Raw genomic sequence first — 56663 nt, 5'->3', positions numbered from 1 at the left:
GGTCGGCTCGGACCTCAACCACGCGGTGCGCCTCCTGGATGCCGACTCCGTGCGCGACGCCCTGCGGCAGCGCGAGGACGACTGTGTGCTGTGCGTGTCGGACAGCGTCTACCAGGGAGTGGTCCGGCACGGTCCGGTGGGCGTCCGTCCTGACGACTTCCACCGCACCACCATCGCCACGAAGGAGGGGCCGACGGTGGCCTGGCTGCACGGCACTCCGGCCCCCGCCGCGCCGGCCACCCCGGACGTCCCGCCCACGAGCCCGGACGCGGCCGGCGCGCCCAGCGGCCCGGCCGCCGGTACCGCGTCCAGCAGCCACACCAGCATCAGCGGAGACCAGTACGGCGTCACCGGCGGCATCGTGCACGGCGGGGTCCGCTTCGACCTGCCCGGCCGCGGGGAGCGCCGATGAGCCAGGAGGAGACCGGCGCGGACGCACCGGCCGACGAGCGGCCCCCGGAGGACGGCGAGCGGAAGGAGGAGGAGAGCGAAGGTCAGGAGCGGCAGCGCCAGGAGGCCTGGGCGGCGCGGCAGGCGCTGATCCAGCACGGCCCGTCCTTCGTCATGACGCTGGACCGGCCCACCTCCACCAGCCGGATCGGCCGCGACCAGTTCGGTGTCAGCGGCGGCACGGTCCACGGTGACGTGAACTACTACGTCGGTGGGCCCACCGAGCGCCCGGAGCACGTCTCCGGTGTGATCCGCCCGGAGGAGCTCACGGACCTGGCGGACGTCTTCCGCGGCTGCGCGAGCTTCGACGAGGCGCTCGCCCGGCTCCGCACGGACAAGGTCGTCGTCCTGTCCGGCGGGCGGGACACGGGCCGCCGTTCCGCCGCGCTGATGCTGCTGCACCGAGCGGCCGGCGGGACCGTACGCAGCCTCGTCCAGCCCCGCTCGCCGTCCGCACTGCTCGACCAGCTGGACAGCGCCGACGGCTATCTTCTGCTGAACTTCGCCACCGACCGGAGCAACCCGCTGCGCGAGTCCCACATGCTCGGCCTGCGCGAGCGGCTGGAGCGCTCCGGCGGCCACCTGGTCATCACCGTCGAGCCGTCAGCGGCGCTGGACGACGTTCCGTTCGTACGGTGGGAGCCGCCATCCACCGAGGAGATGCTCCACGCCCACGTCACGCCCCACGTCGGGGAGGCAGGGTGGCAGGAGCTGTGCGGTCGCGCCCCGGTGAAGGAGTTCCTGACCCGGCAGCACCAGCCGGCCGCGATAGCGGAGTTCACCCGGCGGCTCGTCGCCGTGCACCGCGGTGAGAGCGATGAACAGGAGCTGGCCGCCTACAGCGAGCAGGCCATTGAAGCGCAGGTCACCCGCTGGCTCACCGACGACCAGCGCGAGCTGCGGGACAAGGCGTTCCTGATCTCACTCGCCGTCTTCGACAAGGCACCGTACGCGGTGTCCGCCGAACTCGCCGACGTGCTCTACACACGGCTGCAGTACACCGCCGATCCCCGCCGGTCGCCGGTCATCCCGGTGTTCGGCAGCTCCCGCGAGGACCGGCTTCGGCTGGCCCACGCCGACGGTTACCACGACACGGAGGTCACCGAATGGGGATCCCTCGTCGGCCGGTTCTTCGCCGAATTCCGGGACGAGAAGACGGCCCAGGTACTGCTGGAGGCGGTGTGGAACCTCCATCCCTCCGCCCGGACGGCCCTCGTCAAGTGGATCGACAAACTCGCCGAGGACGGCCGTCCCCTCGTGCGCACCCGGGCGGCCTCGGCCACCGCCCTGCTCACCAAGGCCGACTTCTCGTCCGCCATGGCCCACCTCATCGAACCGTGGGCGGACGGCCGCGACCCCAACTCCTGGCTCACCGCGGCCAACGCCCTCACCATGGCCCACCTGCTGCGCGTCCCGACCGTCCTGCCCGTCCTGCGTGACTGGTGCACCGGCAAGGCCGAGAGCCGCCGCTGGACGGCCATCCGCGCCTACGGCCTGCTCGGGCCGGTGGTGCACGAGGAAACCCTGGACGCGCTGCTGGAGGCCGTCCGGCAGGACCCCGACCCGACCGGCGACGACGGTGAACCCACGGAAGGCGGGCGACAGTTCACGGACGCCTTCGAACTACTGCTGCTCGCGGTGCGGGAACCTGTGCTGAGCGCGCTCGCCGAGCGCCTCTCCGGCGACCGCACGGTCCGCGCGTATGCGGTCCGCGCTTTCCTGCAGGCCTGCGGGCAGAAGGAAGAGCCCGATGACCGCCCCGTGATCCTGCACTGGTACGCCCAGGCCGTGGCCGCCGACGACATGACCACCGCCCGGCAACTGGCCGCCTTCTGGGAGCAGCTGCTGGCCGACCGCGCGTGCGGCACGGAAGCCCTGCGTACCCTCCGCGGCTGGGTGCGCCGGGCGGACGGCGATCCGGAGACCGAATCGGCTCTCGTCTCCCTCCTGCCGGCCATCACCACCACGTCACCCAACGACCGCCGCGTCGGCCACCTCCTGCGCACACTCCGCGACTCCCCGACAACCCTTTCACCCGCGGCAGGGCGATTGCTGGATCGCCTCTCGCGCCGCTGATCGACACAGGCAGCGGCGCCGCGAAGTTCAAGGAGACTGACCTTGCAAGACGACCTTTCGCTGTCCTACGGCGAAGACGACGAAGATCCGGTCCGTACCGTCTGGCGACTCCCGCGCTTCCGGCTGAGCGGAATGAGGTACACGGGACGCCTCGACCACGCGCTGGTCTGTGTCACCAGGAACGGGTCGTACGAGACCTTTCCGCCGCCCGAGCGGCCCAGGACCGTGCGGCGCTACGCCGTCCTGTACGAGGTCGACACGGCTCCTCACGCCTTCCGCCTGACGGCTCCGCTGCCCAGCCGCGTCGACAGCTTCGAGTTCGAGGCCGCCGTGGATGTCACCTGGAGGGTGGCCGACCCGGAGCGGTTCGTCAGGAGCCAGGAACGTGACGTGCCCGGCCTGCTGGCCCGTGAACTCCTGCCGGAGATGCGGCGCGCTTCCCGGGGGCACCACATCGAGGCGAGCGCCGAGGCCGAGGCGGCCGTGCAGCAAGCGGTGCACGGCTCCGCACGGATGGGCGGTGACAAGGGGCTGGACGTCGCCTGTGCCGTACGGCTCCGGCGTGATGCCGTCGAACGGTCCCACCAGGACCGGCTGCGCACCGCCCGGCACGAGGAAGAGGCCGCGGTGCCGGAGCACAGGGCAGCCCTGCGCCGCGGGCAGCACGAGGCCGCGCTCAGGGCCGAGAGGATCAGGTTCTACGAGGCCCACCTGGCCCGGGGCGACGTCGCCGCTCTGGCCCTGCACCTGGCCGCTCACCCCGACGACACCCAAGGGGTGCTGGCCCATCTGAGCAAACAGCAGGCGGAGCTGCTCCAGAACCAGCTGCATCTGATCGACCAGGCGGTGGCCGACAAGCGGCTGGAGGGATACCTGCTGGAGGGTCCCAATCACCTCATCGCCGACCGGATGACAGCCATCCTGCGGGCCGGCCCTCCCTCCGAGCACGCCTCCGCGCCGTCGCCGGCACCGGCGGAGCGGCCGGAGCTGCCCCTGGTCAAGGACGAAGGGTCCGACACATGACACTGGCACGCTCGGCCTGGGACAGCCCGCAGGCGCAGGCGGGCGCCCGGCTGCTGGCCGACCTGCGGGCCGAGATCACACGCGCGGACGCCAAGGCCGCCGTCCTCGTCGGAGTGCTCGGGCTGTCCAGCGGTGTGCTCGCCGTACCGTCGGCCAGCCGCCTGCACCGCGCACCGCCGTCGGCGGCCGGCCTGCTGTGGTGGACGGGGGCGGTCAGCCTGGTCGTCGCGCTGTTCGCGCTGCTCCTCGCGGTCGCTCCCCGCTACGGCAACAGCCGCTGGGAGCCCGGCCGTCCTCTCACCTACTTCGGAGACATCCAACGAGCCGCACGGGCAGGAGAGTTGGCCGCGGCACTGACGGAGACCGGCCGGGATCCCGTCGGGGCGCTGCTCCTCGCGGTCACCGAGGCCAGCCGTATCGCGGCGCGCAAGCACCTGTGGATCCGCACCGGCGTCATCGCCTTCGCCGGTGCTGCACTCCTCCTGCCCGGCTCACTGCTCATCGCCTGAACCGCCTGTCCCCGTGCCCGTAGATCTTCGGAGGAAGCGCCGTGATCGTTCCCCACGAGGCAGAGGACTCCGTGCCCGCCCCATCCGGCGGGTCCGGCATGGCCTCCGCGCCCGATGCGAAGGCCGAGTCCCTGTTCCGTACCGGCCGTGTCCACATCGCCGCCCGTCAGCGAGGCGCCGACATCACGGCCTTCATCGGCCTGGCCCTGCACCTGCCCCATGTCCTCGCCAGTGCGGCTGTGGTCTTCGTGGTCTCGTACGCCGTCGAGGCCCTGGGGGGTCCGCCCTGGTGGCTCCCGCTCGGCGGCTGGGCACTCAGCGGCGTCCTGGTCTTCCACCGGCCCTGCGAGCGCCTCATGGCGCGATGGCTGTTCGGTCTGCGCTACCCGACGCCCCAGGAGGCCCTGACGCTGCAAGCCGTCTGGCGTGAGGTCACCGCCCGCGCCGGGGTGGACGGCGACGTCTATCAGCTGTGGGTGGAGGACAGCCCCGGGATCAATGCCATGGCGACAGCCGGGCACATCGTCGGCGTGACCAGCCACTCGCTCAGGGCGCTCCCGCCGTCCCGGCTCGCCGGCGTGCTCGCCCACGAACTTGGCCATCACACACGGGGACATGCGTGGGCGACGCTGCTGGCCTTCTGGTACGCGCTGCCCGGCCGGCTCGCCTGGCGTCTGCTGCTGCGGCTGGCCACACGGGTCGACCGCCTGTCGACAGGAGCGACGATTCTCGTGGTGGCACTGCTCGGGACCGCCGTGATCGCGTTGGCCACCGCGACGTACGGGCTCATATTCCTGCCCCTGGTCACGCCGTATCTGGCGGCGGCTGTCTCCCGCCGCTCGGAACTGCGGGCCGACGAGCATGCGGCGGGTCTGGGATTCGCACCCCAGCTCATGGCGGTGCTCAGCGCAGACCACGACCGGGAGGACACCAAGCACGCCGATCGCGCGGTCCTCGGAAGCCGGTCCGGCAAGAAATCGGGGACCGCACGCTTGCTGGAGTCCCATCCCGACGTCCACACCCGCCTGCATCACCTCCAGGCCCACCAGCAGCGCAGGCGCTGACACGCCGAAGGGCGGCCACCCCGTAACGGAGTGACCGCCCTTCAGTTCAAGCTGCTCGCTTACTGGTTGTACGGACCGTAGTCGTAGTCCTCCAGCGGAACGGCCTGGCCGGAGCCGGTGCCGAACGGCGAGTAGTCGATGTCGTCGTAGCCGACGGCCGAGTACATCGCGGCCTTGGCCTCCTCGGTCGGCTCGACCCGGATGTTGCGGTAGCGGGACAGACCCGTACCGGCCGGGATGAGCTTACCGATGATGACGTTCTCCTTGAGGCCGATGAGGCTGTCGGACTTGGCGTTGATCGCCGCGTCCGTCAGGACTCGGGTCGTCTCCTGGAAGGAGGCGGCCGACAGCCAGGACTCCGTCGCCAGCGAGGCCTTGGTGATACCCATCAGCTGCGGACGACCGGAGGCCGGGTGACCGCCCTCCTGGACCACACGACGGTTCTCGGTCTCGAACTTCGAGCGCTCGACCAGCTCGCCGGGCAGCAGCTCGGCGTCGCCGGACTCGATGATCGTCACGCGGCGCAGCATCTGCCGGATGATGATCTCGATGTGCTTGTCGTGGATCGACACACCCTGCGAGTTGTACACCTTCTGGACCTCGCCGACCAGGTGGACCTGGACGGCACGCTGACCCAGGATGCGCAGCACGTCGTGCGGGTTGGTGGCACCCACGGTGAGCTGCTGGCCCACCTCGACGTGGTCGCCCTCGCGGACCAGGACCTTGGCACGCTTCGAGATCGGGAACGCCGTCTCGTCGCTGCCGTCGTCCGGGGTGACGACGATCTTCTTGGTCTTCTCGGTCTCCTCGATCCGGATGCGGCCGTTGGCCTCGGAGATCGGGGCGACACCCTTCGGGGTACGGGCCTCGAAGAGCTCGACGACACGGGGCAGACCCTGGGTGATGTCGTCACCGGCCACACCACCGGTGTGGAAGGTACGCATCGTCAGCTGGGTACCGGGCTCACCGATGGACTGGGCGGCGATGATGCCGACCGCCTCACCGATGTCGACCAGCTTGCCGGTGGCGAGCGAACGGCCGTAGCACATCGCGCAGGTACCGACGGCGGACTCGCAGGTCAGGACCGAGCGGGTCTTGACCTCCTCGACGCCACGGCCGACGAGCTCCTCGATGAGGACGTCGCCCAGGTCGGTGCCGGCCGGGGCCAGCACCTGGCCGTCGACCACGATGTCCTCGGCGAGGCAGCGCGCGTACACGGACGTCTCGACGTTGTCCGTCTTGCGCAGCGCGCCGTCCGCGCCGCGGTCCGCGATCCGGAGCTTGAGACCACGCTCGGTGCCGCAGTCCTCCTCGCGGATGATGACGTCCTGCGAGACGTCCACCAGACGACGGGTCAGGTAACCCGAGTCGGCGGTACGCAGGGCGGTGTCCGCCAGACCCTTACGGGCACCGTGCGTGGAGATGAAGTACTCCAGCACGGAGAGGCCCTCACGGAAGGACGCCTTGATCGGACGCGGGATGGTCTCGTTCTTCGCGTTCGACACCAGACCACGCATACCGGCGATCTGCCGCATCTGCATCATGTTTCCTCGGGCACCCGAGTCAACCATCATGAAGATGGGGTTCGTCTTGGGGAAGTTCTCGTTCATCGCCTCGGCGACCTCGTTGGTCGCCTTGGTCCAGATCGCGATGAGCTCCTGAGTGCGCTCTTCCTTGGTGATCAGACCGCGCTCGTACTGCTTCTGGACCTTCTCGTCCTGCGCCTCGTAGCCGCGGACGATCTCCTTCTTCGCCTCGGGAACGACGACGTCGGAGATGGCCACGGTGACACCGGAACGGGTCGCCCAGTAGAAGCCGGCCGCCTTCAGGTTGTCGAGCGTCGCCGCCACGATGACCTTGGGGTAGCGCTCGGCGAGGTCGTTGACGATCTCGGAGAGCTGCTTCTTGCCCACCGAGTAGTCGACGAACGGGTAGTCCTCGGGCAGCAGCTCGTTGAAGAGCGCACGGCCCAGGGTCGTCCGCAGGCGGAAGGTGTCACCCTGCTGCCACTCGGGCTCGCCCTCCTCGCGCGCCGGCGGGGTCCAGCCGCGCGGCGGGATGGTGCCCACCGGGAAGCGGATGTCGACCGCGGACTGGAGCGCGAGCTCACCGGCGTCGAACGCCATGATCGCCTCGGCCGTGGAGCCGAAGGACCGGCCCTCGCCCTTGGTGTCACGCAGCTCGCCGTCGGTGGTGAGGAAGAACAGACCGAGGACCATGTCCTGGGTCGGCATCGTCACCGGACGGCCGTCGGCCGGCTTGAGGATGTTGTTCGAGGACAGCATCAGGATGCGGGCCTCGGCCTGCGCCTCCGCGGACAGCGGCAGGTGCACGGCCATCTGGTCACCGTCGAAGTCCGCGTTGAACGCGGTGCAGACGAGCGGGTGGATCTGGATGGCCTTGCCCTCGACCAGCTGCGGCTCGAAGGCCTGGATGCCGAGGCGGTGCAGGGTGGGAGCACGGTTCAGCAGCACCGGGTGCTCGGCGATGACCTCTTCGAGGACGTCGTACACGACGGTGCGGCCGCGCTCCACCATGCGCTTGGCGCTCTTGATGTTCTGCGCGTGGTTCAGGTCGACCAGGCGCTTCATCACGAACGGCTTGAAGAGCTCCAGCGCCATGGCCTTGGGCAGACCACACTGGTGCAGCTTCAGCTGCGGGCCGACGACGATGACGGAACGCGCCGAGTAGTCGACTCGCTTACCGAGCAGGTTCTGACGGAATCGACCCTGCTTACCCTTCAGCATGTCGCTGAGGGACTTCAGCGGACGGTTGCCGGGGCCCGTGACCGGGCGGCCACGACGGCCGTTGTCGAACAGCGCGTCGACGGCCTCCTGGAGCATGCGCTTCTCGTTGTTCACGATGATCTCGGGCGCACCGAGGTCGAGAAGGCGCTTCAGGCGGTTGTTGCGGTTGATGACACGGCGGTACAGGTCGTTCAGGTCGGAGGTCGCGAAGCGGCCACCGTCCAGCTGCACCATCGGACGCAGGTCCGGCGGGATGACCGGGACGCAGTCCAGGACCATGCCCTTGGGGCTGTTGGACGTCTGCAGGAACGCGGAGACGACCTTCAGCCGCTTGAGGGCGCGGGTCTTCTTCTGGCCCTTGCCGGTGCGGATGATCTCGCGGAGCTTCTCGGCCTCCTCGTCGAGGTCGAAGGACTCCAGGCGCTTCTGCAGCGCCGCGGCACCCATCGAGCCGTCGAAGTACGTGCCGAAGCGGTCACGCAGCTCGCGGTAGAGCAGCTCGTCGCCCTCGAGGTCCTGGACCTTGAGGTTCTTGAACCGGTTCCACACCTCGTCGAGGCGGTCGATCTCGCGCTGCGCACGGTCGCGCAGCTGCTTCATCTCGCGCTCGGCACCCTCGCGCACCTTGCGGCGCACGTCGGCCTTGGCACCCTCGGCCTCCAGCTCGCCCAGGTCGGCCTCGAGCTTCTTGGCGCGGGCCTCCAGGTCGGCGTCGCGACGGTTCTCGATCTGCTGGCGCTCGACCGAGACGTGCGCCTCCAGGGAAGGCAGGTCGCGGGTACGGCGCTCCTCGTCGACGTACGTGATCATGTACGCCGCGAAGTAGATGACCTTCTCGAGGTCCTTGGGCGCCAGGTCCAGCAGGTAGCCGAGGCGCGAAGGAACACCCTTGAAGTACCAGATGTGCGTGACGGGCGCGGCCAGCTCGATGTGGCCCATCCGCTCACGGCGCACCTTGGCGCGCGTGACCTCGACGCCACAGCGCTCGCAGATGATGCCCTTGAAGCGGACACGCTTGTACTTGCCGCAGTAGCACTCCCAGTCCCGGGTCGGACCGAAGATCTTCTCGCAGAAGAGTCCGTCCTTTTCGGGCTTCAGGGTGCGGTAGTTGATGGTCTCGGGCTTCTTGACCTCACCGTGGCTCCACTGACGGATGTCGTCAGCGGTGGCCAGGCCGATCCGGAGCTCGTCGAAGAAGTTGACGTCGAGCACTATGCGTCAATCCCTCTCAGGGTCGAAAGTCTTTGGTCTGAAACGGGGGCCTGGGGGTCGGCGGGGCCCTGTGGGTGAGGGCCCCGCCGGACTCCCGTCAGACCTCTTCGACGCTGCTCGGCTCGCGCCGGGACAGGTCGATACCGAGCTCCTCCGCAGCGCGGAAGACGTCCTCGTCGGTGTCACGCATCTCGATGGACATACCGTCGCTGGACAGCACCTCCACGTTCAGGCAGAGCGACTGCATCTCCTTGATGAGCACCTTGAAGGACTCGGGGATGCCGGGCTCGGGGATGTTCTCGCCCTTGACGATGGCCTCGTAGACCTTCACGCGGCCGGTGACGTCGTCGGACTTGATGGTCAGCAGCTCCTGGAGCGCGTACGCGGCGCCGTAGGCCTCGAGGGCCCACACCTCCATCTCACCGAAGCGCTGGCCACCGAACTGCGCCTTACCACCCAGCGGCTGCTGGGTGATCATCGAGTACGGACCGGTCGAGCGGGCGTGCAGCTTGTCGTCGACCAGGTGGTGCAGCTTCAGGATGTACATGTAGCCGACCGAGATCGGGTCCGGGAACGGCTCACCGCTACGGCCGTCGAACAGCCGCGCCTTACCGGTCGGGAGCACCATGCGCTCGCCGTCGCGGTTCGGGATGGTGTGCTGCAGCAGACCCGCCAGCTCGTCCTCACGGGCACCGTCGAACACCGGGGTGGCGACGTTGGTGCCGGGGGCGACCTGGTCGGCGCCGATGGCCTGCAGGCGCTGCGCCCACTCGTCCGCGAGGCCGGAGACGTCCCAGCCGCGGCTGGCGAGCCAGCCGAGGTGGATCTCCAGGACCTGTCCCGGGTTCATTCGGGACGGGACACCAAGCGGGTTGAGGATGATGTCGACCGGAGTTCCGTCCTCGAGGAACGGCATGTCCTCGATGGGCAGGATCTTCGAGATGACACCCTTGTTGCCGTGACGGCCGGCGAGCTTGTCACCGTCGGTGATCTTGCGCTTCTGCGCGACGTAGACGCGGACCAGCTGGTTCACGCCCGGCGGCAGCTCGTCGCCCTCCTCGCGGTCGAAGACGCGCACGCCGATGACCTTGCCGGTCTCACCGTGCGGCACCTTCAGCGAGGTGTCACGGACCTCACGGGCCTTCTCACCGAAGATCGCGCGCAGCAGGCGCTCCTCGGGGGTCAGCTCCGTCTCACCCTTCGGGGTGACCTTGCCGACGAGGATGTCGCCGGCGATGACCTCGGCGCCGATGCGGATGATGCCGCGCTCGTCGAGGTCGGCGAGGACCTCCTCGGAGACGTTCGGGATGTCCCGGGTGATCTCCTCGGGGCCGAGCTTGGTGTCACGGGCGTCGACCTCGTGCTCCTCGATGTGGATCGAGGAGAGGACGTCGTCCTGCACGAGGCGCTGCGACAGGATGATCGCGTCCTCGTAGTTGTGACCCTCCCACGGCATGAACGCCACGAGCAGGTTCTTGCCCAGGGCCATCTCGCCGTTCTGGGTGGCCGGACCGTCGGCGAGGACCTGGCCCTCGATGATCCGGTCGCCCTCGTTGACGATGACCTTCTGGTTGACCGAGGTGCCCTGGTTGGAGCGGGCGAACTTGGCCAGGCGGTACGTGATGTACGTGCCGTCGTCGTTGGCCGTGGTGATGTAGTCCGCGGAGACCTCCTGGACCACACCCGCCTTCTCGGCCTTGACCACGTCGCCGGCGTCGACGGCGGAGCGGTACTCCATGCCGGTGCCGACGAGCGGGGACTCGGACTTAATCAGCGGCACGGCCTGACGCATCATGTTCGCGCCCATGAGGGCACGGTTGGCGTCGTCGTGCTCGAGGAAGGGGATCATGGCGGTCGCGACCGACACCATCTGGCGCGGCGAGACGTCCATGTAGTCGACGTCCTCGGGGCTGACGTAGTCGACCTCACCGCCACGGCGGCGGACCAGGACACGCGCCTCGGCGAACCGGAGTTCGTCGTTCAGCGTGGCGTTGGCCTGCGCGATGACGAAGCGGTCCTCCTCGTCGGCGGTCAGGTAGTCGACCTCGTCGGTGACCTGGCCGTCGTTCACCTTGCGGTACGGGGTCTCGACGAAACCGAACGCGTTGACCCGGCCGTAGGAGGCGAGCGAGCCGATCAGACCGATGTTCGGTCCTTCAGGGGTCTCGATCGGGCACATGCGGCCGTAGTGCGACGGGTGCACGTCACGGACCTCGAAGCCGGCCCGCTCACGGGAGAGACCACCCGGACCAAGAGCCGACAGACGGCGCTTGTGGGTGAGACCCGACAGCGGGTTGTTCTGGTCCATGAACTGGGACAGCTGGCTGGTGCCGAAGAACTCCTTGATGGAGGCGACGACCGGCCGGATGTTGATCAGGGTCTGCGGCGTGATCGCCTCGACGTCCTGAGTGGTCATGCGCTCGCGCACGACACGCTCCATACGGGCGAGACCCGTACGGACCTGGTTCTGGATCAGCTCGCCGACGCTGCGCAGACGACGGTTGCCGAAGTGGTCGATGTCGTCCGTCTCGACAACGATCGTGTCGCCGTTGTCACCGGTGGTCTCGGTCTCGCCGGCGTGCAGCTGCACCAGGTACTTGATCGTCGAGATGATGTCCTCGACGGTCAGGATGCCCGCGTCGAGCGGAGCGTCCGCACCCAGCTTCTTGTTGACCTTGTAGCGGCCGACCTTGGCGAGGTCGTAGCGCTTCGGGTTGAAGTAGAGGTTCTCGAGCAGCGTCTGCGCGGCCTCACGCGTGGGGGGCTCGCCCGGACGCAGCTTGCGGTAGATGTCGAGCAGCGCGTCGTCCTGGCCCTGGGTGTGGTCCTTCTCCAGGGTGGCGCGCATCGACTCGTAGTCGCCGAACTCCTCGAGGATCTGCTCGGTCGTCCAGCCGAGCGCCTTGAGCAGCACGGTGACCGACTGCTTGCGCTTGCGGTCGATACGGACACCGACCATGTCGCGCTTGTCGATCTCCATCTCCAGCCAGGCACCCCGGGACGGGATGATCTTGGCGGAGAAGATGTCCTTGTCGGACGTCTTGTCGATGCTGGAGTCGAAGTAGACACCGGGGGAACGGACCAGCTGGGACACCACGACACGCTCGGTGCCGTTGATGACGAAAGTGCCCTTGTTCGTCATGAGCGGGAAGTCGCCCATGAAGACGGTCTGGGACTTGATCTCGCCGGTCTCGTTGTTGGTGAACTCGGCGGTGACGAAGAGCGGGGCGGCGTACGTGAAGTCGCGCTCCTTGCACTCGTCGATGGAGTTCTTCGGCGGCTCGAAGCGGTGGTCCCGGAACGTCAGGGACATCGACCCGGAGAAGTCCTCGATCGGGGAGATCTCCTCGAAGATCTCCTCCAGACCGGACTTGGTGGGGACGTCCTGACCGTTCTCAAGAGCCTCCTCGACCCGACTCTGCCAGGCGGTGTTGCCGAGCAGCCAGTCGAAGCTCTCGGTCTGCAGCGCGAGCAGGTTCGGAACCTCAAGAGGCTCCTTGATCTTTGCAAAGGAGATGCGCAGCGGGGCGGTGCTGGCGCCGTTGTTCGTATTCGCGGTCGAGGCGTTGCGCGAGGCGGCCAAGAGGGGGTCCTTCCGAGGGCTCGGACTCACTACGCGCGTGCCGGTCCCTCTCCGTACACAGAGACAGAAACCCCAGGTCAGGGGAGCTTCGGTCATCGATGCTGGAGTGAGGGCAGACCCCTGGTGACGGGCAGGGGACAGCTAACAGGCAGCGCAAAGGGTCAGTGTAGCCACTTGGCACACTGATGTCCAGTGCGGGTTTTTCGAGACCCTCGTTGTTCTCAACACCCTTGTCAACGCCCTTGGCCTGCTGCCCTCAACGCAGGTTGATACTGCCCTCTTCGTCGTCGATCCATGCCTCGGATTCGGATCCTTGTGACGACGCGTCCTGAGAATTGCGCGCTGCGTGCGGTTCGTCAAGGCCCCTCAGCCCAAACGGGACCGTCCGGAGACACGACGATGATCACCATACCCCTCGCCACCAGGGGTACAAGGCAACCGAGGCCGGACCTCCGGATACGCCGAAGAGCGACCACCCGGATGGATGATCGCTCTTCGGTGCGTTCGCGTTACAGCCCTAGGAGGCCGTACTCAGCGCGCGGAGAGAGTCGCGGAGACTCCGAGAGGTCTTACTTGACCTCGACGGAGGCGCCGGCGCCCTTGAGGGACTCGGCAGCCTTCTCGGCGGCGTCCTTGGCGACCTTCTCGAGGACGGGCTTCGGGGCACCGTCGACGAGGTCCTTGGCCTCCTTCAGACCCAGCGAGGTCAGCTCACGCACGACCTTGATGACCTGGATCTTCTTGTCGCCGGCGCCGGTGAGGATGACGTCGAACTCGTCCTTCTCCTCCTCGACCGGGGCGGCGGCGGCCGGACCGGTCGGGCCCGCGACGGCGACCGCGGCGGCGGCGGTGACGTCGAACTTCTCCTCGAAGGCCTTCACGAACTCGGAGAGCTCGATGAGGGTCATCTCCTCGAACTGGGCGAGCAGGTCTTCCTGGCTGAGCTTCGCCATGATGGGCGATCCTTCCACTGATTCGGCAGGTGCCGGATGTACTGGGTGAGGCGGGCGTACGTCGGCCCGCTGCGACCCGTGCCGCCTAGACGGCCAGGGTCAGAAAGCGAGCCGAGTTACTCGGCACCGCCCTGCTCGTCCTGCTTGGCACGAAGAGCGTCCACGGTGCGGACGAGCTTCGAGGGAAGCGCCTGGAAGAGCTGAGCAGCCTGCGACTGCTTGCCCTTGAAGGCACCCGCCAGCTTGGAGAGCAGAACCTCGCGGGACTCGAGGTCCGCAAGCTTCTTGATCTCATCGGCGGACAGCGCCTTACCCTCAAGGACACCGCCCTTGATGATGAGATTCGGGTTGTCCTTGGCGAAGTCACGGAGACCCTTCGCCGACTCCACCGGGTCACCGGTGACGAAGGCGACGGCCGTCGGACCAGCGAAGAGCTGGTCGTCCAGCGTGATCCCGGCCTCGTTGGCCGCAATCTTGGTCAGCGTGTTCTTCACCACGGCGTACTGGGCGTTCTCACCGAGCGACCGGCGCAGCGTCTTGAGCTGCGCCACGGTGAGACCGCGGTACTCGGTCAGCACGGCGGCGTTGGAGCTGCGGAACTTGTCCGTCAGCTCGGCAACCGCGGCAGCCTTGTCGGGCCTCGCCATAGAGCCTCGGCCTCCTTCCGGGTGATTCGGACCGCGCGGACCCGAAGGAGGACTGGGTAAAACAAACGCCCCGGCGCAGGCGCTCGGGGCGGACTCGACCGGCTGCACACGCGTGAGCGCGTATGCTCCGGGAGTTCTTCCACCGTCACCTGCGCGGGTCGCCCACTTTGCAGCGGATCCTTCGGCCACCGCGCCCTCGTTCGAGCACGCGGCAACGACCAGCGGTCTTTGGCTTCTGTAGGAGAGTACGGGACCGGGGCGGTGTCGAGCAAATCGGGCCCTACGGGGCCGCCCCGGTCCTTGTGCGTGCGGGCCTCAGGAGGCGGTGGTGGTGCTGCTGCTGCCCGACACGCTCCCGGGACCGCCGGCCTTCATCAGCTCCGTGAAGTCCTTGGTGTCGGCGGCCGGGGGCGCCTCGGCGGCGACCTTCACGCCGTAGTCGCTGTAGTAGGCCGTGCTGGTCATGGTGCCGGTCGCCATGTCCGCCTTCTCGACCTTCTTGACCAGCAGGTCCTGGCCGTCCACCCAGATGTCGATGTTCTCGGTGGTGACGCCCGCCTGGCTGAGCTGCTTCTTCAGGCCGGCCAGCTGGTCGGCGGTGAGGTTGCTGTTCTTGCCGGCCAGGTCGGCGACGTTCACCGTGCCCGAGTAGTGCGTGGCGTCGACGCCGGAGACCTTCTCCTGGCCGACCTTCTTCACGTCGCCGGAGGCCAGCAGCAGCTTCACCGACTGGTTCGGCGTGGTGTTCTGCATCTGGTCCTTGAGGTACGCGCCGGAGCTGCCGCCGAGCTTGGCGAGGTCGTCGTACGCGTACTTGATCCAGTGCTTGCCGCCGAACTGCGCGGCGAACTTCTCGCTCATCCTGGCGTAGTAGGCGTCCGGCAGATAGCGGGCCTCCATCGACGTGGAGCCGGCCTTGCGCATCGCTTCGGCCATCTTGCCGCCGGTGTACGTGATGGTGAGGTTGCCCTTGAGGCCGTCGCCCCAGGCGAGGGCGCCGTCGGCCGTCATCGACATGGTGTCGCCCATGGTCGTGCTGGAGCGGACCTTGGCGGACTCGGCCTTGTCCGTGGACTTCTCGGCGGAGAGCAGGGCAGCGAGGGGGCTGACGTGCGTGACGCTCTTGCCGACCGTCTTGTCGCCCTTCCCGGAGTCCGAGCCGCAGGCGGCCACACCGGTCAGCGCGGTCACCACCGCGACGGAAAGGGTCACCCGGCGTACGGTCGTGCTCTTCATGTAGTCCCACCCCTATGCGAGTCCTGTGCCTGCAACGTAGCCCAGGCCACTGACAGTCGTACGAAAAGTCGCACAAAGAAAGGACGGGCCCCGAACCTTTCAGGTTCCAGGGCCCGCCCTCTACTTACGCGTACCTGACGCGGCTACCGGGGTGAGCGCGGGGCTCAGACGGCGGCCGGGTCCTCCTCGACGAGGAGGTTGCGGGTGCGGTTCGGGTCGACCGGGATGCCGGGGCCCATCGTGGTGGTGATGGCGGCCTTCTTGATGTAGCGACCCTTGGCGGCGGACGGCTTGAGACGGGTGATCTCCTCGAGCGCCGCCGCGTAGTTCTCCACCAGCTGGGCGTCCTCGAAGGACGCCTTGCCGATGATGAAGTGCAGGTTCGAGTGCTTGTCGACGCGGAACTCGATCTTGCCGCCCTTGATCTCGGTGACGGCCTTGGCCACGTCGGGGGTGACGGTGCCGGTCTTCGGGTTCGGCATCAGACCACGCGGACCGAGCACGCGGCCGAGGCGGCCGACCTTGCCCATGAGGTCCGGGGTGGCGACGACGGAGTCGAAGTCCAGGCGGCCCTTCGAGACCTCGTCGATCAGCTCGTCGGCACCGACGATGTCGGCGCCCGCGGCACGCGCGGCCTCGGCACGGTCACCGGTCGCGAAGACCAGGACCCGGGCGGTCTTACCGGTGCCGTGCGGAAGGTTCACGGTGCCACGGACCATCTGGTCGGCCTTACGCGGGTCGACACCCAGACGGAAGGCGACCTCGACGGTGCCGTCGAACTTGGTCGTGGAGGTCTCCTTGGCGAGACGGACGGCCTCGAGCGGGGCGTACAGCTTCTCCCGGTCGACCTTGGCGTCCGCAGCGCGGAGAGCCTTGCTGCGCTTGCTCACAACTGCTCCTGTGTGTTCTGAGAGGAGTCGTGGTGTACGGGCCGAGCAGGCCCTACCACGGTGGTTCTACGAAGGTGGGGGTCAGCCCTCGACCGTGACGCCCATGGAGCGCGCGGTACCAGCGATGATCTTCGCGGCGGCGTCCAGGTCGTTGGCGTTGAGGTCGGGCATCTTGGTCGTGGCGATCTCGCGGACCTGCGCCTCGGTGATCTTGGCGACCTTGGTCTTGTGCGGCTCGCCGGAGCCCTTCTCGATGCCCGCGGCCTTGAGGATCATCTTGGCGGCCGGGGGCGTCTTGGTGACGAAGGTGAAGGAGCGGTCCTCGTAGACCGTGATCTCCACCGGGATGACCCAACCGCGCTGCGACTCGGTCGCGGCGTTGTAGGCCTTGCAGAACTCCATGATGTTGACGCCGTGCTGACCCAGCGCGGGGCCGACCGGCGGGGCCGGGTTGGCGGCGCCGGCCTGGATCTGGAGCTTGATGAGCCCCGTGACCTTCTTCTTCTTGGGAGGCATAGCTCTCCGGGTCCTTTCGATTCGGGTCCTGCCGGCATCCGGGGACCACCCGGACGCAGGCATACCGCACAACGATAACGGGTATGGATGCGCGGCCAAAAACCGTGCAGGTCAGGTTGGCTACGAGAGCCCGCCTGACCTGCACGGAAGCAGTTCGTCCAGAAGGAACTAGTTCTTCTGGATCTGGTCGAAGGAGAGCTCGACCGGCGTCTCGCGGCCGAAGATCTCCACCAGGCCCTTGACCTTCTTCGAGTCGGGGTTGATCTCGTTGATGGTCGCCTGGAGCGTGGCGAAGGGGCCGTCGGTGACGGTGACCGAGTCGCCGACCTCGAAGTCCAGCACCTGGACCTCGACCTTGCGCTGCGGGGCGGGCTTGCCCTCGGCCTCGGCGGCCTCGCGGGCGGCCTTCTCCTCCGCCTCCGGGGCGAGCATCTTGACGATCTCGTCCAGGGTCAGCGGGTAGGGGTCGTAGGCGTTGCCCACGAAGCCGGTGACGCCGGGGGTGTTACGGACGACGCCCCAGGACTCGTTGGTCAGGTCCATGCGGACCAGGACGTAACCAGGCAGCTTGTTCTGCTTGATCGTCTTACGGTCGCCGTTCTTGATCTGGACGACCTCTTCCTGCGGCACCTCGGCCTGGAAGATGTAGTCCTCGACGTTCAGTGAGACGGCGCGCTGCTCCAGGTTCGTCTTCACGCGGTTCTCGTAGCCGGCGTACGTGTGGATGACGTACCACTCGCCGGGCAGGGACCGCAGCTCCTCGCGCAGGGCCTCGACCGGGTCGACCGGGGCGGCGGCCTCCGCCTCGACCTCTTCCTCGGTCTCCACGGTCTCGACCGCTTCCTCGGCCTCGTCCTCGACGTGCAGCGCGGCCTCCTCGGCCGGCTCGCCCGCCTCGGCCTCGGCAGCCTCGAACTCGTCCTGCTCGTCCGCGCCCTCGACGATGTCGAGCTCGTCGTCCACCGTCTCGTCCGGCTCGATGGCGTCGTTCAGGTTCGGGTCAGACACGATGGCTGCTTCTTCCTGGATACATAGGGGTAGAACATGCGAAAACGGGCGCCGGTACCACGGCGCCCTTCGCTCTTGGCTCAGCCGAAGACGTACTTGGCCGCGTGGTTGAGCCCATAGTCAATCACGGTCACCAGGGCGATCATGATGACAACGAAGAAGATCACCACGGTGGTGTACGACGTCAGCTGATTGCGCGTCGGCCAGACGACCTTGCGGAGTTCCGCGATGATCTGTCGGTAGAAGATGCCGAGGCGCTTCAGCGGGCCCTTCTTGGCGCGCTTGCCACCCTTGCGGGCCTTCTTCTTGGTCTCCAGCGCCTCGTCCTGGGCATCAGGCGTGTCGATGGAGCCCACGGCGTCCGTCATTCGTCCTCACCTGATTCCGGGTCGTGGCCGTGCCGCGCCCGGTCTGAGCCGCACGGCGGTGCATCGCTGTACGTACATGTGCACACATCCTGGCGGTGTGTGTAGCAGGGCCGGAGGGACTTGAACCCCCAACCGCCGGTTTTGGAGACCGGTGCTCTACCAATTGAGCTACGACCCTTTGTGTGTCCCCCAACGTACCGCATCCGACCGGGTGCTCGGTGTGCACCGGTTGTGGAGCGGCTGCCGAAGGCCAACGAGGTGAGAGTGTACGTGGTCCGCGGCCCGGCGTCGAACAGAAAGTGCCTGTACGGAGTCGCCGGACCGAAGATCGTCCTGGCCGGGAGCCGGATTCGGATCCTTGTTCACCTCTCGACCCCTTGCTGTTCAGTCCGTGAAACCCGCGTGCCGGGGGCGTTTCCGGTCTGAAACGATGGGCCCCATGAGCGCTGCAATCCCTCCCACCGAGCGCCGGGTCTCCGCCCGAGTCGGCGCGATCTCCGAGTCCGCCACCCTCGCCGTGGACGCCAAGGCCAAGGCCCTGAAGGCCGCCGGGCGTCCGGTGATCGGCTTCGGCGCGGGTGAGCCCGACTTCCCGACCCCGGACTACATCGTCGAGGCCGCCGTCGAGGCCTGCAAGAACCCGAAGTACCACCGCTACACCCCGGCCGGCGGTCTGCCGGAGCTGAAGGCCGCGATCGCCGCGAAGACGCTGCGGGACTCCGGCTACGAGGTCGACCCGGCCCAGATCCTGGTCACCAACGGCGGCAAGCAGGCCATCTACGAAGCCTTCGCCGCGATCCTCGACCCGGGTGACGAGGTCATCGTCCCGGCGCCGTACTGGACGACCTACCCCGAGTCGATCCGGCTCGCGGGCGGTGTCCCGGTGGAGGTCGTCGCCGACGAGACCACCGGCTACCGGGTGAGCGTGGAGCAGCTGGAGGCGGCCCGCACGGAGAGGACGAAGGTCGTGCTCTTCGTCTCGCCGTCGAACCCGACCGGCGCGGTCTACAGCCAGGAGGAGGCCGAGGCGATCGGCCGCTGGGCCGTCGAGCACGGCCTGTGGGTCCTCACGGACGAGATCTACGAGCACCTCGTCTACGGCGACGCGAAGTTCACCTCGCTGCCGGCGCTCCTGCCCGAGCTGCGCGACAAGTGCATCGTGGTCAACGGTGTGGCGAAGACGTACGCCATGACCGGCTGGCGCGTGGGCTGGGTCATCGGCCCGAAGGACGTCGTCAAGGCCGCGACGAACCTGCAGTCGCACGCCACCTCGAACGTCTCCAACGTGGCCCAGGTGGCCGCCCTGGCCGCTGTCTCCGGCGACCTGGAGGCCGTGGCGAAGATGCGCGAGGCCTTCGACCGGCGCCGCAAGACCATCGTGCGGATGCTCAACGAGATCGACGGCGTGCTCTGCCCCGAGCCCGAGGGCGCGTTCTACGCGTACCCGTCGGTCAAGGGCCTGCTCGGCAAGGAGATCCGCGGCAAGCGCCCGCAGGACACCGTCGAGCTGGCCGCGCTGATCCTGGAGGAGGCCGAGGTCGCGGTCGTCCCGGGCGAGGCCTTCGGCACGCCGGGCTACCTGCGGCTGTCGTACGCGCTCGGTGACGAGGACCTCGTCGAGGGCGTGAGCCGGATGCAGAAGCTGCTCGCGGAGGCGCGGGACTGAGGTCCGCTCCGCACACGGGGGCTGCTCCCACTTCCGGGAGCAGCCCCCGTTCGCATGTGCGAGCAAGAGCACGTTCGGGGAAACAGCTACCGGCGCGACCGGGACCTGCGGCAGGATCCTGGGATGGAGCGTGTACGTGATCTCTCTGAGCTGCCGAAAGCCCATCTGCACCTGCACTTCACCGGCTCGATGCGGCCGGGGACCGTTCTGGAGCTGGCCGACAAGCACGGCGTGCGCCTGCCCGAGGCCCTGACCGAGGCGCTGACCAGCGGCGAGCCGCCCAAGCTGCGGGCGACGGACGAGCGCGGCTGGTTCCGCTTCCAGCGGCTGTACGACGCGGCGCGCTCCTGTCTCCGGGAGCCGGAGGACATCCAGCGGCTGGTCCGGGAGGCCGCCGAGGAGGATCTGCAGGACGGCTCGGGCTGGCTGGAGATCCAGGTGGACCCGACGTCGTACGCGCCCCGGCTGGGCGGTCTGATCCCGGCCCTGGAGATCATCCTGGACGCGGTGGACACGACGGTGCGGGAGACCGGGCTCGGGATGCGGGTGCTGGTGGCGGCGAACCGTATGAAGCACCCGCTGGACGCGCGCACGCTGGCCCGGCTCGCGGTGCGCTACGCCGACCGGGGTGTGGTCGGCTTCGGGCTGTCGAACGACGAACGGCGGGGCATGGCGCGGGACTTCGACCGCGCCTTCGCCATCGCACGCGACGGCGGCCTGCTGTCGGCCCCGCACGGCGGCGAGCTGACCGGCCCGGCGTCGGTGCGCGACTGCCTGGACGACCTGCACGCCTCGCGGATCGGACACGGCGTGCGCGCGGCGGAGGACCCGCGTCTGCTCAAGCGGTTGGCCGACCGGGAAGTGACCTGCGAGGTCTGCCCGGCGTCGAACGTGGCGCTCGGTGTCTACGGGAAGCCGGAGGACGTGCCGCTGCGCACGCTCTTCGAGGCGGGCGTCCCGATGGCCCTCGGAGCCGACGACCCGCTGCTCTTCGGCTCCCGACTGACCGCCCAGTACGAGATCGCCCGCCAGCACCACGGCTTCACGGACGCGGAGCTGGCGGAGCTGGCCCGGCAGTCGGTGCGGGGTTCGGCGGCGCCGGAGGACGTCAAGGCGCGGCTGCTGGCCGGCGTGGACGACTGGCTGACTCGCCCGCTCGTCTGAAGTCGGCGCAGGGCGGATACGCCTGGAAGGAGATCAGCACCTCGGGCTCGGCCACGGCTCCGCCTCGGACTCCAGGCCGCGGATGCAGCCCATGAGGGCGGAGCCGCCCTTCACGATCCGCTTCCGACGCGGTCCCCAGCCCGCCGCCGAGGCGCACGCCATGGCCGTGTCGGCGAAGACGTCACGGCTGCCGATGAGGAAGAGCGTCCGCGCGTGGGTGGTGTGGCGCGGCTCGCCCCGGAAGCCGCTGTCGTTGCGGGGGCTCGCCGGTCCTGTGGGGCTACAGGCTCACGCCGACGGTCACCGGCTCGTTGACCAGCGTGATCCCGAAGGCCTCGTGGACCCCGGCGACGACCTCGCGGGCCAGGGCCAGGAGGTCCTCGGTGGTGGCGGCGCCCCGGTTGGTGAGGGCGAGCGTGTGCTTGGTGGAGATACGGGCCGGTCCGGTGCCGTAGCCCTTGGTGAAGCCCGCCTTGTCGATCAGCCAGGCGGCCGAGGTCTTGGTACGGCCCTCACCCGACGGGTAGGCGGGCGGCTCCACTCCCTCGCCAAGCCGCTCCCGCACGCGCGCGTGGAAGGCCGCGAACTGCTCGTCGGTGAGGATCGGGTTGGTGAAGAAGGACCCGGCGGACCAGGTGTCGTGGTCCTCGGGGTCGAGGACCATGCCCTTGCCGGCGCGCAGCTTCAGCACGGTCTCGCGGGCAGCGGCGAGCGGCGCCCTCTCCCCCGGCTCCACACCGAGCGCCCGGGCCGCCTCGGCGTACCTGATGGGCGCCGACAGCCCGGCCGCGTCCTCCAGCTCGAAGCGGACGCGCAGCACGACGTAGCGCTCGGGATCGGCCTTGAAGCGGCTGTGCCGGTACGAGAAGGCGCACTCCTCGTTCGTCAGCGTGACGGTCCGGCCGGCCCCGCGGTCGTACGCGATCACCTCGGTGATCGTCGAGGAGACCTCCTGGCCGTAGGCGCCCACGTTCTGGATCGGGGTGGCGCCCGCGGAGCCCGGGATCCCGGCCAGGCACTCGATGCCGGCGAGTCCGGCCTCGACGGCACGGGCGACGGCGTCGGTCCAGATCTCGCCGGCCGCCAGCTCCAGCGTGGTGCCGCGCAGTTCGAAGCCGGTCGTGGCGATGCGCAGGGCGGTGCCGTCGAAGCCCTTGTCGCCGATGACCAGGTTGGATCCGCCGCCGATGACCAGCAGCGGCGTCCCGGTGTCGTCGGCCTCGCGGACGGTGGCGATCACTTCGGCGTCGGTCGTCGCGGTGACCAGCCGGGTGGCGGGGCCACCCAGCCGGAAGGTGGTCAGCGGGGCGAGGGGAGCGTCGTGGAGTTCCTGCACGCGCTCAAGACTACGAGACGGCACGGACAGCGCCGCGAGGCGGCACGGAGAGCCCGGCCGGGGACCGTTCCCCCGGCCCGGCACGCACGCGCGTACGGCCCCGTCGGCGGGGACGGGGCCGTACGCGTGCGCGTGCCGGGCGGCGAGCGTTGCCGGGCGGCGAGCGTTGCCGGGCCGGGCTGCTGGCACCGGGAGGGCGGCCGGGCGCGTGCCGGGCGGCGGGCGTTGCCGGGCCGGGCTGTCGGCGCCGCGTGGCGTGCGCTCAGTGGGCGGCGGTCTCCAGGACCGGCGCGGGATCGGTCGTGCCGGTGGCGAGGGCCATGCGGCGCCGGGTGGGGATCAGCAGGGCCGCGGCCCCGGCGAGGGCGACCACCGCCGCACCGACGACCAGCGCGGGCCGCAGTCCGTCGACGAAGGCCTGGGCGCTCTCGTAGCCGCCCTGGGCCGAGAAGATCGACGACATGACCGCGATGCCGAGCGCGCCGCCCACCTCGCGCAGGGCGTTGTTGGCGCCGGAGGCGATGCCCTGCTCCGTGGGCAGGACGCTGGACATGACCAGGTTGGAGGCGGGCGCGAAGAACAGGGCCATGCCGATGCCGCTGATGATCAGGCCGGGCAGCTGGGTCGCGTAGGAGACGTCGGCGGTGACCACGGAGCCCAGGTAGCCGAGGCCGGCGGCCTGCAGGAACAGGCCGGTGGCGACGACCGGGCGGCCGCCGATGCGGTCGGAGAGGATGCCGGCGACCGGGGCGACGAGCATCGGCATGCCGGTCCACGGCAGCATCCTGAGGCCCGCCTCGGTGGGCGAGTAGCCGAGCACGCCCTGCATGTACTGGCTGAGCAGGAAGATCGAGCCGAACATCCCGAGGAACATCAGCAGGCTCGCGGCGTTGATCCCGGAGAAGGCGCGGGAGCGGAACAGCCGCATCGGCAGCATGGGGTTCTTGTTGTGGCTGCCGTGGAACACGAAGCCGCCGAGCAGCGCGGTGCCCGCGATCAGACCGGTCAGCACGAGGGTGCCGGTCCAGCCGTCGACCGGGCCGCGCACCAGTCCGTACACGATCCCGAAGAGCCCGCCGCTGACGAGCAGGGTGCCGGGGAGGTCGAGCCGGGCGCCGGTGCCGCGGGACTCGGCGAGGCGGAGGCGGGCGAGCGGCAGCAGGGCCACGCCGAGCGGGACGTTCAGCCAGAAGATCCAGTGCCAGGAGATGTGCTCGGTGAGGCTGCCCCCGATGAGCGGCCCGGAGGCGACGGCGAGGCCGTTGACGGCCCCCCAGATGCCGTACGCCATACCGCGCTTGGCGGCGGGCACGGCCGCGGTCAGCAGGGTCAGCGTCAGCGGCATCATCACGGCCGCGCCGACGCCCTGGACCGCGCGGGCGGCGATGAGGGAGCCGATGCCGGGGGCCATGGCCGCGGCGGCGGATGCGCCGGTGAAGACCGTGAGTCCGGCGAGGAAGAGCCGACGGCGCCCGAAGCGGTCGCCGAGCGCGGCTCCGAACATCAGCAGGACGGCGAAGGTGAGCGTGTAGGCGCTCACGGTCCACTCCAGGTCGTCCAGCGCGCCGCCGAGGTCCTTGCGGATGGAGGGCAGGGCGGTGGTGACGACGAGGTTGTCGAGGGCCGCCATGAACCCGGCGACGCTGGTGATGACGAGGGCCCAGCCGGCGCCCCCGCGACGTGCGGTCTGCTGTGACATTTCTCCCCCAGAGGGTGATCACTGGCTTGATTAGTTATTGCTGACTAACTTTGGAGCCCGTGAAATTTGGAGCCCGCGGAAAAGGGCTGGACTCCGCTCCCCGCCGCCCTACTTCTCCAGCCGCCCGGTGATCCGGGCCGAGGGATACATCCCCTCCCAGACCTGGTGCTCAGGCGGAAACCCCATGGCGGTAAGGGTGTTGATGAGCATTCCGTACGCCAGGAAGGTCGTGGTTTCGTTCACGTCCGCCCCGAGCGGCAGATGCACGGTCTCCCAGAGCTTCATCCAGCCGGCCCGTACGGCCTCGCCGAACTCGTGGTCACCTTCGGCCTCGGCGGCCGCCACGGCGATGTACGTCTGCATCTGCATCTGGAGCCTCTCGGGGCGCTCCGCGAGCAGACGCACATAGGCGTCCGCCATGGCATGCAGGGCTTCCTCACCCTCCAGCCCCTTGGCGGCCTCCTCGAAGACCCGGCAGGTGTCCTCGACGCACCGGAGCGACGCCGCGGCGAAGATCGCCTTCTTGCTCGGGAAGAGCCGGAAGAGGTACGGCTGCGAGACGCCGACCCGCTTGGCGATCGCCTCGGTGGAGGTGCCGTAGTAGCCCCTCTGCGCGAACTCCGCGATCGCCGCGCGGATGACGCTCTCGCGCCGCTCTTCTGCGCTCATCCTGACCACGCGAGAAAGTTAGTACTCAATCACTAACCAGTCAAGCGAGGCCTGTGCCGACCCATCCGTAAGGGGCGCCCACCCGTGGTCGGCGCCCCTTACCCGGATCTGCCGTCAGGCCAGCCGCACGACCGCCCGGGACATGCCCAGCACCTTCTCGCCCCCGCTGGTCGCGGTCAGGTCCACGCGCACCGTGTTGTCGTCCAGCTTGGCCGCGACCTTGCCGCTGACCTCGATGACCGCGCCCTTGTCGTCGTTCGGCACGACGACCGGCTTGGTGAAGCGGACGCCGTACTCCACGACCGCGCCCGGGTCGCCGGTCCAGTCGGTGACCACGCGGATCGCCTCGGCCATGGTGAACATGCCGTGCGCGATGACGTCCGGCAGGCCCACCTCCTTGGCGAACTTCTCGTTCCAGTGGATGGGGTTGAAGTCCCCGGAGGCACCCGCGTACCGCACCAGCGTGGCGCGGTTCACAGAGAAGGTCTGCGCCGGCAGTTCGGTGCCGACCTCGACGTCGTCGTACGCGATCTTCGCCGTCATCGCTGTCTCACGCCTCCTCGGCCGCACGGGCCACGAGCTTGGTCCAGGCGGTCACCACGTGCTCGCCCGCCTCGTCGTGCACCTCACCGCAGATGTCCAGCACGTCGTTGCCCGCGAGGGACTTGATCCCCTCGATGGTGGAGGTGACGGTGAGCCGGTCGCCGACACGCACCGGGCGGGTGTAGGCGAACTTCTGGCTGCCGTGCACGACGCGGCTGTAGTCGAGACCGAGCTGCGGGTCCTCAATGACCGCCGCCGCGGCCCGGTAGGTGATGGCGAACACGAACGTCGGCGGCGCGATCACATCGGGATGTCCGAACGCCTTGGCGGCCTCCGGGTCCGTGTACACGGGGTTGGCCTCCCCGACCGCCTCGGCGAACTCGCGGATCTTCTCCCGGCCCACCTCGTAGGGCTCGGTGGGCGGATAGGTCCGCCCCACGAAGGACTGGTCGAGCGCCATGGCCCGGCACCTCCTGGTCTCGGCAGCGTGTGAAACGACGTAAGGCCGCCCCCCTGCTTGGGGGCGGCCTTACGTACGAGCCTGATTTATCGCGTCTCGCGGTGCGCGGTGTGCGCGTTGCAACGCGGGCAGTGCTTCTTCATCTCAAGACGGTCCGGGTTGTTACGCCGGTTCTTCTTGGTGATGTAGTTCCGCTCCTTGCACTCCACGCAGGCCAGCGTGATCTTCGGGCGGACGTCGGTGGCAGCCACGTGAGTGCTCCTTGACGAACGGATTGACTGTATTAACGCAAGAAAGAGTAGCCGATCGAAGGACCGACCCCGCAATCGGCTACTGTCTGTAGCGGTGACCGGACTTGAACCGGTGACACAGCGATTATGAGCCGCTTGCTCTACCGACTGAGCTACACCGCTTTGATGAGATCAGTCCCCGCCTTGCGACGGGAACCTCTCACACCAGAGCCCCAAAACGGAATCGAACCGTTGACCTTCTCCTTACCATGGAGACGCTCTGCCGACTGAGCTATTGGGGCGAGCGATGAAGACATTACACGGTCCGCCGCCGTTCACCCAAATCCGTATCCGGCCGCCCGCCACAAGCTCGTTCGCGGGCCGTTCCCGGGCCTCCCGGAAACCTCGCAAGCCCCCTTGTGGCACTGGCGCGCGCGTGGGACGGGCAGGCCATGGGCTGCCGGGGCGCACACCGCACGCGCGCGTGCGCGCAGGTCACACCGGCGGGCGAAGCGTGTACCGCCAGGGGCGGACCACGCCGGTACGACTATTGCGCTCCTCCGCGCCGCGCACCGCTCGCCAGCCTAGGCTCGACTCACTCTGCGTGATCTTGGGTCCGTCGCGGCCTTGATCCCCTCACGCGGCCGTGCCCCGAGCCCCCGGCCCGACCCCTGGAGTCCGATGCCCGACAGTCAGCCGCAGCCGCCCTCGTCGTCGAACTCGTCCGGCTCCTCCGGGCAGCCCGACCCGGCCGCCCTGCTGCTGTGCGGGGCGCGGCTCACCGACGGCCGGACCGTGGACGTACGGCTGGGCGGCGGGCGCATCGAGGCGGTCGGCACGGCCGGCAGCCTGACCCCTGGGGCGGCCCGGAAGGGCGCCGCGCGCGTGGACCTCGGCGGCTACCTGCTCCTCGCGGCACCGGCCGAACCGCACGCCCACAGCGACACCGCGCTCTCCGCCGAGCAGCCGGGACCGGTCTCGTACGCCCCCGAGGACGTCCAGCGCCGGGCCACGGAGGCCGCCCTGCTCCAACTCGGCCACGGGGCGACGGCATTGCGTGCACACGTGCGCGTAGGCGATGTCCAGGGCCTGGGCGCGCTCGGCGCCGTCCTGCAGGCACGGCGTTCCCTGCGGGGGCTCGCGGAACTGACCACGGTGGCGATGCCGCGCCTGCTGACCGGGGTGGCCGGGGCAGACGGGCTCGCCATACTGCGGGACGCGCTGAAGATGGGCGCCTCCGTGGTGGGCGGCTGCCCGGACCTGGACCCGGACCCCACGGGTTACGTGGAGGCCGTGCTGGAGGTGGCTTCGGAGCACGGCTGCCCGGTGGACCTGCACACGGACGCGGCCGACCCGGCCCGGCTGTCCCGGCTCGCGGCCATGGCGGGTGGTCTGCGCCCCGGTGTGACGATCAGCCCGTGCGCCGGTCTCGCGCGCCTGAGCACCGAGGCCGCCTCCCGGCTCGCGGACCAGCTCGCGGCGGCCGGTGTGACGGTGGTGTGCCTGCCCCAGGGCGGTTGCGGGGGCGTGGACCGGCGGGGCACGGCTCCGGTACGGCTGCTGCGCGCGGCCGGGGTGCGGGTGGCGGCCGGCAGCGGCGCCCTGCTGGACGTCTCGAACCCCGTCGGCCGCGGCGACCCCCTGGAGGCCGCCTACCTCCTCGCCTCCGTCCACGGCCTGCACCCCGAGGACGCCTACGACGCGGTGAGCGCCTCGGCGCGCACGGTCCTGGGCCTGCCCGAGGTCCGCGTGGAGGCCGGCTTCCCCGCCGAGCTCCTCGCCGTGCGCGGCGACCGCCTGTCCGGTGCCCTCTCCCTCGCCTACAGCCGGATCGTCGTGCACCGGGGGCGGGTGGTGGCGCGCACGAGCGCGGTGCGCGAGTACTGCAACTCGGCGGCCGCGGCGGAACTGGGGCTGCCGCGACAGGGGCGGAAGGAGTTGTCGTGAGGTCGGTGGCGCTGGTCATCGGGGCATTCGTCGGCGCCGGGGGCGCCCGTGCGGTACGGGGCGCCCGTGCGGTACGGGGCGCCCGTGCGGTTCGGGGCGCCCGTGCGGTTCGGGGCGCCCGTGCGGTTCGGGACGCGCGTTCGCGTTGAGGGGCGCGCATTCCAGGCTGCACGCCTCGATCGTGCGCCTAGGCGCACTCAAGCCGCCGCACGCCATGCTCCGGAGCGCCCCTGAGCCACAGCGCACCCCGGCGTGAACCCGTACGGCGGACGCGCCTCTTCGGGCGTACGGTCGGAATCATGCGCATTGTCATCGCTGGTGGTCATGGTCAGATCGCGCTGCGGCTGGAGCGACTGCTCTCCGCGCGCGGGGACGAGGTCGCGGGGATCATCCGGAACGCGGAGCAGGGCGACGATCTGCGGGCGGTCGGCGCCGAACCGGTCCTGCTCGACCTGGAGTCCGCCTCGGTCGAGGAGGTCGCGGCACATCTGCAGGGCGCGGACGCGGCGGTCTTCGCGGCGGGCGCGGGCCCGGGCAGCGGTACGGCCCGCAAGGACACGGTGGACAAGGGTGCGGCGGTGCTGTTCGCGGACGCGGCCGTACGCGCGCGGGTACGCCGTTTCGTGGTGGTCTCCTCGATGGGCGCGGACCCCGCGCACGAGGGCGACGACGTGTTCGACGTGTACTTGCGCGCCAAGGGCGCGGCCGACGCGTACGTCACCCGTCAGGACGCCCTCGACTGGACGATCCTGCGCCCCGGTGCGCTGACGAACGACGCGGGCACCGGCCAGGTGCGCCTGGAGGCCCACACCGGGCGCGGCCCGATCCCCCGGGACGACGTGGCGGCCGTGCTCGCGGAGCTGGTGGACACCTCGGCCACGGCCGGCCTGACGCTGGAGCTGATCGGCGGGTCCACGCCGGTGTCTGTCGCGGTGAAGTCGGTCGCGGGGAACTGAGGTCGGCCCTCGGCCGTTCACCCTTCAGACAAACCGTCAGAACAGAGGCAGCTGCCCGGGAAAGTCCGGCACGGCGTACCCGTCCAACGCCGGCTGTACCGCACCGAGTTGAGCCTGCTGCCGGGATCCGGAACACGAGACGAGTTCCCCGCCCTCCCGCGCTCCGGGCGGGTCGTGCCGGGCGAAGCGCCCCGCGACGACGGCGATCTCGCGACGACACACAGGACAGGTTCTGCGACGGGAGGCCATGCCGCCAGTGTGCCCGGGTTCGAACCTGGGAAGGCTGAGCCGGCAGATTTACGGACCACGCGGCAGAGAGCGCATGACCTGGCCTTACGGCGGCCTGGCAGCCCGACGCCCCATGGCTGCCCCACTGCCCGGCGAGCGACAGCAAGCTTGGTTCCCCTGGCCCGGCCTGGCGGCCCGGTAGGTCCCGTGCCCAAGCGAGCGGGGATGCCGCGAAGCGATGTCGCGCGGGCGTGCAACCCACCGCGAGTGTTTGGGAGTACCTACGGGCGGACGTCCAAGCCGCGGCCACCGCTCCTGGTGGTCGCTGCAGGTCGGCACGCGGGCCCAGCGCGCCGGCCGTCGAGGACCGCCCGGCGTGGCGTCGGGCGGCAGTTTTGAAGGAGAAATGCTCCGTGGCTCTCAGTTTTGCCAGGAAGGCAGCCATGGCGACCGTCGCAGTCGCCGCGCTCGGAGGGGTCTCGTTCGGCGCCTCCGCGAGCGAGGCGGCGTCGGGCCTGGCCGTCCACCCGGCGTCCGCACCCGCCTCCGTCGTCCCCAAGCGGTCTGCTTCCGCTCACCGGCAGGTGCCGCAGGTGGTCACACAGGTGATCGGCAAGGGCCGAGTGGACGGGCACCGTTGGTCGGTGGCGCTGGAGTTCCACCGGACACTGCCCAAGGGCTACACCCTGCCCACACTCCCCGACGGAACCACGGCACCGGGCACATCACTGCTGTGCCAGCGCATGTACATCGGCGGCGTCCGCATCGACCACCAAGGCGGCCCCTGGGCCGACTGCCAGCCCGTCACCGGCACACAGGACCCCCACGCCGCAGGCGGAATGGGACTGTGGGGCCTGCACGACAAGGGCCTCAGCGGCAGCCGACTCATGGTCTCCAAGCCCGAAGCCGACGTCGCCTACGGCGTGGTCTCCCTCTCGGACGGCACCCAGGTCAAAGCCACCACCGTCACCGTCCCCGGCACCACCTACCGCGCCTGGGCCGCCCCCATCCCCAACGGACAGACCATCACCACAGTCGACCAGTACGACACCCACCACAACCGACTCACCCACGACACCTACTGGCGCTGAACAGCCAGACGAAGGACGGGCACCTCCTGCTGTGCAGCCAAGTGACCGCAAGGCCGCGGACAACGGACCGGACTCGGAGTTCACCCAGTTCGTCGCCGCCCGTTGGCGGGCTCTGACCCACACCGCGTACCTGCTCACCGGCGACTTCCACGAAGCGGAGGACCTGGTGCAGACGACGCTGGCGAAGGTGTACCCGCACTGGCAGCGACTGGAGCCGGAGCGCGCCGAACACTACGTTCGCCGCGCACTGGTCAACACCAACCGCAGCCGGCATCGCCGCCGCAGGATCACCCACCTCCTTCTCCCGTCGCTGCCCGACACCGGCCCCGTCCATGACGACGGGGCCGGCGTCGGAGACGTGGACGTGTACGACACCCTGGCTCGTGAGCTCGCCGACCTGCCCGAGCGGCAGCGGGCGGTCGTGGTGCTGCGCTACTGCGAGGATCTGTCCGTCGAGGAAGTGGCAGACGTCCTCGGCTGTTCGGTCGGCACCGTGAAGAGCCAGGCGTCCCGGGCTTTGGCCAAACTGCGCAGCCGGTCGGCCCTCGCCTGCAACTACCCGCCCAGCCGCCCTGCAGAGGCACGATGACTCCAGACCACGGCCAAGAAGACTGGGCACGCGCCGCCTTCGCCCGGTCACGCGAGGCCTACCCCTCGTCCCCGGCCCCCGTCGACCAGATCCTGACCGCCGCGCGCGCCCGCAGGAAACGCCGCCGTGCCGCGGCTGCCGTGGCAAGTGCCGCCTGCATCCTCGGCCTCGGCCTGACGGTTGCGTTCCTGAAGTCACCACCTGGTGCCGTCGACCCCGCGCACCGGCCCTCACCCCTCGCAAGCTCCCCCTTCACTCCGACTCCTGTCACTCCGAACCCTGGCACGGTCAGTGTCCGGGTGGCCGAGGGGACGACAGACGGGCACCGTTGGTCGGTGGCGCTGGAGTTCCACCGGACACCGCCCAAGGGCTACACCCTGCCCACACTCCCCGACGGAACCACGGCACCGGGCACATCACTGCTGTGCCAGCGCATGTACATCGGCGGCGTCCGCATCGACCACCAAGGCGGCCCCTGGGCCGACTGCCAGCCCGTCACCGGCACACAGGACCCCCACGCCGCAGGCGGAATGGGACTGTGGGGCCTGCACGACAAGGGCCTCAGCGGCAGCCGACTCATGGTCTCCAAGCCCGAAGCCGACGTCGCCTACGGCGTGGTCTCCCTCTCGGACGGCACCCAGGTCAAAGCCACCACCGTCACCGTCCCCGGCACCACCTACCGCGCCTGGGCCGCCCCCATCCCCAACGGACAGACCATCACCACAGTCGACCAGTACGACACCCACCACAACCGACTCACCCACGACACCTACTGGCGCTGAACACCGGCGCCAGTAGGTCTGGAATCCCTGCATTCCAGCGGGCAGCGCTGCTGCACGAGGAGGCGCGAGTACAGCCGCGTGTTCCAGCCCATCGACTTCCGCCACAGCGTGTGCACCGGCCCGGTCACGGGCAAGGCCGACCACCATCACTACTACGGGGCCCGGCGGCCTGCGGCCGCGTGGCCGCATCAGGTGGGGGTGATCCCGCCGCGGGCGGGCTGTTTCCAGACCCGGGCCGAAGTGGTTCGGCTGCGTGAAGCACTCACGGGTGGACGGGCCGCGGTCCTGGTGGGGCAGGACACGGCCCACGGTCAGGTGCTGGCCGGAATGGGTGGGGTGGGCAAGACCCAGCTGGCCGCCGACTACGCCCGCACCGCCTGGCAGACCGGTGAACTGGACCTGTTGGTGTGGATCACCGCGAGCAACGCCACCGCAGTCGCCTCTGGGTATGCGTTCCTCAACCCCAACGGCATCCCCGAAACCGTCCTGACCAGTGCGCCAGCCCTCACCCACCTGACCCGGCACCGCGCCGAAGACGGCTCGCAGGCAACACCCCAGAACGCACCTTGGTCAGAAGGGTGGCACGGTCGGCCAGCCGTCCCCGGTAGGCGGCGGCGCTGATGCCGGCGTCGATGAGGTGGACGCGGATGGCTTGGTGGGGGGTGGCGGGGGTGTGGTCGATGAGACTGAGCCGATCCAGCGCCCGCAGAGCACAGACCACCTCGTCCGCAGTTACGGACACGGGAGCCTTGTCCTGCTCTGCTCGCCGACGCCGCCCCCGAGGTGCTGCCCGACGGGCAGACCCAGAGCGTGGCGGCAGCCTGGTCGCTGTCGGTGGACCGCGCCGACACCCTGCGCCCGATGGGCCTGGCCCGCCCGATGCTCCAGCTCGCCGGTAGGCGGCGGCTTGCGACAGTGCGAGCGGCAGGTGCCCTAAGTCCTGGGCGAGCGCGGCGAGCTGTTCGTCGGGCTCGTGGCGCTCACGGGCGCCCAGCGCGGCGGTGAGGTAGGCGAGGGACTCGGCTTCGGTGAACAGCCCGACCTTGATCAGACGGCCTGCCAGGGCCAGGGCTGCGTCCTGGCGGCGGGTGGTGATCAGGGTGCGGCCGTGCGGGCCGGTCGGCGGCCGCGCAGGCCGCCGTGGAGATCCTGGGTGCCGACCCGGCGGACCGGGAAACGGCCGCCCGTGCGTTCCTGGCCTGGCTGGAGCCCAAGGCGAACGCCGCGCCGTGCCGGTGGCTGGTCGTCCTCGACGACGTCACCGACCCCGCCGACCTGAACGGACTGTATAAGGTGCTGTACCGGGCCGGACGAAGCCTCGGCGAAGCCGGCCAGGTCACCGCCGCCACAGCCCACTTCCATCGCCTGACCCAGACCACCGGCCACCGCCTCGGCCCCGACCACCCCGCCACCCTGACCGCCCGCAGCCACCTCGCCCGGTGGCGGGGGAAGACGGGAGACGCAGCCGGCGCCGCAGCCGCGTACGAGCAGCTACTGGTCAGGATGTCCTGTGACGGCGAAGTTGGTCCGATTGCCGTCGCAGATTGACCACCTGGCCGGTGAGTGGGGTGTGCCGCCCTGCCGTGGTGGCGGGGTCGGCACACGGTCGCACCCCTGGGGCGCGGTTGTCTTACCTGTACTGAAGGTCGATGACCTGGTAGAAGGCGTGGCCGGTGTCGGCGACTTCCCACACTGCGAGCAGGACGTGGTGGCCGGCGTTGCGCTGGGGCAGGCGCATGGTGTGGGTGGTGGGCTCGCTGGGGACGAGGTCGTCGGCCGCCCAGTAGGGCTGGCCGCTCAGCTGGACGCAGTGGAAGGGCTCGCTGTCGAACTGGGCGCGGGTCAGGGGCTGGTTGGGGTCCCAGCCGCTCTTGGTGAGGAAGTAGTTGAAGCGGCGGGTTTTGTGGGGCGCGTGGAATCCCCAGGTGAGTTCCAGGTTCTCGCCGGAGGTGACGGGGTGCTTCTTCCAGTCGGTGCCGACCTCGTCCAGGGAGGCGGCGAAGTCCTTCCCGGCGCTGGCGATCTGTCCATCCGCCGGCGGCTGGGCGTTGACCACGTCGTCCGGGGCGAAGGGATCGCGCAGGCCCGCCTGGTTCGCGGGGAAGAACTTACCGGCCTCCAAGCCGTTGGCCTGCCAGCTCTCCAGGTAGAGCTGGGCCCGCGAAGGGGGAGAGCTGACCGCTCCGTGCTTGGGTTCCACGAGACACTCCTTACTCTTGGTGTGCATATGCATACGGAACGCTACAGCCGGGTATGCGGTTCACCCTCGCATTCGGTCCTCGTGCCGCGGTTCTCATTCATCGGCCTAGTCGGCGTTGACCTGTGCGGCGTCGCCGGCCTGGTCGAGCTGATGTCGGCTGACCCCATGACCGCGGCGATCCATCTTCAATGACAACCGGTCCAACTTCACTGTCACAGGACACAGGAGGTGGCGGCGCAGTTGAGGTGGCGCCATGCGCGCGGCATCGCCGTCGCCTACCTCTACCGCCTCGACCTGGCCAAGCCCGTCCGCCCGATGACCCCCGGCCGGTGGCAGGCGCACGAAGCGATGATGCGCCCCCACCGGATCTGCCCCGAGTGCGGCAACATCCGCGCTTCCCTCGGTACCTGCGAACCCTGCGATCCCACCCGCATGGCCGCCTGACCAAAGGACTGACATGGGCAAGCCCGATACCCGCCGCCTGGACAAGGCGATACAGCAGACCGATCGCAAGCTGACCGCCGTCAGAAGCCGCGAGATGTGGCCGCTGGACGGCCGGGAGCGGCGCGCGGTGCTGTCCGCTGGTCTCCGGCTCCTACCGCGTCCGGGGCAACAGCCCCGCCCGCGCGGAACGGACCCTGGACACCGCGTGGCAGTCGGCCGAGACCCGGCTGATCACGGAACTCGCCGCCCTGCGGACCGAGCGGCAGCGCATCGTGCGCGAGGCCGCCACCGAAAAGGCCGCGAAGAAGTCCTCCGGCTGGTGGTGACCCTCCCAGCCGGGCCCACCACGGGCCCGGCCACCGCGCCGCATCTTCCCTTTCAGCTCCGCCCCGATCCGGGGCAGTCAGGAGTGCTGCTGTCATGAGCGGCAATGTCGTTCACCTGCACAAAGACACCGACCCCTCGGCCGAACCGTCCCCGGTGACCACGCTGACCGTGGTCCCCGACCCGGACTGCCCCGGCTGCGAGGGTGTCGGCGGCATCGAGCGCGGCTACGGCGACTATGACACCGGCGAGTACGCCGGCACCGAGTGGTACCCCTGCGACTGCTGGACCGAGTGGCGCAGGGTCCTGCTGCCGCTCCCGCGCCTGCCCCGGCTGCTGCGCCGCCGCGTCGCCCAACGCGACCCGTGGAGCGACGAACCGCCCTTCTAGCTACGCCAAGGGCGGCCCCCTCGTCTCGCCAAAGTCGCGGGGCCGCCCTTGTCAGCCAGCACCTTCTAGGAACTGGAGACATCCAGCATGACCCTTCCCACCGACATCCGGCGAGTGCCCGGCCGACGGCCGCGCTTACTGGACCTGTTCTCCTGCGCTGGCGGCGCCGCCATGGGCTACCACCGCGCCGGATACGACGTCGACGGCTGCGACATCGCCCACCGGCCCAACTACCCCTTCCCCTACCACCGAGGCGACGCCCTCACCCGCCGCCTCCCCGCCCTGCCAACACGGATGCGCCCTGACCGTGGGCACCAACGCCTGGATGGGGCCGCGCTCACGTCGACCTCGTGGCGCCCACCCGCGCCCTGCTCGACGCCACCGGCCTGCCCTACGTCATCGAGCAGCCCAACGGCCGCGCGGAGATCCGCAAAGACCTGACCCTGTGCGGGGAGATGTTCTCCCTCAGGGTGATCTGGCACTGCAACTTCGAGTTGGGCGGCTGGACCACCGACCAGCCGGCGCACGTCCCGCACCGGGGCCGCGTGCGCGGCTACCGGCACGGCCGCTTCTACGACGGCCCCTATGTGGCCGCGTACGGCAACGGCGGCGGCAAGCCCACCGTCCCCGAGCTGCAACAGGCCATGGGGATCACCTGGACCGACGTGCGCGAGGAACTGACCGACGCCATCCCACCCGCCTACACCGAATGGATCGGCCGCACCTACCTCGCCACCCGCACCACCTCGTGGGAGGTGGCTGCGTGAGCGAGAACCTGCTGCGGGCCGCGCTGGACGCGGCCGAACGAGGCTGGCACGTCTTCCCGCTGCGCCCCGGTGGCAAGCCGCCTGCCCTGCACGGCGAGAAGTCCTGCACCCGCACCGGGCCGTGCGCGAACGGGCACGTGAAGTGGGAGCAGCGGGCCACCACCGACCCCGATCGCATCCGCGCCGCCTGGACCCGGGCCCCGTTCAACGTCGGTATCGCCACCGGCCCCTCCGGGCTGGTCGTCATCGACGCGGCAACCGGCATGGCGACCCGCTACCCCGCCGCTACCCATCCGCTACCACTATCCCTTCCCGCTACCTCCAACAGGCGCCTGACCTGCGCGGTAGCGGCGGTAGCGGAAGTAGCGGACTTCTGAGAGCAAGGCCGAACGGCCGAACGCCCCGAAGGAGTTGTCATCTTGGCCCGCGACCAGAAGCTCAAGCTTCTCGAAGTCCTCGAAGAGATCGAGATGAGCCGCGCTGCCTTCTACCGCATGCGTGCCCGGGTCAAGGCGCCCAAGCTCATCAAGCTCCCGAACGGACAGCTCCGCTGCCGTCGCAGCGACCTGGATGCCTGGTGGGCGTCCATGGAAGAAAACGCCGCCTGACCACCTCCCACACACGAACCGAGAGGGCCCGCCAACTGGCGGACCCTCTTTGGAGTACGCATGCCACTGACCTACGACGTTCGCCTCTATTCGATCGAAGTTCGCAAGGACCGGCCGAAGCCGTACCGCTTGCGGTGGCTTGTCGGCGCACGGAAGCACTCGAAGAGCTACAAGCTGAAAGTGCAGGCATACGGCCGCCGTTCGGAGCTGATGTCTGCCGTCCGACGCGGCGAGAAGTTCGACGAGGACACCGGGCTTCCCGTCTCGGAGCTGCGGGCACAGCAAGTATCCATCACCTGGTACGAACACAGCCGCGCGTACATCGACCGCAAGTGGGCTCAGGCGCCGGCGAAATCCCGGAAGAACTACGCCGAAGCACTGGCCACCATGACCCCTGCCCTGGTCAAGACGAGGGCAGCAATGCCGGACGCGGCACTTCTGCGGCGCGCGCTCTACGGCTGGGCGTACAACCGCAACCGGTGGAACGAGACGCCTCCGGACGACATCGCCCAAGCTCTCGCGTGGATGGCCAAGCACTCCATGCCTGTTTCGGCGCTGGAGGATCCCGCGACAGTACGGCTGGCCCTCGACGCCTTGGCTCTGAAGTTGGACGGGAAGACGGCCGCACCTCGAACCGCAAAGCGGAAGCGAGCGTGTCTCAGCGACGTCTTGGGGCTCGCCGTGGAAGAGCAGTACTTCACCATTCCGGTGAACCCCCTCACCGCAGTGAAGTGGACGGCTCCGAAGGCCGTGGAAGAGGTCGACCCTGAAAGCGTCGCCAACCCCCGGCAAGTTCGGGCCCTGTTGTCAGGGGTACGCGAGCAGGGGGCGCGCGGGCAGCACCTCGAAGCGTTCTTCGGGTGCCTGTACTACGCGGCCATGCGGCCGGCCGAAGTCGCCGCGCTCCGCGCCACACAGTGCCACTTGCCCAAGAACGGTTGGGGCACGCTCACCTTGCGTCAGGGAGTCGTCCGCGCCGGACGGAGTTGGACGGACGACGGGTGGAGACCGGATACGGGGAGGTGTGGGCCAAGGCACGCGAGACCGCGCTAACCGAGGTCGAGGCCGCCTCGTTGCTGGCTCGCCGCCCGTATGACCTTCGACATGCAGGGGTGTCCTTCTGGCTCAGCTCGGGGGTGGACGCAATGGAGCGCGCCCGCCGCACCGGCCACAGCATCGCGGTCCTACACCGGGTGTACGCCAAGGTCTTGACCAGACCCGCGAACGGGCTAACAGCCGGATCGACGCGGCGTTGAGCGAGTGGAACGAGCCCGAGTAAGGGCGTCTCCCCCGGGGGACGCCTGGGGGACGCGCCCTGATCAGAGGTGGGATTCGGGCGGGACGGGGTGAGACACGCCCAGTGAATCCGGCATCGAATCGAACGGACGTCAGGAACGAAGAGACCCCCTCTGACCAGCCGTATTGGCTGGTCAGAGGGGGTCATCCCCAGTGTGGCGGCGCCAGGATTCGAACCTGGGAAGGCTGAGCCGGCAGATTTACAGTCCCCTCAAGATCTAACTTTTGGGAAGCTGCTGACGTGCAGGAACAGGAGTTGCTGCATCGAAGTCACCCGTAGTCGTCCGCGTCTCGTCCAGAGACACCCTGGGTGCCGCCAGGGCCTACGCCCCAGGGAGCGGTGCTCCCCATGCGCGCTCAGTGAGTTCGCCCCAGACACCCGGAGCGACAGTGCGTGGGTCAACCGGGGCGGCCGCATCACCCAACGAACCAAGATCTAGCCAACACACGGTGACCCGACGGATACTGTCTGAGACGCAAGCAGTTGGGGAGGGGCGCCGATGGCACGCATGCGCTTTGAGCAAAGAATGTACGCGCAAATGCTCTTCTATCGAAAGCTGTACGAGCTTGAGGAGAATGCGTTCGAAAGCTTCTTTCACAGCGTAATGCAGTCGGCTACATCCGACTACACCCCCATCCGCGCATACGGAAACATTGGCGACCGGGGTGCAGATGCAATGGCGCTCTGCTCCGGAAAACTCTACGCGTGTTTTGGACCTCGGGTGCCAAACGTAGAGAGATTACGGAAGAAGTTCACTACCGACCTCGAAAGTGCACTAGCTCAACGACCGGGGCAGTTCAGTACATTCGTCTTTGTTCACAACGACAGGATCGGGCTGCATCCCGATTTGAGCCCAACTCTGAGCAGCGCCCAAAAAGCGCATCCTGACCTAATTTTTGAGACTCTGGACCCCGTTGGCCTTTGGCGGATATTCCGTAAGCTCGAACTGGAAGATGTAGAGGATATCCTCGGATGCGAAATCCCGGTAAGTGACGCCGTCTATGGCATCGGGGTAGATGACCTCAAACCACTCTTGGATCATGTAAATGAACATCGACGCCGGGACAACGAGACCGGACCACCGCCAATGCCGAGTCAAGAAAAACTAGAGTTCAGTAATCTTGACGAGGATAACCAAGAAGCGCTAATCGGGGGCATGAAGCACTCCCCCCTGGTGCGACAATACTACGACGGGCGCGTTTTCCCGCTTGAGGAGGCCAACACAGCTCAAGGTTTCAGGGATGAGTACCTCGACATCAAAAGCGAGATAAGCGATCCCGACCTCATCATCGAGCGCCTCAAGTGGTACGTGATCGGCAACCGTCTAGCAAACGAGCGCCAACTACGCGCCATGTGGATTGTTCTGGCATACTTTTTCGAAAGGTGTCACATCTTCGATAACCCACCCCCTGGGTGGAGTGCAAGCCATCAAGAAAGGCAGCCGGTACGATGATTACTCCCACTCGGAGCATTGCGCCGGACCGAGCTCTCCTGTCCGTAGCCGCACAGATCCTTCTCCAGCTTGAAGCACCACGAACGATTAGTCAGACGTGGGTGCGCTTGAGGTCTTGGAGATCGGAGAACGGCTTCGGCTCCCCCATTCCTTTCGGATGGTTTGTGTTAGCCCTGGATGTCCTTTACGCGATGGACGCTCTTATCCTCGTTGATGACCTGTTGATGCGGAGGACTGGGAATGCTTCGTGAAATCTCGGCCTCCGACACCCGTTTCAAGCGAATGAAGTTCCATCCTGGGCTAAATCTTGTAGTCGCCAATAAGACGTCTGATTCACGGGATACAGATAGCCGCAACAGTGCCGGAAAGTCCAGCTTGTTGGAGCTGTTTCATTTCCTGCTCGGTTCGCAGGGCAGCGGCCATATGGCTCGAAGTAAGGCTTTGCGGCACATCACGTTCCAGTTGGAACTGGACTGGAACGAAGCCCATCCTCGCGTGCACGTGGCCCGCACGGGGACACGTCCCGACGTAGTTACGCTGTATCCCAACATTGATAACTCGCACCAAGAGTTCCTCTTCGATTCGCCTGACGACGTTGCAGACGTCAGCCTTGCTCGCTGGAACGCGTTGCTGGAGGAGCAGCTATTCAAACTGCGAGGAGACCACCCAGGTGTCACTGGGAGGAGCCTTCTTTCCTTTTATATTCGCCGCGTAAGCTCGAATGCGTTCAACGAGGCTATTCGCGCTTCACATGCTCGGCAATCCCAAATCGACGCAACAACAAATGTTGCCTACCTTCTCGGACTCGACTACGAACTTGTCAATAAGTACAAAGATGTCGCTCAACGCGAGAATGCACGCACTCAACTGCAAAAGGCAGCCAAGGACCCAACCCTTGGAAAACTCGTTGGCGCCACGGCAGACCTTCGCGGCCAAATGAATCTTGCGCAACAAAGGATTGAGCAACTGCGGAATCAGGTCGCCAGTTTTCGGGTCGTACCTGAATATGAGAGGCTGGCCGCAGAAGCAGACGCAATTACTCGGCAGTTGCGGGACCTTGCCAATCTGGACTCGATCGACCGAGCTAACGTTGAGGACTTGCGCCGGTCCGTTGATGAGACGTCGGACACTAGTAGTGAGTACCTTGAGTCGGCATTCAACGAACTCAACATCACCCTTCCTGGCCAAGTGCGTCGCCGCTACGATGAGGTGCAAGCATTCCATGAGACTGTGGTCAGGAACCGCCGGCACTATCTCGATTCGGAGATCCGCGAGATCGAGGAGCGCTTGCAGGCTCGCGCGATGGAGCGAGAAGTTCTCGGCACTCGACAGTCAGAGATCCTTAGAGAACTAAATCAGGGCGGCGCCTTGGAAAGCCTAACAGTGCTGCAACAGGCTCTCGCTACTGAGCAGTCGCGCCTAAATACTCTGCAGCACCGCTTTGAGGCTGCCGAAACTCTAGAATCTAGCAAGTTGCAGATCGAAGCGCAGCGCGCTCAGCTACGCCGAGATGTGTCGATGGACCTGTCCGAACGGAACGCTAGGATCGACCGCGCCATTCGCCTATTTTCTTCCTACGCCCAACAGATTTATGGTGACATGCGGGACGCTTGGCTGTCCATCAGCGCGGGTCAGAAAAGCTTGCAAATCGAACCTCATATTGCGAGCGATGGAAGCCGTGGAATCAGCCAGATGAAAATCTTCTGTTTCGACCTGACACTTGCGGTGTTAGCTCACCGCGAGAACAGAGGTCCCGACTTTCTAGTCCATGATAGCCACCTATTCGACGGCGTCGATGAAAGGCAAGTGGCCCGGGCCCTTGAGTTGGCTCGCACTGTCACAGAAGCTGAAGGCATGCAGTACATTGCCACCCTAAATTCAGACGTCCTCGATAACGCTCGGCGATATGGCCTCGAACCCGATGACAGTATGGTTCAACCATCGCTAACAGACGCCTTCGATGACGGAGGGCTCTTCGGGTTCCGCTTCGATTTCTCAGCCCGGGGATCTGGCACGGCAAAGCGCACTCTTGCTTAGGCCCCACGGGCATGTCCTCGCCAGCGCCGGGCCGCTACCTGCGAAGCCGTCGGCGTCATGTCCTGATTCTGGAACCGTCCGTGCGCATCGCTGTGCGCGACCCCTCCGCGACGGCTGGCCGTCGTGGGAGGCTTACCGGTGGTGTCGACTGCCCGACGGAGAGGGAGAGCGAGTGTCGCAGCAGGCCAACCCTCGGGGAACCTTCTTGAAGATTGCCGACTCAGTGAAGAGGCAGATCGAGGAAGACCCGAACATGACAGAGCTGCCGTCGCTGGCCGAACTCATGCGCGATCACAAGGTCTCACGCGGGGTCGCCCTACGCGCGTTCGGCGTGCTGCGCCAGGAAGGCGTAGCCGAACCGGTGCGGGGCGAGCGGTGGCGAGTCGTACGCGCGGGGGCGCCAGTCGACCGGCGCCCACTCGATCAGCGAATCGCAGAGATCATCGCGACTGAGGGACTCGAAGTAGGGGAAGCGTTCCCGAGCGCTTCGGCACTGGCCGAACGGTTCGGAGTGTCACGTCCGACCGTGACGAAGGCGCTGGAGAAGTTGGAGGCCGCCGGCGTGCTGGCGGGTGGAGGACAGGGCAAGGTGCGGACGGTCCGCGCCGTGCCGGCGCGAGAGGGGCGTTCGTAGCTTGTCGACGTTGACAGAGTGGGCCTATCCCCTGGCTGAGGCGTTGCTCGCTGAGCCGCTGCCGCGACGCTGGAAACACTGCCTCGGGGTCGCTGAGAGAGCGCGCACCATCGCGCTCATCCTCGATCAGGACGCGGACCTGTTGGAGGCTGCTGCAGTCCTGCACGACATCGGCTACGCGCCGGATCTCGCCAAGACGGGCTTTCACCCCTTGGACGGTGCGCGGTACCTCCGGGACGTGGCCGCTGCTGACGAGCAGGTCGTCAACCTGGTCGCCCATCACTCGTGCTCATGGCTGGAGGCGGATGCGCGCGGCCTGCGTGCTGAGCTTGACGGCGAGTTCCCCCGTGAGAGCGAGCACCTGAACGACGCGCTCTGCTACTGCGACATGAGCACCACCCCGGACGGCACCCCGACCAACCCCGTGGACCGGATCAACGAAATCACCGGGCGCTACGGGCCGGACAGCCTGATCGGCAAGTTCATCCGGCGCGCCGAACCCGAGATCCTCGCGTGCACATGCCGCGTCCTCGAACGGGTCGCCGCCGCCAAGCGTCAGCCGATGTAAGGCGCCGTGCGCGTCCGGTCCATGGCGTGCTCAATTCGGAGCCGCATCGTGGGGTGCACGTCCAGCGTCGCAAGGTCCGCCGGGGCAACCCAGCGGACCTGAGTCGTCTCGCTGCTCGTACGGAGGTCACCGCCGACCGGCCGGGCCCGGAAGCAAATGCTGAACTGCTGACGTACTTCGCCATCGTCGTACTGCATGACGTGCCCGGGGTCTGTGTAGAGGCCGGACACGTCGACCACTTCCGCCCTGATGCCGGTCTCTTCCCAGACCTCACGCACCACCGTGTCGCTGATGGACTCCCCCACGTCGTGACCACCGCCGGGCAGTGCCCACCTACCGTTGTCAGAACGCTGGATCATCAACACCTGCCCCGCGTCGTTCTGGACGAAAGCAACGACGGACGGCACAACCGAATTGGCCGGTGGAGCGTCCGGGTCGTGTAGGTAGTCGATACGTCCCATGGTCAGGCTCCCGTGATGCTCTTGACGTCCTGGTCAGTGATCGGACGTGCGTTCCCCCAGGTGTGATCGATGCTATTCGCATACATGTCGAAGAGGCTTCCGCCGGGGAGTCGCCGCAGGTGCAGTACAGGCGCCATGTAGGCGCCAATGCCGTAGACGTGGGGATTGACGAGCATCTCGTCATCGGCCCGGTAGATCGAGTTGTACAGCGTGGAGTCGTGCAGCCGGAAAGCGACGTCCGGGTGACTCCGCATGAGGGGCCGATACAGCACGAGTGCGTTGCGAATCTTGCCGTCCATGATGTGGTGCCCCTCGTCAACGCCGCGTTGCCGGACTGCCGCGCACTCCGGGTCCCCGAGCAGGATGCGCACCCGCGCCCCGGCTTCCACCTTCGCCTTTACAAGGTCATGGAAGAGCGGGTCTTCGGACAGGAAAAGACCGGAGTACACGAGGACGTCTAGGTTGCGCTCAGCACGTCCGTACAGCTCTCGCCAGAGCCCGGAAGGCACGGCGTGGCGGTGCGGGTAGACAGTCGCTATCTCGGCTTTGGTCAGGTCGGCCGCACTGTCTACGGTCCGCCCGTCCTCCCACAGCGTGGTCACGTCGACCTTGAGGGCCGCGGCCGTCGCGTACTGGTGACGCAGGTACGGCACCTTGCCCTGAGTGATCCAGCGTTCGACCGTCTTGGGGCTCACCCCGATCGCCTCAGCGAGGCTCTGCACGGTCATGCCACGGGCGAGGAGAGCGGTTCGTAAGCGCTCGTTCGACATCTGCACCCCCGATGGGACGTCTAGGGACTTCTTGACCGTAGCCAGAAGTCCCAGAGCTGTCCATGAGCGGGGTAACCAACTCCCCTGATCTGCGGGGATTCTGAAGATACGCCAAGACGTCCCGGCGCGAGACCAAGAGATTGCGTCGCTGTACTTGACGGACCCCTATGCAGTACCTGTAAAACAGGTACTGCATTGCACGGAGGAAAGCCCCGCTCTCGCTGGGGGTGAGTACGAAGGAAGCGGCCGTTGGTTGACAACTGAACAAGTGGGCCCCGTCTCCCCGAGTCGAAAAGACGGACCGCGCGGCATGAAGTCGCGCCTTATGTCCCTGCGAACGCGGGAGGTCGGTGTGAACCGACGCCATATCCAGGCGCCCCCGGTACGGACCGGCCGGCGGCGCCGTCGACAGTTCGGTCCGTCCTGGTTCGCGGCGCTGATGCTGCGGCCGGCTGCCTCTCCCGCCCGTCCGTTCCGCGCTCTGCGTGAGGACGTACGGGCGGGAGCGCAGGGAGCCGGAACCGACTCCAACGGCAAGCGGCTCCCGGGTGGCACCCCGGGAGCCGCGTCGGGCCGTTCCACGCTGAGAGGAACACGACCCAATGAACCACATCGTCACTGTTCAGGACGCTGTTACCGCGTTCGCTCCCTGGATGGAGCCGACGGACGCCGAGCTGGACGCGATCGAGTCGGAGATGCCCGCGATCCTGGCGGACGTCGACCTGCTCGACGCGCAGATCGTCACCCTGGACCGCACGCCGACCGAGCTGGACGAGCGCCGCATCCGCAGGGCCCGCCGCCGGGTGCTGGCCGCCCGGCGGGACCTGATCAACCGCACGGCCGGCGCGAGCCTCCCGGGTGGTGCCGCATGAGCGCCACCGAGCGGAACCTGACCGCCGCGCACTCCGAAGTGAAGGCGGAGATCGTGCGGACGGACACCAAGACGGGCCTCTTGCTGGCGTTCGTCGGTGCGGTACTCGCCGGCGCCTGGACGGTCGCCCGTGAGCTACCGATGAACCTGCCCGCCTACGTCGTGGGCGGTCTCGGTATGGCGGTGCTGGTCGCGGCGGCTGGTCTGCTGCTGCGGTCAGTGCGGCCGAACCTGCGTGGCCGCCACGGCTTCCCACTGTGGGCCACGCTCACGGCGGAGGAGATCAGCGAAGCCGTCGCCCGGGACCTGGCCGCCGACATCGCCGGCCTGTCCCGGCTCGCGGTCGCCAAGTTCACCTGCCTGCGCCGCGCGGTCGACCTGACCTGCGCCGGCGGGGCACTGCTCATCCTCGCCGCCGTACTCACCCTGTGGGGTGCGGCATGAACGAGCCGCTGACGCTGGACGCTCTGGCCGCGCCCCTGCGCGTGCTGCGGCTGCTCGCCGCTGACTTCGGGCACCTGCCCGCCCCGGACATCGACCTGTCCCGCATCTACCCCGACCGGCTGACCCTGCGCTTCCACGAGGGTCTGCACGCGTTCGAGGCGTGGCGGGAGGCCCTGGCCGTGCCGCCGGAGCAGGTGACCCACGCGGTGCAGGCCGACGGCACGACACGCGTGTTAAAGGCGTCGACCGACTACGCGGGCGCAGAAGTGCACCTGCACGGCTACACCGACGTGCCCGCGGCGGACGGGGGTGCGGCGTGAGGGCCAAGACCGTTCTGCCCGCCGTCGCGATGACGGCTGTATCTATGGTGCTCACCCTCGCCGTGGTCGTGATGTGGCTGGGCACTGCGATGCCGTGGCCCGTCGCCCTGGTCGTTGGTCTCGGCATCGACGGGGGATGGCTGGCCACCCTCGCCTATGAGCGCAGGTTGGCCGCGCAGGGCGACCACAGCCACGCCGTGACCGCCGTCGGCTGGACGTTCGGAGCTGGCGCCACGGGCGTGCTGGTCGCTCACGCCCTCACGACTGAGGAGTCGGCCGGCGCGTGGCTGGCCGTGGCCTGGCTGCCCATCGCCGCGAAGGCACTGTGGCTGGTGCACGGTCTGTGGGAGCGCACTGCGCTGACCCCGGGCGCCCTGGGAGCGATCCGGGGCATTCAGCAGGAGGCCCGCGACGAGGCGGCTGTGGCCCGGGCCCGGCTGCTCGCCGAGGCGCGTACGGAGGAGACGCGGCTGACGGCCGTGACGGCCGCCGGGGCGCGCGTCGCACGGGTCCAGGCCCGGACCGCCGCCACCCTCGCCGGGGCGTGGTCGACACTGGAGACGGCGCGGGACGGCGAGGACACCGGCAGGGCGCTGACCAGCGTGACGACCCGCGTCACACCCGGCGTCACACCCCCGTGGGAGCTCCCGGTGTGGGGTCCCACTCAGCCCGTTCCCGCGCTGGAGACGGGGCCCGCCCTGACGGATGAGGCGCTTGACGCGCTGGTCGACGAGATCCGCCACAGCCAGACCCCCGCCCTGTCCTACCGCGAGATGTCCGCCCGCTTCCGCGCGGCCGGTCACTCCGCGTCCGAAGTCCGGTTGCGGGCCGCCTGGAAGCGCGTCGTCGCCTGATGGGCGCGCTGCCGGTGTTCCGGTGGCGCCTCGCCCCGGACGGCTACGCCACCCGCCGCCAACTTCGGGCCCGCGGCTTGCGCCCCGGTGGTCAGGGCGTGGCCGCGCAGCTCGAACGCCCCCGCCGCCGGCGGGGACCGCTGGTCGCCTACCTCTACCGCATCGACCTGGCCAAGCCGGTCCGGCCGATGACGCCGGGCCGGTGGGCGGCGCTCGCCGCAGCGAACGCCGCCCGCCGCATCTGCCCGACCTGCCGGCGTGACGCCGGATACGTCATCCCCACCTCGCTCGGCACCTGCGTGCCCTGCGCCTACGACCCGGACGGGTCCGAAGGGAGTACCTGATGGGCAACTCCGACATCCGCCGTCTTGACCGCGAGATCCGGGCGACCACGAAGAAGCTCGAAGCCGTGCGGCGGGGTGAGTGGTGGCCGTTGACCAGCCGTGAACGGCTCGCAATGACTCGCGCGATGGCCAGCGGCGCCCGCAGCGTCCACCGGGGCCGCAGCACGACCGGCGCCGAGAACCGGATGGACTCCATCGGATCGGCCGCCGAGATGCGGCTAAACGCGGAGCTGACCGCCCTGCACGGCGAGCGTCAGCGCCTGATCACCGAGGCCGCCCGCGACAAGGCCAAGAAGAAGTCGTCCGGCTGGTTCTGACCAGCCATCACGCCGGGGTGACCGCCTCTTTCCACGGACACGGCCACCCCGGCTCTCCCGCTTACTCCCGCCCCCGAAGGGGCAGTCAGGAGAACTCCCAGCATGTCTGAGAACGTCGTCCACCTCCACAAGCCCACCGACCCCCCGGCCCACGACACGGCGCCCACGGTGCTGACCGTCGTGCCGGACGCGCCGCCCGCGCGGCCCGTGCCGCTGTGGGTGCGCTCCGGCCGCGCCGTGAAGACGGCCGCCACGCACGAGACGACCAGGTCGACGGTGCGGGCGGTGGCCCGGCACGCGTCCTACACGTTCAACGGGGGCCGGATCGTGGCCCGTCGAGCCTGGGACGGCCGTACGGGCTCCCGCTACGAGCGGATGATCCGTGCGGCGGAAGCCGCGGGGAATCTGGAAGCGGCCGAAGAGTGGGAGGAGCGGTTGCAGCGCTTCCGCGCCGCCCGTCATCACCGCCGCATGGACCTGCTGCACTCGCCCGTGGAGGCCGCCAAGGGCGTGGCCGTCGGCGCTGGCATGAGCGTCGGTGTCCTGGTCGCCCTCGGGATCGTGATGGCCATCAACACCGGCCACGTCGGCGACGTCATCACCCCGCTGTCCGCGACCATCGACTTCATCGCCCTGCTGATCCGGATCGTTCAGATCGTGTGGGGTCCGGCGCTCACAATCGGCCCGTTCCTCGCCCTGCTCGCCCTGTGGTCGGTCGGCCGCAAACAGCACGCCGCCCCCGCGTGGGCACTGCCCGCCAACGTGCGGTCGGGTGAGGGTGAGCCGATCACGCCGTCCATCGTGGTCAAGGCCCTGCGCGACCTCGGAGTGCCCGCCCTGGCCCGCGCCATCAAGGAGATGGGCGACGCCGGCGCGAGCATGCTCGGACCGATCACCATCGCCGGATGCGGCGTGGAAGTCGACGTGACCCTTCCCTCCGGGGTGTCGACCAACGAGGTGCAGAACAAGCGCCGCAAGCTCGCCGAGAACCTGACCCGCCACGAACACGAAGTGTTCATCACCATCCCCCAGGCCGCCCGCACGGTGCGGCTGTGGATCGCCGACTCCGGCGCGCTGGACGAGCCCATCGGCCCGTCCCCGCTGGTCACCGACGAGACCATGACCGCCGACTACGCCAAGGGCCGCGCCCCCTGGGGTCAGGACCTGCGCGGCGACGCCGCCGCGCTGAGCCTCTACCAGCGCCACCTGCTCATCACCGGGTTGTCGAACCAGGGCAAGACCGTGGCCCTGCGCTCCCTGGCCCTGTGGCTCTCGCTGGACAAGTCGGTCCAGTTCCTCATGGGTGACCTCAAGGGCGTGGGCGACTGGGCCATGTTCGACGGGCTCGCAGACGTGCTCATTCAGGGCCCGACGGATGAGCACGTGATCCAGGTGACCGAGATGGTCGAGGGCGCCGTCGACGAGATGAACCGCCGTATCCAGGCCCCGCCCGGAACGCAGTTCCCGCCGCTGATCGTGCTGGTCGACGAAGCACAGGTGGCGTTCATGTGCCCGGCCAAGGACGAGGACAAGCGCCCGTATGGCGGGTCCAAGGCCAACTCCCGGTACTTCATGGCCGTCCGCAAGATCCACAACCAGGGGCGGGCCGTGAACGTGCTGATGTGGCAGGGCACCCAGGACCCGACCAACGAGAACCTTCCCAAGCTGGTGCGCGAGGGCGCCCACACCCGCGCCTCCCTCGCCCTGGGCACCGAGTCCCAAGCACGCATGGCCCTGGGAGACAAGGCCGTCGACGGCGGGGCCGCGCCCAACCTGCTGCGTCCGGGTCTGGACCGGGGGACCCTGGTCGTCGCGTCCGACGGGATCACCATCCCGGCGGGACAGTCGTCCATCACGGTGCGCACGCACTACATCGACGACGACGCCGCCGAAGCCATCACCGATCGGGCCAGGGCCCTGCGCGACGGCGTCACCACCCTGCACGCCATCGACCGCGGCGAGCACCACGACCCGCTGATCGACATCTTCGACGTGATCGGTACGACGCCGCGGGTGCGGACGAAGGACGTGCTGGCGCGGCTCGCCACGCTCAACGCGGACGCCTACGGCGGCTGGTCGTTCATCGACCTCAAGCGCGTCCTGGACGACGCCGGCGCCGAGCCGTACAAGTCCGACGGCGTGATGGTCGTCTCCCGCGACCGCGTCGCCCGCGCCCTAGCCAACCGCGACAACGACGGTTCCGCTTCCACCGACTGATGGCAGGGAGCCGACCCCCGGCGGGTCAGGGAGGCAGGGAGAACTCCCTGACTGCCTCCCTGACCCTCCTCCCTGGCCCTGACCTGCACGAATGATCAGTCAGGGAGTCAGGGAGGCACGCAGGTCAGACCCCCCGAACACCCCTCCACACGGCACCCCGAAGGGGGTGCCTCCGCCTCCCTGGCCAACGCTCGGAAGGGATTCCGCATGTACCCCGACAACACCCACGACGCGCCCGTACAGCGGGCCGTGGAAGTCCACCAGCCCACCCCTCTCCCGCCCGCCATCCCCGCCCCGGTGCAGGTCGTGCCCGTGCAGCCGGGCACCGTTCCGGCGGTGGCGAGCATCGTCCTGCCCGACGGCCGTGTCGTCACCGGCTACGCCATCAACCCCGCTCAGCCTGAGCCGGTTGCGGTCAAGCCGGCCGTCTCGCGGACGGCCGTGAACGTCGCCCTCGGGGGCGTTGGCTTCCTCGCGGTGTGTGGCGGGCTCATCCTGCTCACCTCGTTCATCGCCGCACTGACCGCGTTCATCACCCAACTCATCACCCTCGCCGCCGTCATCTTCGGCGGCTGGATCGCCGTGCAGGTGTTCAACGTGCGCGGCCACCAGGGCGGGACCACAGTCAACATCCGCAAAGCCATCATCAAGCGCAACCACTTCCGCGGGTAGCGGCATGGGTGCCCCGCCCGGCGCACTGGAACTGCATATCCACCCGATGAAGTGGAAGGCCGCGTGCGCTTACGTCGACCAGCACCACCGCCACCACGACGCCCCGCAGGGCCATCAATTCTCCCTGGGCGTGCGTACCGGTGACGGGCGTCTGGCCGGTGTGGCGATCGTAGGCCGTCCTGTCAGTCGGCACTTCGACAACGGGCTGACCGTGGAAGTAACCCGGCTGGCCACGGACGGCACCCCGAACGCCTGCTCCGCCCTGTACGCAGCTGCATGGCGCACCGCCCGCAGCGCGGGCTACCGCCGCGCCATCACCTACACCCAAGACGGCGAAAGCGGCGCGAGCCTGCGCGCCGCGGGCTGGCGTAAGGTCGCCGACCTGCCAGCCCGCCCTGGCTGGGACACCCCCAGCCGCCCCCGCCGCGCACTTGGTACCGAAAATGTGGCCCGCACCCTATGGGAGATCACCACCCATAACGCGCCACCGCTGCCGGAACTGCGTGACGAAACCCGTGACGAAACCCGCGTCACACGGAGCCGGCGTAAACGATGCCCGGAGTGTAAGAGCGTGATCAAAACGGCCCCGACTGGGCGCCCCGCGCGCTACTGCTCACCCGCGTGCCGCCAACGCGCCTACCGGCGCCGCACCCAGTGAGTCCGTCACTCCCGGGTGCGACATCCTGGCTCACTGCTTCCTCGATGGACTGTCAGAGGCTGCCACTACAGTGCGGCTACTGGAGATCTTCGCCGGGGGAGGGGAAATGGCCGGGGGAAACTTCCATGACCGAGCCGACGAGCCAGCCACTCTGTACGTCGTACAGAACCTGACACGTAAGGCGCTCAAGGTCGGTATCGCAAGCAGAGATCGCATCGATGGCCGATTGCGTGAACACGATCGCTACGGGTGGACGACAGAGCTAACCCTTGATTTCGAGGAGGGGCATCAAGCACTGCAAGCGGAGAGGGCTGTGATTTCCTTCCTCCGGTCGTGCGGCGTCACATCGCGCTTGCTGCAGTACGACATGCCGCAAGGGGGCTATACAGAGACATTCGCGCATGCAGACCTGGCAGATTTCCGCATCGAGGACCTCACTTCGCTTGCCCAACTGGCGACTCGACTAGTCCAAAGGTCCAAGTCGCCAGTTCACGCCCACGTCCTCAAGTTGCTGGAGCTGGGCGACATCATGATGAGCTACGCGAAAGAGGGTCGTAAGGAGGAGGCTCTGGAACTATGGGAACACCTCCGACCTGCGGTGGAAGAGACCAGTCGCGCGCTCGGAGGCGAGTAAAAAAGAGCACTCGCTAGGCGCCGACTACGACTCGTTGAAGGCGATTGGCCAGCCACAGAAACCATCTTCGGTCTGGTAGACCAGCGCCACGCCTTCCGCGGCAAGGAGATCTTGCACATCCGCGGTCGGCTCGCCGGGTAGCAGAACCGCGACGCGCAGCCCCTCCTTGTTGGGGATGTGGCGGCGGTAGTCGGCCAACTGCCCGATCGCCATGCGGACATTGGCGCGGGTGGTCTGCCCCTTCGCCTCGTACAGCGCGTGATCGGTAGCGTCGTACAGGTCGGGAGTCAGCGCCCCGGGCTCACCCTTGATGGTGATCTGGAAGCTGTGGGTTTCATGGCCCGCCGCGGCCAGGTATGCCGCGAACGCCTTGACCAACTCACCCTCACGGCGCAGGACCTTGCGCTGTCCGGCAGGAATGTCCGCCACCGTCTCCGCGGTGGCGTGCTGCTCGGTCTTCTTGGCCTTCGCGCCGCTCTGCTTCGGCAGCGTGACCGGCTCCGGCACTTCCACCACGGGTTCGGTGATCTCAACGTCAGACTTCACTGCGGCCGGCATCCGGTCGGCCTCCGTCCACGCGGGCGTGGTTCCCTCGGCCGGCCGGAACCGGAAGACCAGCACGTTGCGCATCACGCCGTCCTTGCCCGGCCCGCGGCGAACGTCGTACGGCTTGAGGGGGTCCAGCACCATCTGACCGATGTAGCGCTGCTGCATCGCACCGCTGCCCGGCACCCGGCCGGCAGCGACGAACAGATGCACTTCACGGCCCTTCTCGGCATGCGTCAGCAGTGAGCCGTTGCGGCCGGACGGCTTCTGGTCACCGTTCGCGCCGGCGCCGGTGTACAGGTACAGCGGCCCGAACTCGTCGTCCTCGGCCCGGCCATCGAAGGTGTAGCCGTACTCCTCGCCCGCGGACGGGTCGGAATACACGAACACCTTGCCCGCATCGTCGGCCGGCTCAATGCCCTGGAACGTGCCACAGCCGTAGGCCGCAGCGATCGCATCGCGCGTCGTCACCATACCCGGCACAAGATCAACGGTCGTCGTCATGCCGCGACCTTAACCAACCCCACTGACATCTCCCGCCCCTATTTCCCAAAGGCAGGCGAAAGGGCGACCCCCCTTCCGGCAAGAACGCGGGGTCGCCCTCATCACCAGTACCGACCAACAGGACTGGAGACATCCAGCATGACCCAACCGACCGAGATTCAGGGAGAGCATCTGCCCACCGCTCTCTCCCTGGCGGCCTCCGGCGTGCCCGTGCTGCCGTTACGAGCCGGGAAGGTGCCGTTCGGCAACTGCCCCACCTGCACCGGCAACGCGTGCGGCGGCCGGCCGAACATGAAGACGCCCGGACCCTGCCAGTGCCCCGGCGTCTGCCACGCGTGGGCCGCAGCCACCACCAACCCACACATCCTCACCTCGCCCGCGTGGGCCACGGCGTGGCGTCGGGCCGCCGCCGTCGCCTACCACCCCGGCGGCGCTGGCGTGACCGTGGTCGACCTGGACGACCCCGCCGCCGTCCAGTGGGCCCGCGAGACCCTGCCCGCGACCCGGACCGTGACCACCACCCGGGGCGAACACTGGATCTACCAGGGCACCATGGCGTCATCGAACGCCGTACGGCCCGGCGTCGACATCAAGTCCCTTATGCAGTACGCCCGTTGGCTCGGTTCAGGCGTAGGCGCCACGGCCGCTCTCCCGGACGCTGTGCGCGCGCTGGCAGTAAAGGACCCGTCCCCGGCCCGCAGGGCGCCACAGACGCCCACAGTGCCCCTGAGGGTCCGCGGGGGCCAGTGCCCGCACCGTACGCCCACGTATCTGGACCGTGGCATCTCCATGGCAGAGCAGCGCATCAGCGAGGCCCGCAGCGCCGTCCACGCGACCGTGTACCGCACGTTCCTCGCCGTGCTGTCCACGCACGGCCGGTGCGGCTGTCTCACCGACACCCACGTCAACCGGCTGTTCACCGCCGCGCAGGCCAAGGGCGAGACCCCCCGGCACTGCGCGGACGCGTGGGCCAACGCCCTGACCACGTTGGGACTGTGACCCGTGTCCGATGACGAGAAGAACCCCGCACGGCAGGTCATCACCGACTACGCCCAGTCCCACTTCCGGTACTTCCGCACCGTGGACGGGACCGTGTACGCGCAGCGCACCGGCCACCCCGTGGCCCGCCCGATCCGCTCTCAGGGCACGTCCGGGAGCCACCGTCAGGAACTCATGGTCGGCCTTTTCCGTGACGGGGTCGGCGTCTTCAACGGAACTGCCCTTAAGGAGGCGTTGGACTTGATCGAGGCACTCGCCCTCACCGAGCAGGTGCAGCCCACCCATATCCGCGTGGCCCCCGGATTCGACGGGGCCACCTGGCTCGACCTCGGCCGCGACGACGGCCGGTCCGTCCGCATCCACCCCACCGGCTGGGACATCCGCGTCCCTGACCCCGCGGAGGTGTGCTGGCGGCGCACCCAGCTCACCGGGGAACTGCCCCTGCCCGCCAAGGACACCAACGGCAAGGGCATCGACCTGCTGATGCGGCTGTGCAACTTTGCCGACGCCAAGACCGAGGCGCTGGCCATCGCGTGGCTCATCGGCTGTCTGGAGCCGTCCGTGCCCGTCCCGGCCCCGTTCCTGACTGGCCCGCAGGGCGCTGGCAAGTCGACCGGCGGGCGGATGCTCGTGCGGATCATCGAGGGCATGACCGGCGACCTGCGGCGTGCGCCCAAGGACGAGGAGAACATGATCACGGCGGTCGCGGCCGGATGGATCACCGCCCTGGACAACCTCTCCCACCTGCCCCCGGACCTGTCCGACCTCATGTGTTGCGTCATCACCGGGGCCGAGAGCATCAAGCGCGCGCTGTTCACCGACGGCGACGTCGTCCGCTCTCGCTACCGCCGCCCGATGCTGCTGACCGGCATCGACGTCGGTGTGATCCGCCCCGACCTCGCCGAACGGCTCCTGACCCTGCGCCTGGAACGCCCCCGGGTGCGGCGCACCGAAGCGGAGCTGTGGGCGGAGTACGCCGAGATTCTGCCCGTCGTCCTCGGCTCCCTGCTCGACCTGACCGTCAAGGTCCGCGCAGCACAGGCCGAGACCCCGACCGATCTGCGGATGGCCGACTTCGCCCACCTGTGCGCCCAGCTCGACACCGCCACCGGCTTCGGCACGCTGGAGGCCTACCGGGCCAGCCTGGACGACCTCAACGACGACGTAATCGAGGGTGATCTGCTGGCGCAGACGGTCCTCAAGCACGCCGCCGAACTCACCCCGGGCACGGAAGAGCGGATGACGTCGGCGGAGTGGCTGCACGCCCTAACCGCCCTCTACAGCGGCGAGGAATGCCGCCCCCTGCCCAAGGGCTGGCCCACCACCGGCAAGGTGCTGTCCGACCGGCTGAGGCGCATCCAGCCCACCCTGGCCGCGCGGGGCGTGCTGGTCGACTGGGGGCGCACCAGCGCCGCCCGCTACATCGAACTCAGCCGCCAGGCCCCGCCCCCGCCGCCCGAGCAGCAGACCGCGTTCTGACCGCGCCCCGGACAGGCGGACAAGCAAGAGGAGCACGCCCCGCCCGCGGGTGCTCCTCTTGCTGTTCGGCGGCGCCAGCCGCCCTGCACGGTCGCGCCGCGAAGCGGCTCGTTTTTCAAGCCCTGAGCGGATGCAAAGACCCACAGACACCACCCCCTTCTCTTTCCTAAGTAGGGAAGATCTGCGTCACTGCGTCACCACGGGCCCGACACACAGCCGCTGACCTGCGGCGACACCGGTGACGCAGACAGTGAATCCTGCGTCATCCCGCGTCATCAGCGTCACCCCGTGACGAGCGCCCGTGTCATCGGTGACACAAGACCCTCCCCGCTGCGTCACCGGAACCCGCAGGTCAGACGCCTCATTGACGCAGGTGACGCGATGACGCAGAAATCCCGGCTTCGGACACAGCCACGCCCAGCCGCACAGGTATGGAGACCTCAGCATGACCACGCCCACCCGGCGCCGCCGCACTCCGAAAGACGAATTGATCCCACTGCCAGAAGTGCTGGAAGAACTCGGCATCAGCCGCCCGACTTGGTACCGCTGGCGCGATCGTGGCCTCACTCCCGAGGCTCGCCGCACGCCGTCCGGCCGCATCTGCGTACGCCGCAGCGTCCTGGACGCCTTCAAGGACGAGCTGGAGGCCGCGTGACCGAGTGGAGCTACACCGTCAAGTTCTGGGCCATCCGGAAGCGCAGCTACCGGAAGCCGTACCAGCTCCGATGGATGGTGGGCACCCGCGAACACGCAGAGTCGTTCCTCACCCAGGGCCTGGCCGACAGCCGCCGGTCGGAACTCATGACGGCGGCCCGAAGGGGTGAGCCGTTCGACGTGGAGAGCGGCCTCCCGAAGTCCATGGTCGACCAGAACCGAGACATCCCCTGGTTCGAGCACGCGCGCAACTACATCGCGATGAAGTGGGACGACTCTCCCGGCAACACCCGGCGGACGCTGGCCGAAGCCATGGCGACCGTGACGCCTGCGTTCGTGAAGGACACCAAGGGCATGCCCGACGCGCGGACCGTACGGAGCGCTCTGTACGGGTGGGCGTTCAACAAGAACCGGTGGGAGGAAGAGCCGCCGGCCGAGGTGGCGCAGGTGCTCGCTTGGTTTCAGCGGAAGTCGCTGCCCACGTCGGCCCTGACGGACCGGCTCTTGGTGAAGGCAGCGCTCAGGGCCCTGTCTAAGCGGCTGGACGGGAAGACGGCAGCCCCGGGGACGATCAGCCGCAAGCGTGCCATTTTCTACAACTCCCTTGAGTACGCGGTCGATGCCGAGTTGCTGACGGACAACCCGTTGGATCGCGTCAAGTGGAAAGCACCCGAGCAGGTCACGGAGGAAGTCGACCCGGCGTGCGTCCCGAATCCGGCGCAGGCTGCCAAGCTGCTGACCGCCGTGCGCGACCAGAGCAAGCGGGGGCGTCGACTCGCCGCGTTCTTCGGGTGCATGTACTACGCCGCCGCGCGGCCGGCGGAAGTGATCGGCCTGCGGGTCACGGACTGCGACCTGCCCCGGCGCGGGTGGGGCGTGCTCCGGCTGCATGAGACCCGCCCCCGATCCGGCACTGCCTGGACGGACAGCGGTGAGGCGCACGAGAAACGAGGTTTGAAGCACCGTCCGCGGAAGGCAGTGCGGCCCGTGCCGATTCCGCCGGAACTGGTCGCACTCCTGCGGTGGCACCTCACCGCGTACGGCACGGCGCCGGACGGCCGCGTCTTCCAGACGCTTCGGGGTGGACTCGTGCAGGACACCGGATACGGGGAGGTGTGGGCTGAAGCGCGGTCGCGCGCTCTCACGCCAGCCGAGTTCCACTCTGCACTGGCGAAGCGGCCTTATGACCTTCGTCATGCCGCAGTGTCTACCTGGCTCAGCTCGGGCGTGGAACCACAGCTCGTGGCTGAACGGGCGGGCCACAGTGTGGCGGTCCTGTTTCGCGTGTACGCCAAGTTCCTGAAGGACGGTGACGACGCAGCCAACGCCAAGATCTCCGCCCGATTGGAACGGAGCGTCTGACGCGGCGGAAATCCCGTCCGCGCTCCGTCCGCAGAGTCCGAGACGGGGCGTTCGAACGCGAGACAGGGTGAGACACCCCGCCCCTCGGGCTGCGTATGACAAGAGGCCCGTGACCTGCTGATATCGCAGGTCAGAAGATCCGCAGGCGGGACAAGTTTCCGCTCATCGTCGAGCTGGAACCGCTGTTCGCCTG

General features: G+C 68.4%; 55 protein-coding genes, 3 tRNA genes and 5 pseudogenes (1 of these 63 running past the window's edge). 40 read left to right on the top strand and 23 right to left on the bottom strand.

Going from position 1 to position 56663, the window contains the following annotated elements; all coding sequences use genetic code 11:
* The 5 genes from ACWC5O_RS35720 to ACWC5O_RS35700 all read left to right on the top strand — a co-directional run.
* Positions 1-412: the 3' portion of a hypothetical protein gene (locus ACWC5O_RS35720; RefSeq protein WP_450585119.1), read on the top strand. 347 nt of this gene lie to the left of the window's left edge; the window shows 412 of its 759 coding nt (coding positions 348-759); its start codon lies beyond the left edge, outside the window; it ends in the stop codon at positions 410-412.
* Positions 409-2526: a hypothetical protein gene (locus tag ACWC5O_RS35715; protein ID WP_450585121.1), complete on the top strand. Its 2118-nt coding sequence runs from the start codon at positions 409-411 to the stop codon at positions 2524-2526. Before ACWC5O_RS35720 ends, ACWC5O_RS35715 begins: the two co-directional genes overlap by 4 nt.
* 42 nt (positions 2527-2568) lie before the next feature.
* The gene (locus tag ACWC5O_RS35710) at positions 2569-3549 is read left to right on the top strand and encodes a hypothetical protein (protein ID WP_450585123.1); all 981 of its coding nucleotides are present in this window, start codon (positions 2569-2571) and stop codon (positions 3547-3549) included.
* Positions 3546-4058, top strand: coding sequence for a Pycsar system effector family protein (locus ACWC5O_RS35705; RefSeq protein ID WP_450585124.1), 513 nt, complete (start codon positions 3546-3548; stop codon positions 4056-4058). The genes ACWC5O_RS35710 and ACWC5O_RS35705 overlap by 4 nt, the downstream gene beginning before the upstream one ends.
* A gap of 98 nt (positions 4059-4156) precedes the next feature.
* Positions 4157-5122, top strand: coding sequence for a M48 family metalloprotease (locus ACWC5O_RS35700; RefSeq protein WP_450585529.1), 966 nt, complete (start codon positions 4157-4159; stop codon positions 5120-5122).
* Positions 5123-5181: 59 nt separating this feature from the next.
* Here the strand turns inward: ACWC5O_RS35700 and ACWC5O_RS35695 are convergent, their stop codons facing one another.
* From ACWC5O_RS35695 to ACWC5O_RS35650, 10 genes are all read right to left on the bottom strand, one after another.
* A complete protein-coding gene (locus tag ACWC5O_RS35695) occupies positions 5182-9081 on the bottom strand; it encodes a DNA-directed RNA polymerase subunit beta' (RefSeq protein WP_450585126.1) in 3900 nt (1299 codons plus the stop codon).
* Between the two features lie 97 nt (positions 9082-9178).
* The gene (gene rpoB / locus ACWC5O_RS35690) at positions 9179-12664 is read right to left on the bottom strand and encodes a DNA-directed RNA polymerase subunit beta (RefSeq protein ID WP_450585128.1); all 3486 of its coding nucleotides are present in this window, start codon (positions 12662-12664) and stop codon (positions 9179-9181) included.
* Between the two features lie 569 nt (positions 12665-13233).
* On the bottom strand, positions 13234-13617 hold the full coding sequence (rplL, locus tag ACWC5O_RS35685; RefSeq protein WP_450585130.1) for a 50S ribosomal protein L7/L12: 384 nt from the start codon (positions 13615-13617) through the stop codon (positions 13234-13236).
* Positions 13618-13733: 116 nt separating this feature from the next.
* On the bottom strand, positions 13734-14264 hold the full coding sequence (gene rplJ, locus ACWC5O_RS35680) for a 50S ribosomal protein L10 (protein ID WP_389187559.1): 531 nt from the start codon (positions 14262-14264) through the stop codon (positions 13734-13736).
* Positions 14265-14579: 315 nt separating this feature from the next.
* A complete protein-coding gene (locus ACWC5O_RS35675; RefSeq protein ID WP_450585131.1) occupies positions 14580-15500 on the bottom strand; it encodes a hypothetical protein in 921 nt (306 codons plus the stop codon).
* Between the two features lie 164 nt (positions 15501-15664).
* Positions 15665-16390, bottom strand: a complete 726-nt coding sequence (gene rplA / locus ACWC5O_RS35670; protein WP_450585133.1) for a 50S ribosomal protein L1 — start codon at positions 16388-16390, stop codon at positions 15665-15667.
* A gap of 81 nt (positions 16391-16471) precedes the next feature.
* Positions 16472-16906 (bottom strand): 50S ribosomal protein L11, encoded by a 435-nt coding sequence (rplK, locus tag ACWC5O_RS35665; protein ID WP_033528316.1) that lies wholly within the window; start codon positions 16904-16906, stop codon positions 16472-16474.
* A gap of 168 nt (positions 16907-17074) precedes the next feature.
* Entirely contained in the window at positions 17075-17914 is an 840-nt protein-coding gene (nusG, locus tag ACWC5O_RS35660; RefSeq protein ID WP_450585135.1) for a transcription termination/antitermination protein NusG, read from the bottom strand.
* Between the two features lie 80 nt (positions 17915-17994).
* Positions 17995-18282: a preprotein translocase subunit SecE gene (gene secE, locus ACWC5O_RS35655; protein WP_450585137.1), complete on the bottom strand. Its 288-nt coding sequence runs from the start codon at positions 18280-18282 to the stop codon at positions 17995-17997.
* Between the two features lie 105 nt (positions 18283-18387).
* Positions 18388-18460: transfer RNA gene (locus tag ACWC5O_RS35650), tRNA-Trp, on the bottom strand.
* A 261-nt stretch (positions 18461-18721) separates the two neighbouring features.
* Between ACWC5O_RS35650 and ACWC5O_RS35645 the strand changes: the two genes are divergently transcribed.
* Both ACWC5O_RS35645 and ACWC5O_RS35640 read left to right on the top strand, forming a co-directional pair.
* Positions 18722-19948, top strand: coding sequence for a pyridoxal phosphate-dependent aminotransferase (locus ACWC5O_RS35645; protein ID WP_450585138.1), 1227 nt, complete (start codon positions 18722-18724; stop codon positions 19946-19948).
* Positions 19949-20071: 123 nt separating this feature from the next.
* Complete coding sequence (locus ACWC5O_RS35640; RefSeq protein WP_450585140.1) at positions 20072-21112, top strand: adenosine deaminase; 1041 nt, start codon at positions 20072-20074, stop codon at positions 21110-21112.
* 280 nt (positions 21113-21392) lie between these two features.
* Here the strand turns inward: ACWC5O_RS35640 and ACWC5O_RS35635 are convergent, their stop codons facing one another.
* The 8 genes from ACWC5O_RS35635 to ACWC5O_RS35600 all read right to left on the bottom strand — a co-directional run bounded on the left by ACWC5O_RS35635 (position 21393) and on the right by ACWC5O_RS35600 (position 26351).
* Positions 21393-22448, bottom strand: a complete 1056-nt coding sequence (locus tag ACWC5O_RS35635) for a UDP-N-acetylmuramate dehydrogenase (RefSeq protein ID WP_450585141.1) — start codon at positions 22446-22448, stop codon at positions 21393-21395.
* 262 nt (positions 22449-22710) lie between these two features.
* Positions 22711-24147: an MFS transporter gene (locus tag ACWC5O_RS35630; protein WP_450585143.1), complete on the bottom strand. Its 1437-nt coding sequence runs from the start codon at positions 24145-24147 to the stop codon at positions 22711-22713.
* 108 nt (positions 24148-24255) lie between these two features.
* Positions 24256-24825, bottom strand: a complete 570-nt coding sequence (locus ACWC5O_RS35625; protein ID WP_450585145.1) for a TetR/AcrR family transcriptional regulator — start codon at positions 24823-24825, stop codon at positions 24256-24258.
* 105 nt (positions 24826-24930) lie between these two features.
* Positions 24931-25359 carry a MaoC family dehydratase gene (locus ACWC5O_RS35620; RefSeq protein ID WP_450585147.1) on the bottom strand — a complete coding sequence of 143 codons (429 nt, stop codon included), beginning with the start codon at positions 25357-25359 and terminating at the stop codon, positions 24931-24933.
* 7 nt (positions 25360-25366) lie between these two features.
* The gene (locus ACWC5O_RS35615; RefSeq protein ID WP_450585149.1) at positions 25367-25819 is read right to left on the bottom strand and encodes an FAS1-like dehydratase domain-containing protein; all 453 of its coding nucleotides are present in this window, start codon (positions 25817-25819) and stop codon (positions 25367-25369) included.
* An 86-nt stretch (positions 25820-25905) separates the two neighbouring features.
* A complete protein-coding gene (rpmG, locus tag ACWC5O_RS35610) occupies positions 25906-26070 on the bottom strand; it encodes a 50S ribosomal protein L33 (RefSeq protein WP_003948671.1) in 165 nt (54 codons plus the stop codon).
* Positions 26071-26159: 89 nt separating this feature from the next.
* Positions 26160-26232 (bottom strand) — tRNA-Met (locus tag ACWC5O_RS35605).
* Between the two features lie 46 nt (positions 26233-26278).
* Positions 26279-26351: transfer RNA gene (locus ACWC5O_RS35600), tRNA-Thr, on the bottom strand.
* 379 nt (positions 26352-26730) lie between these two features.
* Between ACWC5O_RS35600 and ACWC5O_RS35595 the strand changes: the two genes are divergently transcribed.
* Entirely contained in the window at positions 26731-27996 is a 1266-nt protein-coding gene (locus ACWC5O_RS35595) for an amidohydrolase family protein (protein ID WP_450585150.1), read from the top strand.
* A 299-nt stretch (positions 27997-28295) separates the two neighbouring features.
* Positions 28296-28952 carry an NAD(P)H-binding protein gene (locus ACWC5O_RS35590; protein WP_450585151.1) on the top strand — a complete coding sequence of 219 codons (657 nt, stop codon included), beginning with the start codon at positions 28296-28298 and terminating at the stop codon, positions 28950-28952.
* Between the two features lie 36 nt (positions 28953-28988).
* On the opposite strand, the gene ACWC5O_RS35585 is transcribed toward ACWC5O_RS35590, so the two are convergent.
* Positions 28989-29201 carry a hypothetical protein gene (locus ACWC5O_RS35585; protein WP_450585153.1) on the bottom strand — a complete coding sequence of 71 codons (213 nt, stop codon included), beginning with the start codon at positions 29199-29201 and terminating at the stop codon, positions 28989-28991.
* 422 nt (positions 29202-29623) lie between these two features.
* Between ACWC5O_RS35585 and ACWC5O_RS35580 the strand changes: the two genes are divergently transcribed.
* The 5 genes from ACWC5O_RS35580 to ACWC5O_RS35560 all read left to right on the top strand — a co-directional run bounded on the left by ACWC5O_RS35580 (position 29624) and on the right by ACWC5O_RS35560 (position 33190).
* Positions 29624-30271, top strand: coding sequence for a hypothetical protein (locus tag ACWC5O_RS35580; protein WP_450585154.1), 648 nt, complete (start codon positions 29624-29626; stop codon positions 30269-30271).
* Positions 30272-30302: 31 nt separating this feature from the next.
* Complete coding sequence (locus tag ACWC5O_RS35575) at positions 30303-30860, top strand: SigE family RNA polymerase sigma factor (protein ID WP_450585155.1); 558 nt, start codon at positions 30303-30305, stop codon at positions 30858-30860.
* Positions 30861-31195: 335 nt separating this feature from the next.
* Positions 31196-31642 carry a hypothetical protein gene (locus tag ACWC5O_RS35570; RefSeq protein WP_450585157.1) on the top strand — a complete coding sequence of 149 codons (447 nt, stop codon included), beginning with the start codon at positions 31196-31198 and terminating at the stop codon, positions 31640-31642.
* Positions 31643-31720: 78 nt separating this feature from the next.
* Positions 31721-32263 carry a hypothetical protein gene (locus ACWC5O_RS35565; protein ID WP_450585158.1) on the top strand — a complete coding sequence of 181 codons (543 nt, stop codon included), beginning with the start codon at positions 31721-31723 and terminating at the stop codon, positions 32261-32263.
* A 519-nt stretch (positions 32264-32782) separates the two neighbouring features.
* Positions 32783-33190, top strand: a complete 408-nt coding sequence (locus ACWC5O_RS35560) for a hypothetical protein (RefSeq protein ID WP_450585160.1) — start codon at positions 32783-32785, stop codon at positions 33188-33190.
* An 82-nt stretch (positions 33191-33272) separates the two neighbouring features.
* Here ACWC5O_RS35560 and ACWC5O_RS35555 read toward each other — a convergent pair whose 3' ends face one another.
* Complete coding sequence (locus ACWC5O_RS35555; RefSeq protein WP_450585162.1) at positions 33273-33842, bottom strand: lytic polysaccharide monooxygenase auxiliary activity family 9 protein; 570 nt, start codon at positions 33840-33842, stop codon at positions 33273-33275.
* 228 nt (positions 33843-34070) lie between these two features.
* On the opposite strand from ACWC5O_RS35555, the gene ACWC5O_RS35550 reads away from it, so the two are divergent.
* The 12 genes and pseudogenes from ACWC5O_RS35550 (at position 34071) to ACWC5O_RS35495 (ending at position 42364) form a co-directional block, all read left to right on the top strand.
* Positions 34071-34286, top strand: a complete 216-nt coding sequence (locus ACWC5O_RS35550) for a hypothetical protein (RefSeq protein ID WP_450585164.1) — start codon at positions 34071-34073, stop codon at positions 34284-34286.
* Positions 34287-34299: 13 nt separating this feature from the next.
* Positions 34300-34612 (top strand): annotated as a pseudogene (locus ACWC5O_RS35545) (hypothetical protein).
* 94 nt (positions 34613-34706) lie between these two features.
* Entirely contained in the window at positions 34707-35000 is a 294-nt protein-coding gene (locus tag ACWC5O_RS35540) for a hypothetical protein (RefSeq protein ID WP_450585165.1), read from the top strand.
* Positions 35001-35087: 87 nt separating this feature from the next.
* Positions 35088-35767 (top strand): annotated as a pseudogene (locus ACWC5O_RS35535) (DNA methylase).
* Positions 35764-36018: pseudogene (locus ACWC5O_RS35530) on the top strand (bifunctional DNA primase/polymerase); the annotation flags it as partial. The pseudogenes ACWC5O_RS35535 and ACWC5O_RS35530, both read left to right, overlap by 4 nt.
* 168 nt (positions 36019-36186) lie before the next feature.
* Positions 36187-36375, top strand: a complete 189-nt coding sequence (locus tag ACWC5O_RS35525; RefSeq protein ID WP_450585167.1) for a helix-turn-helix transcriptional regulator — start codon at positions 36187-36189, stop codon at positions 36373-36375.
* Between the two features lie 60 nt (positions 36376-36435).
* A pseudogene (locus ACWC5O_RS35520) lies at positions 36436-37654 on the top strand (site-specific integrase).
* 517 nt (positions 37655-38171) lie between these two features.
* Complete coding sequence (locus ACWC5O_RS35515; RefSeq protein ID WP_450585169.1) at positions 38172-39125, top strand: ABC-three component system protein; 954 nt, start codon at positions 38172-38174, stop codon at positions 39123-39125.
* A pseudogene (locus ACWC5O_RS35510) lies at positions 39122-39337 on the top strand (ABC-three component system middle component 6); the annotation flags it as partial. The gene ACWC5O_RS35515 and the pseudogene ACWC5O_RS35510, both read left to right, overlap by 4 nt.
* 28 nt (positions 39338-39365) lie before the next feature.
* Positions 39366-41162: an ABC-three component system protein gene (locus ACWC5O_RS35505; protein WP_450585170.1), complete on the top strand. Its 1797-nt coding sequence runs from the start codon at positions 39366-39368 to the stop codon at positions 41160-41162.
* Positions 41163-41334: 172 nt separating this feature from the next.
* Positions 41335-41796 (top strand): GntR family transcriptional regulator, encoded by a 462-nt coding sequence (locus ACWC5O_RS35500; RefSeq protein WP_450585171.1) that lies wholly within the window; start codon positions 41335-41337, stop codon positions 41794-41796.
* A 1-nt stretch (position 41797) separates the two neighbouring features.
* Positions 41798-42364, top strand: a complete 567-nt coding sequence (locus tag ACWC5O_RS35495) for an HD domain-containing protein (protein ID WP_450585173.1) — start codon at positions 41798-41800, stop codon at positions 42362-42364.
* On the opposite strand, the gene ACWC5O_RS35490 is transcribed toward ACWC5O_RS35495, so the two are convergent.
* Both ACWC5O_RS35490 and ACWC5O_RS35485 read right to left on the bottom strand, forming a co-directional pair.
* Positions 42352-42825, bottom strand: a complete 474-nt coding sequence (locus tag ACWC5O_RS35490) for an NUDIX domain-containing protein (protein WP_450585174.1) — start codon at positions 42823-42825, stop codon at positions 42352-42354. The genes ACWC5O_RS35495 and ACWC5O_RS35490 overlap by 13 nt on opposite strands.
* Before the next feature lie 2 nt (positions 42826-42827).
* Positions 42828-43595 (bottom strand): helix-turn-helix domain-containing protein, encoded by a 768-nt coding sequence (locus tag ACWC5O_RS35485; RefSeq protein ID WP_450585176.1) that lies wholly within the window; start codon positions 43593-43595, stop codon positions 42828-42830.
* 602 nt (positions 43596-44197) lie between these two features.
* Here ACWC5O_RS35485 and ACWC5O_RS35480 point away from each other — a divergent pair.
* The 10 genes from ACWC5O_RS35480 to ACWC5O_RS35435 all read left to right on the top strand — a co-directional run bounded on the left by ACWC5O_RS35480 (position 44198) and on the right by ACWC5O_RS35435 (position 50926).
* Positions 44198-44467: a DUF6284 family protein gene (locus ACWC5O_RS35480; RefSeq protein WP_450585177.1), complete on the top strand. Its 270-nt coding sequence runs from the start codon at positions 44198-44200 to the stop codon at positions 44465-44467.
* Positions 44464-44910 carry a Pycsar system effector family protein gene (locus ACWC5O_RS35475; RefSeq protein ID WP_450585179.1) on the top strand — a complete coding sequence of 149 codons (447 nt, stop codon included), beginning with the start codon at positions 44464-44466 and terminating at the stop codon, positions 44908-44910. Before ACWC5O_RS35480 ends, ACWC5O_RS35475 begins: the two co-directional genes overlap by 4 nt.
* On the top strand, positions 44907-45230 hold the full coding sequence (locus tag ACWC5O_RS35470; protein ID WP_450585180.1) for a hypothetical protein: 324 nt from the start codon (positions 44907-44909) through the stop codon (positions 45228-45230). The genes ACWC5O_RS35475 and ACWC5O_RS35470 overlap by 4 nt, the downstream gene beginning before the upstream one ends.
* Complete coding sequence (locus ACWC5O_RS35465) at positions 45227-46084, top strand: protein spdB (protein ID WP_450585182.1); 858 nt, start codon at positions 45227-45229, stop codon at positions 46082-46084. The genes ACWC5O_RS35470 and ACWC5O_RS35465 overlap by 4 nt, the downstream gene beginning before the upstream one ends.
* Positions 46084-46428: an RRQRL motif-containing zinc-binding protein gene (locus ACWC5O_RS35460; RefSeq protein ID WP_450585184.1), complete on the top strand. Its 345-nt coding sequence runs from the start codon at positions 46084-46086 to the stop codon at positions 46426-46428. Before ACWC5O_RS35465 ends, ACWC5O_RS35460 begins: the two co-directional genes overlap by 1 nt.
* On the top strand, positions 46428-46745 hold the full coding sequence (locus tag ACWC5O_RS35455; RefSeq protein WP_450585186.1) for a hypothetical protein: 318 nt from the start codon (positions 46428-46430) through the stop codon (positions 46743-46745). The genes ACWC5O_RS35460 and ACWC5O_RS35455 overlap by 1 nt, the downstream gene beginning before the upstream one ends.
* A 102-nt stretch (positions 46746-46847) precedes the next feature.
* A complete protein-coding gene (locus tag ACWC5O_RS35450) occupies positions 46848-48962 on the top strand; it encodes an FtsK/SpoIIIE domain-containing protein (RefSeq protein ID WP_450585187.1) in 2115 nt (704 codons plus the stop codon).
* Positions 48963-49169: 207 nt separating this feature from the next.
* Positions 49170-49634: a hypothetical protein gene (locus ACWC5O_RS35445; RefSeq protein ID WP_450585188.1), complete on the top strand. Its 465-nt coding sequence runs from the start codon at positions 49170-49172 to the stop codon at positions 49632-49634.
* A 4-nt stretch (positions 49635-49638) separates the two neighbouring features.
* Positions 49639-50292: an XF1762 family protein gene (locus ACWC5O_RS35440; protein ID WP_450585190.1), complete on the top strand. Its 654-nt coding sequence runs from the start codon at positions 49639-49641 to the stop codon at positions 50290-50292.
* Positions 50293-50398: 106 nt separating this feature from the next.
* Positions 50399-50926: a hypothetical protein gene (locus ACWC5O_RS35435; RefSeq protein WP_450585192.1), complete on the top strand. Its 528-nt coding sequence runs from the start codon at positions 50399-50401 to the stop codon at positions 50924-50926.
* Positions 50927-50950: 24 nt separating this feature from the next.
* Here the strand turns inward: ACWC5O_RS35435 and ACWC5O_RS35430 are convergent, their stop codons facing one another.
* On the bottom strand, positions 50951-51976 hold the full coding sequence (locus tag ACWC5O_RS35430; RefSeq protein WP_450585194.1) for a hypothetical protein: 1026 nt from the start codon (positions 51974-51976) through the stop codon (positions 50951-50953).
* Between the two features lie 138 nt (positions 51977-52114).
* On the opposite strand from ACWC5O_RS35430, the gene ACWC5O_RS35425 reads away from it, so the two are divergent.
* The 4 genes from ACWC5O_RS35425 to ACWC5O_RS35410 all read left to right on the top strand — a co-directional run bounded on the left by ACWC5O_RS35425 (position 52115) and on the right by ACWC5O_RS35410 (position 56470).
* Positions 52115-52975: a bifunctional DNA primase/polymerase gene (locus tag ACWC5O_RS35425; RefSeq protein WP_450585195.1), complete on the top strand. Its 861-nt coding sequence runs from the start codon at positions 52115-52117 to the stop codon at positions 52973-52975.
* 3 nt (positions 52976-52978) lie between these two features.
* Complete coding sequence (locus ACWC5O_RS35420; protein WP_450585196.1) at positions 52979-54454, top strand: ATP-binding protein; 1476 nt, start codon at positions 52979-52981, stop codon at positions 54452-54454.
* Positions 54455-54899: 445 nt separating this feature from the next.
* On the top strand, positions 54900-55109 hold the full coding sequence (locus tag ACWC5O_RS35415) for a helix-turn-helix transcriptional regulator (protein WP_030671993.1): 210 nt from the start codon (positions 54900-54902) through the stop codon (positions 55107-55109).
* Complete coding sequence (locus ACWC5O_RS35410; RefSeq protein WP_450585199.1) at positions 55106-56470, top strand: tyrosine-type recombinase/integrase; 1365 nt, start codon at positions 55106-55108, stop codon at positions 56468-56470. The genes ACWC5O_RS35415 and ACWC5O_RS35410 overlap by 4 nt, the downstream gene beginning before the upstream one ends.
* The last annotated feature ends 193 nt before the right edge of the window (positions 56471-56663 follow it).

The sequence above is a fragment of the Streptomyces sp. NPDC001450 genome, assembly GCF_053597295.1.
The sequence above is the reverse complement of the archived record's forward strand: the minus strand, read 5'-3'. Positions and strand labels throughout refer to the sequence as shown.

Bases quoted from the DNA above. Each gene is read 5' to 3' on its own strand.
- secE (WP_450585137.1), bottom strand. From the start codon at position 18,282: ATGACGGACGCCGTGGGCTCCATCGACACGCCTGATGCCCAGGACGAG.
- ACWC5O_RS35505 (WP_450585170.1), top strand. From the start codon at position 39,366: ATGCTTCGTGAAATCTCGGCCTCCGACACCCGTTTCAAGCGAATGAAG.
- ACWC5O_RS35645 (WP_450585138.1), top strand. From the start codon at position 18,722: ATGAGCGCTGCAATCCCTCCCACCGAGCGCCGGGTCTCCGCCCGAGTC.
- ACWC5O_RS35640 (WP_450585140.1), top strand. From the start codon at position 20,072: ATGGAGCGTGTACGTGATCTCTCTGAGCTGCCGAAAGCCCATCTGCAC.
- ACWC5O_RS35435 (WP_450585192.1), top strand. From the start codon at position 50,399: ATGGCCGGGGGAAACTTCCATGACCGAGCCGACGAGCCAGCCACTCTG.
- ACWC5O_RS35540 (WP_450585165.1), top strand. From the start codon at position 34,707: ATGAGCGGCAATGTCGTTCACCTGCACAAAGACACCGACCCCTCGGCC.
- ACWC5O_RS35490 (WP_450585174.1), bottom strand. From the start codon at position 42,825: ATGGGACGTATCGACTACCTACACGACCCGGACGCTCCACCGGCCAAT.
- ACWC5O_RS35455 (WP_450585186.1), top strand. From the start codon at position 46,428: ATGGGCAACTCCGACATCCGCCGTCTTGACCGCGAGATCCGGGCGACC.
- ACWC5O_RS35475 (WP_450585179.1), top strand. From the start codon at position 44,464: ATGAGCGCCACCGAGCGGAACCTGACCGCCGCGCACTCCGAAGTGAAG.
- rplK (WP_033528316.1), bottom strand. From the start codon at position 16,906: ATGCCTCCCAAGAAGAAGAAGGTCACGGGGCTCATCAAGCTCCAGATC.
- ACWC5O_RS35590 (WP_450585151.1), top strand. From the start codon at position 28,296: ATGCGCATTGTCATCGCTGGTGGTCATGGTCAGATCGCGCTGCGGCTG.
- ACWC5O_RS35675 (WP_450585131.1), bottom strand. From the start codon at position 15,500: ATGAAGAGCACGACCGTACGCCGGGTGACCCTTTCCGTCGCGGTGGTG.
- ACWC5O_RS35450 (WP_450585187.1), top strand. From the start codon at position 46,848: ATGTCTGAGAACGTCGTCCACCTCCACAAGCCCACCGACCCCCCGGCC.
- ACWC5O_RS35440 (WP_450585190.1), top strand. From the start codon at position 49,639: ATGGGTGCCCCGCCCGGCGCACTGGAACTGCATATCCACCCGATGAAG.
- ACWC5O_RS35630 (WP_450585143.1), bottom strand. From the start codon at position 24,147: ATGTCACAGCAGACCGCACGTCGCGGGGGCGCCGGCTGGGCCCTCGTC.
- ACWC5O_RS35705 (WP_450585124.1), top strand. From the start codon at position 3,546: ATGACACTGGCACGCTCGGCCTGGGACAGCCCGCAGGCGCAGGCGGGC.
- ACWC5O_RS35700 (WP_450585529.1), top strand. From the start codon at position 4,157: ATGGCCTCCGCGCCCGATGCGAAGGCCGAGTCCCTGTTCCGTACCGGC.
- ACWC5O_RS35415 (WP_030671993.1), top strand. From the start codon at position 54,900: ATGACCACGCCCACCCGGCGCCGCCGCACTCCGAAAGACGAATTGATC.
- ACWC5O_RS35445 (WP_450585188.1), top strand. From the start codon at position 49,170: ATGTACCCCGACAACACCCACGACGCGCCCGTACAGCGGGCCGTGGAA.
- ACWC5O_RS35515 (WP_450585169.1), top strand. From the start codon at position 38,172: ATGGCACGCATGCGCTTTGAGCAAAGAATGTACGCGCAAATGCTCTTC.
- ACWC5O_RS35460 (WP_450585184.1), top strand. From the start codon at position 46,084: ATGGGCGCGCTGCCGGTGTTCCGGTGGCGCCTCGCCCCGGACGGCTAC.
- ACWC5O_RS35480 (WP_450585177.1), top strand. From the start codon at position 44,198: ATGAACCACATCGTCACTGTTCAGGACGCTGTTACCGCGTTCGCTCCC.
- ACWC5O_RS35430 (WP_450585194.1), bottom strand. From the start codon at position 51,976: ATGACGACGACCGTTGATCTTGTGCCGGGTATGGTGACGACGCGCGAT.
- ACWC5O_RS35580 (WP_450585154.1), top strand. From the start codon at position 29,624: ATGGCGACCGTCGCAGTCGCCGCGCTCGGAGGGGTCTCGTTCGGCGCC.
- rplL (WP_450585130.1), bottom strand. From the start codon at position 13,617: ATGGCGAAGCTCAGCCAGGAAGACCTGCTCGCCCAGTTCGAGGAGATG.
- ACWC5O_RS35595 (WP_450585150.1), top strand. From the start codon at position 26,731: ATGCCCGACAGTCAGCCGCAGCCGCCCTCGTCGTCGAACTCGTCCGGC.
- ACWC5O_RS35615 (WP_450585149.1), bottom strand. From the start codon at position 25,819: ATGGCGCTCGACCAGTCCTTCGTGGGGCGGACCTATCCGCCCACCGAG.
- ACWC5O_RS35485 (WP_450585176.1), bottom strand. From the start codon at position 43,595: ATGTCGAACGAGCGCTTACGAACCGCTCTCCTCGCCCGTGGCATGACC.
- ACWC5O_RS35715 (WP_450585121.1), top strand. From the start codon at position 409: ATGAGCCAGGAGGAGACCGGCGCGGACGCACCGGCCGACGAGCGGCCC.
- ACWC5O_RS35620 (WP_450585147.1), bottom strand. From the start codon at position 25,359: ATGACGGCGAAGATCGCGTACGACGACGTCGAGGTCGGCACCGAACTG.
- ACWC5O_RS35585 (WP_450585153.1), bottom strand. From the start codon at position 29,201: ATGGCCTCCCGTCGCAGAACCTGTCCTGTGTGTCGTCGCGAGATCGCC.
- ACWC5O_RS35470 (WP_450585180.1), top strand. From the start codon at position 44,907: ATGAACGAGCCGCTGACGCTGGACGCTCTGGCCGCGCCCCTGCGCGTG.
- rplJ (WP_389187559.1), bottom strand. From the start codon at position 14,264: ATGGCGAGGCCCGACAAGGCTGCCGCGGTTGCCGAGCTGACGGACAAG.
- ACWC5O_RS35425 (WP_450585195.1), top strand. From the start codon at position 52,115: ATGACCCAACCGACCGAGATTCAGGGAGAGCATCTGCCCACCGCTCTC.